The sequence below is a fragment of the Agarivorans sp. Z349TD_8 genome (assembly GCF_050870825.2).
Taxonomy (GTDB): Bacteria; Pseudomonadota; Gammaproteobacteria; order Enterobacterales; family Celerinatantimonadaceae; genus Agarivorans.
On sequence record NZ_CP194037.2, the window covers coordinates 1266430 to 1324100 of the forward strand.

The 57671-nt window shown below is 45.3% G+C and carries 56 protein-coding genes; 22 read left to right on the forward strand and 34 right to left on the reverse strand.

What is annotated here, in order from left to right; translation table 11 throughout:
• Positions 1–931 precede the first annotated feature (931 nt).
• Complete coding sequence (locus ACRRS1_RS05685; protein WP_432454112.1) at positions 932–3130, forward strand: malate synthase G; 2199 nt, start codon at positions 932–934, stop codon at positions 3128–3130.
• A 245-nt stretch (positions 3131–3375) separates the two neighbouring features.
• Here the strand turns inward: ACRRS1_RS05685 and ACRRS1_RS05690 are convergent, their stop codons facing one another.
• The gene (locus ACRRS1_RS05690) at positions 3376–3846 is read right to left on the reverse strand and encodes a WbuC family cupin fold metalloprotein (RefSeq protein ID WP_432454111.1); all 471 of its coding nucleotides are present in this window, start codon (positions 3844–3846) and stop codon (positions 3376–3378) included.
• A gap of 150 nt (positions 3847–3996) precedes the next feature.
• Here ACRRS1_RS05690 and ACRRS1_RS05695 point away from each other — a divergent pair, with 150 nt between their 5' ends.
• Entirely contained in the window at positions 3997–4410 is a 414-nt protein-coding gene (locus ACRRS1_RS05695; protein ID WP_432454110.1) for a GFA family protein, read from the forward strand.
• 159 nt (positions 4411–4569) lie between these two features.
• Positions 4570–4779: a hypothetical protein gene (locus tag ACRRS1_RS05700; protein WP_432454109.1), complete on the forward strand. Its 210-nt coding sequence runs from the start codon at positions 4570–4572 to the stop codon at positions 4777–4779.
• Positions 4780–4789: 10 nt separating this feature from the next.
• Here ACRRS1_RS05700 and ACRRS1_RS05705 read toward each other — a convergent pair whose 3' ends face one another.
• The 4 genes from ACRRS1_RS05705 to rsmC all read right to left on the reverse strand — a co-directional run bounded on the left by ACRRS1_RS05705 (position 4790) and on the right by rsmC (position 9102).
• Complete coding sequence (locus ACRRS1_RS05705) at positions 4790–5068, reverse strand: late competence development ComFB family protein (RefSeq protein ID WP_432454108.1); 279 nt, start codon at positions 5066–5068, stop codon at positions 4790–4792.
• A gap of 78 nt (positions 5069–5146) precedes the next feature.
• Positions 5147–6625: a glycogen synthase GlgA gene (glgA, locus tag ACRRS1_RS05710; RefSeq protein WP_432454107.1), complete on the reverse strand. Its 1479-nt coding sequence runs from the start codon at positions 6623–6625 to the stop codon at positions 5147–5149.
• 93 nt (positions 6626–6718) lie between these two features.
• Entirely contained in the window at positions 6719–7939 is a 1221-nt protein-coding gene (glgC, locus tag ACRRS1_RS05715; protein WP_432468220.1) for a glucose-1-phosphate adenylyltransferase, read from the reverse strand.
• Between the two features lie 131 nt (positions 7940–8070).
• Positions 8071–9102, reverse strand: coding sequence for a 16S rRNA (guanine(1207)-N(2))-methyltransferase RsmC (gene rsmC, locus ACRRS1_RS05720; RefSeq protein WP_432468219.1), 1032 nt, complete (start codon positions 9100–9102; stop codon positions 8071–8073).
• Between the two features lie 317 nt (positions 9103–9419).
• On the opposite strand from rsmC, the gene dapA reads away from it, so the two are divergent.
• Positions 9420–10292, forward strand: coding sequence for a 4-hydroxy-tetrahydrodipicolinate synthase (dapA, locus tag ACRRS1_RS05725; RefSeq protein WP_432454104.1), 873 nt, complete (start codon positions 9420–9422; stop codon positions 10290–10292).
• A 110-nt stretch (positions 10293–10402) separates the two neighbouring features.
• Positions 10403–11176 carry a diguanylate cyclase domain-containing protein gene (locus tag ACRRS1_RS05730; RefSeq protein WP_439036005.1) on the forward strand — a complete coding sequence of 258 codons (774 nt, stop codon included), beginning with the start codon at positions 10403–10405 and terminating at the stop codon, positions 11174–11176.
• Positions 11177–11218: 42 nt separating this feature from the next.
• Here the strand turns inward: ACRRS1_RS05730 and ACRRS1_RS05735 are convergent, their stop codons facing one another.
• The 5 genes from ACRRS1_RS05735 to thiB form a co-directional block, all read right to left on the reverse strand.
• Complete coding sequence (locus ACRRS1_RS05735) at positions 11219–12079, reverse strand: SMP-30/gluconolactonase/LRE family protein (RefSeq protein WP_432454102.1); 861 nt, start codon at positions 12077–12079, stop codon at positions 11219–11221.
• Positions 12080–12343: 264 nt separating this feature from the next.
• The gene (locus tag ACRRS1_RS05740) at positions 12344–12682 is read right to left on the reverse strand and encodes a hypothetical protein (protein ID WP_432464526.1); all 339 of its coding nucleotides are present in this window, start codon (positions 12680–12682) and stop codon (positions 12344–12346) included.
• An 80-nt stretch (positions 12683–12762) separates the two neighbouring features.
• The gene (thiQ, locus tag ACRRS1_RS05745) at positions 12763–13464 is read right to left on the reverse strand and encodes a thiamine ABC transporter ATP-binding protein (RefSeq protein WP_432454100.1); all 702 of its coding nucleotides are present in this window, start codon (positions 13462–13464) and stop codon (positions 12763–12765) included.
• On the reverse strand, positions 13451–15019 hold the full coding sequence (locus ACRRS1_RS05750; RefSeq protein WP_432464527.1) for an ABC transporter permease subunit: 1569 nt from the start codon (positions 15017–15019) through the stop codon (positions 13451–13453). The genes thiQ and ACRRS1_RS05750 overlap by 14 nt, the downstream gene beginning before the upstream one ends.
• Before the next feature lie 10 nt (positions 15020–15029).
• Positions 15030–16013: a thiamine ABC transporter substrate binding subunit gene (gene thiB / locus ACRRS1_RS05755; protein WP_432464528.1), complete on the reverse strand. Its 984-nt coding sequence runs from the start codon at positions 16011–16013 to the stop codon at positions 15030–15032.
• Positions 16014–16063: 50 nt separating this feature from the next.
• On the opposite strand from thiB, the gene ACRRS1_RS05760 reads away from it, so the two are divergent.
• The gene (locus tag ACRRS1_RS05760; protein WP_432464529.1) at positions 16064–16876 is read left to right on the forward strand and encodes a phosphotransferase; all 813 of its coding nucleotides are present in this window, start codon (positions 16064–16066) and stop codon (positions 16874–16876) included.
• A 139-nt stretch (positions 16877–17015) separates the two neighbouring features.
• On the opposite strand, the gene ACRRS1_RS05765 is transcribed toward ACRRS1_RS05760, so the two are convergent.
• A complete protein-coding gene (locus ACRRS1_RS05765; protein ID WP_432464530.1) occupies positions 17016–17858 on the reverse strand; it encodes a 23S rRNA (adenine(2030)-N(6))-methyltransferase RlmJ in 843 nt (280 codons plus the stop codon).
• Positions 17859–17955: 97 nt separating this feature from the next.
• The gene (locus ACRRS1_RS05770; protein WP_432468217.1) at positions 17956–19341 is read right to left on the reverse strand and encodes a PLP-dependent aminotransferase family protein; all 1386 of its coding nucleotides are present in this window, start codon (positions 19339–19341) and stop codon (positions 17956–17958) included.
• A 116-nt stretch (positions 19342–19457) separates the two neighbouring features.
• On the opposite strand from ACRRS1_RS05770, the gene ACRRS1_RS05775 reads away from it, so the two are divergent.
• Complete coding sequence (locus tag ACRRS1_RS05775) at positions 19458–20051, forward strand: LysE family translocator (RefSeq protein WP_432464532.1); 594 nt, start codon at positions 19458–19460, stop codon at positions 20049–20051.
• A gap of 163 nt (positions 20052–20214) precedes the next feature.
• On the opposite strand, the gene ACRRS1_RS05780 is transcribed toward ACRRS1_RS05775, so the two are convergent.
• On the reverse strand, positions 20215–21435 hold the full coding sequence (locus ACRRS1_RS05780) for a uracil-xanthine permease family protein (RefSeq protein ID WP_432468216.1): 1221 nt from the start codon (positions 21433–21435) through the stop codon (positions 20215–20217).
• Positions 21436–21594: 159 nt separating this feature from the next.
• Here ACRRS1_RS05780 and ACRRS1_RS05785 point away from each other — a divergent pair, with 159 nt between their 5' ends.
• Both ACRRS1_RS05785 and ACRRS1_RS05790 read left to right on the forward strand, forming a co-directional pair.
• A complete protein-coding gene (locus ACRRS1_RS05785) occupies positions 21595–21939 on the forward strand; it encodes a DUF2956 domain-containing protein (RefSeq protein WP_432454091.1) in 345 nt (114 codons plus the stop codon).
• A gap of 9 nt (positions 21940–21948) precedes the next feature.
• Complete coding sequence (locus ACRRS1_RS05790) at positions 21949–22491, forward strand: GNAT family N-acetyltransferase (protein WP_432468215.1); 543 nt, start codon at positions 21949–21951, stop codon at positions 22489–22491.
• On the opposite strand, the gene ACRRS1_RS05795 is transcribed toward ACRRS1_RS05790, so the two are convergent.
• Genes ACRRS1_RS05795 through ACRRS1_RS05805 form a run of 3 tightly spaced genes read right to left on the reverse strand, consistent with a single transcriptional unit; the run spans position 22488 to position 24574 of the window.
• Positions 22488–22985, reverse strand: coding sequence for a hypothetical protein (locus tag ACRRS1_RS05795; protein ID WP_432464536.1), 498 nt, complete (start codon positions 22983–22985; stop codon positions 22488–22490). The genes ACRRS1_RS05790 and ACRRS1_RS05795 overlap by 4 nt on opposite strands.
• 39 nt (positions 22986–23024) lie before the next feature.
• A complete protein-coding gene (locus ACRRS1_RS05800; protein ID WP_432468214.1) occupies positions 23025–23735 on the reverse strand; it encodes a glycerophosphodiester phosphodiesterase family protein in 711 nt (236 codons plus the stop codon).
• Positions 23736–23743: 8 nt separating this feature from the next.
• Complete coding sequence (locus tag ACRRS1_RS05805) at positions 23744–24574, reverse strand: ion transporter (protein WP_432454087.1); 831 nt, start codon at positions 24572–24574, stop codon at positions 23744–23746.
• A 246-nt stretch (positions 24575–24820) separates the two neighbouring features.
• Between ACRRS1_RS05805 and ACRRS1_RS05810 the strand changes: the two genes are divergently transcribed.
• On the forward strand, positions 24821–25411 hold the full coding sequence (locus tag ACRRS1_RS05810; protein ID WP_432458879.1) for an FMN-dependent NADH-azoreductase: 591 nt from the start codon (positions 24821–24823) through the stop codon (positions 25409–25411).
• Between the two features lie 10 nt (positions 25412–25421).
• Here the strand turns inward: ACRRS1_RS05810 and ACRRS1_RS05815 are convergent, their stop codons facing one another.
• A complete protein-coding gene (locus ACRRS1_RS05815) occupies positions 25422–26300 on the reverse strand; it encodes a LysR family transcriptional regulator (RefSeq protein WP_432454085.1) in 879 nt (292 codons plus the stop codon).
• Positions 26301–26404: 104 nt separating this feature from the next.
• Here ACRRS1_RS05815 and ACRRS1_RS05820 point away from each other — a divergent pair, with 104 nt between their 5' ends.
• Positions 26405–27637 carry an MFS transporter gene (locus ACRRS1_RS05820; protein WP_432468213.1) on the forward strand — a complete coding sequence of 411 codons (1233 nt, stop codon included), beginning with the start codon at positions 26405–26407 and terminating at the stop codon, positions 27635–27637.
• 46 nt (positions 27638–27683) lie between these two features.
• On the opposite strand, the gene ACRRS1_RS05825 is transcribed toward ACRRS1_RS05820, so the two are convergent.
• A complete protein-coding gene (locus tag ACRRS1_RS05825) occupies positions 27684–28910 on the reverse strand; it encodes a beta-ketoacyl-ACP synthase (protein WP_432454083.1) in 1227 nt (408 codons plus the stop codon).
• A gap of 108 nt (positions 28911–29018) precedes the next feature.
• Between ACRRS1_RS05825 and ACRRS1_RS05830 the strand changes: the two genes are divergently transcribed.
• Positions 29019–29786, forward strand: a complete 768-nt coding sequence (locus ACRRS1_RS05830) for a substrate-binding periplasmic protein (protein WP_432464562.1) — start codon at positions 29019–29021, stop codon at positions 29784–29786.
• Positions 29787–29996: 210 nt separating this feature from the next.
• On the opposite strand, the gene yjfF is transcribed toward ACRRS1_RS05830, so the two are convergent.
• From yjfF to ACRRS1_RS05850, 4 genes are all read right to left on the reverse strand, one after another.
• A complete protein-coding gene (gene yjfF, locus ACRRS1_RS05835; RefSeq protein ID WP_432458880.1) occupies positions 29997–30998 on the reverse strand; it encodes a galactofuranose ABC transporter, permease protein YjfF in 1002 nt (333 codons plus the stop codon).
• Positions 30998–32083 (reverse strand): ABC transporter permease, encoded by a 1086-nt coding sequence (locus ACRRS1_RS05840; RefSeq protein WP_432454080.1) that lies wholly within the window; start codon positions 32081–32083, stop codon positions 30998–31000. Before ACRRS1_RS05840 ends, yjfF begins: the two co-directional genes overlap by 1 nt.
• The gene (locus tag ACRRS1_RS05845; protein ID WP_432468212.1) at positions 32080–33594 is read right to left on the reverse strand and encodes a sugar ABC transporter ATP-binding protein; all 1515 of its coding nucleotides are present in this window, start codon (positions 33592–33594) and stop codon (positions 32080–32082) included. The genes ACRRS1_RS05840 and ACRRS1_RS05845 overlap by 4 nt, the downstream gene beginning before the upstream one ends.
• A gap of 71 nt (positions 33595–33665) precedes the next feature.
• Positions 33666–34643 (reverse strand): ABC transporter substrate-binding protein, encoded by a 978-nt coding sequence (locus ACRRS1_RS05850; RefSeq protein WP_432454078.1) that lies wholly within the window; start codon positions 34641–34643, stop codon positions 33666–33668.
• Between the two features lie 763 nt (positions 34644–35406).
• Between ACRRS1_RS05850 and ACRRS1_RS05855 the strand changes: the two genes are divergently transcribed.
• Positions 35407–35562, forward strand: a complete 156-nt coding sequence (locus ACRRS1_RS05855) for a hypothetical protein (RefSeq protein WP_432468211.1) — start codon at positions 35407–35409, stop codon at positions 35560–35562.
• Between the two features lie 5 nt (positions 35563–35567).
• Positions 35568–37427, forward strand: a complete 1860-nt coding sequence (locus ACRRS1_RS05860) for a hypothetical protein (RefSeq protein ID WP_432468209.1) — start codon at positions 35568–35570, stop codon at positions 37425–37427.
• 59 nt (positions 37428–37486) lie between these two features.
• On the opposite strand, the gene ACRRS1_RS05865 is transcribed toward ACRRS1_RS05860, so the two are convergent.
• Together ACRRS1_RS05865 and ACRRS1_RS05870 are read right to left on the reverse strand one after the other, a co-directional pair.
• Positions 37487–38260, reverse strand: a complete 774-nt coding sequence (locus ACRRS1_RS05865; RefSeq protein ID WP_432458882.1) for a class I SAM-dependent methyltransferase — start codon at positions 38258–38260, stop codon at positions 37487–37489.
• Positions 38261–38325: 65 nt separating this feature from the next.
• Positions 38326–38490 (reverse strand): hypothetical protein, encoded by a 165-nt coding sequence (locus tag ACRRS1_RS05870; protein ID WP_432458883.1) that lies wholly within the window; start codon positions 38488–38490, stop codon positions 38326–38328.
• Positions 38491–38549: 59 nt separating this feature from the next.
• On the opposite strand from ACRRS1_RS05870, the gene ACRRS1_RS05875 reads away from it, so the two are divergent.
• The gene (locus tag ACRRS1_RS05875) at positions 38550–39851 is read left to right on the forward strand and encodes a DUF1835 domain-containing protein (RefSeq protein WP_432454075.1); all 1302 of its coding nucleotides are present in this window, start codon (positions 38550–38552) and stop codon (positions 39849–39851) included.
• Positions 39852–40042: 191 nt separating this feature from the next.
• Here the strand turns inward: ACRRS1_RS05875 and ACRRS1_RS05880 are convergent, their stop codons facing one another.
• The 6 genes from ACRRS1_RS05880 to ACRRS1_RS05905 all read right to left on the reverse strand — a co-directional run bounded on the left by ACRRS1_RS05880 (position 40043) and on the right by ACRRS1_RS05905 (position 46129).
• Positions 40043–41656, reverse strand: a complete 1614-nt coding sequence (locus ACRRS1_RS05880; protein ID WP_432454074.1) for an EAL domain-containing protein — start codon at positions 41654–41656, stop codon at positions 40043–40045.
• An 86-nt stretch (positions 41657–41742) separates the two neighbouring features.
• A complete protein-coding gene (locus ACRRS1_RS05885; protein ID WP_432468208.1) occupies positions 41743–42351 on the reverse strand; it encodes a cache domain-containing protein in 609 nt (202 codons plus the stop codon).
• Positions 42352–42503: 152 nt separating this feature from the next.
• Positions 42504–43727, reverse strand: a complete 1224-nt coding sequence (arsJ, locus tag ACRRS1_RS05890) for an organoarsenical effux MFS transporter ArsJ (protein WP_432468207.1) — start codon at positions 43725–43727, stop codon at positions 42504–42506.
• Positions 43724–44731, reverse strand: coding sequence for an ArsJ-associated glyceraldehyde-3-phosphate dehydrogenase (locus ACRRS1_RS05895; protein WP_432468206.1), 1008 nt, complete (start codon positions 44729–44731; stop codon positions 43724–43726). Before ACRRS1_RS05895 ends, arsJ begins: the two co-directional genes overlap by 4 nt.
• Positions 44732–44750: 19 nt before the next feature.
• Entirely contained in the window at positions 44751–45251 is a 501-nt protein-coding gene (locus ACRRS1_RS05900) for a phosphatase domain-containing putative toxin (RefSeq protein WP_432464569.1), read from the reverse strand.
• An 8-nt stretch (positions 45252–45259) separates the two neighbouring features.
• Entirely contained in the window at positions 45260–46129 is an 870-nt protein-coding gene (locus ACRRS1_RS05905) for a metalloregulator ArsR/SmtB family transcription factor (protein ID WP_432468205.1), read from the reverse strand.
• A gap of 707 nt (positions 46130–46836) precedes the next feature.
• Between ACRRS1_RS05905 and ACRRS1_RS05910 the strand changes: the two genes are divergently transcribed.
• From ACRRS1_RS05910 to ACRRS1_RS05920, 3 genes are all read left to right on the forward strand, one after another.
• On the forward strand, positions 46837–48066 hold the full coding sequence (locus ACRRS1_RS05910) for an ISL3 family transposase (protein ID WP_432467308.1): 1230 nt from the start codon (positions 46837–46839) through the stop codon (positions 48064–48066).
• 247 nt (positions 48067–48313) lie between these two features.
• Entirely contained in the window at positions 48314–48616 is a 303-nt protein-coding gene (locus ACRRS1_RS05915; RefSeq protein WP_432468204.1) for a hypothetical protein, read from the forward strand.
• Positions 48617–48843: 227 nt separating this feature from the next.
• Positions 48844–49131: a hypothetical protein gene (locus ACRRS1_RS05920; RefSeq protein WP_241907348.1), complete on the forward strand. Its 288-nt coding sequence runs from the start codon at positions 48844–48846 to the stop codon at positions 49129–49131.
• A gap of 527 nt (positions 49132–49658) precedes the next feature.
• On the opposite strand, the gene ACRRS1_RS05925 is transcribed toward ACRRS1_RS05920, so the two are convergent.
• Both ACRRS1_RS05925 and ACRRS1_RS05930 read right to left on the reverse strand, forming a co-directional pair.
• A complete protein-coding gene (locus ACRRS1_RS05925) occupies positions 49659–50699 on the reverse strand; it encodes an IS91 family transposase (protein WP_432467311.1) in 1041 nt (346 codons plus the stop codon).
• Positions 50700–50775: 76 nt separating this feature from the next.
• Positions 50776–51585: a site-specific integrase gene (locus ACRRS1_RS05930; RefSeq protein WP_432467312.1), complete on the reverse strand. Its 810-nt coding sequence runs from the start codon at positions 51583–51585 to the stop codon at positions 50776–50778.
• 919 nt (positions 51586–52504) lie between these two features.
• On the opposite strand from ACRRS1_RS05930, the gene ACRRS1_RS05935 reads away from it, so the two are divergent.
• Entirely contained in the window at positions 52505–53023 is a 519-nt protein-coding gene (locus tag ACRRS1_RS05935) for a GNAT family N-acetyltransferase (RefSeq protein ID WP_432468202.1), read from the forward strand.
• 74 nt (positions 53024–53097) lie between these two features.
• Complete coding sequence (locus ACRRS1_RS05940) at positions 53098–53331, forward strand: hypothetical protein (protein WP_248380616.1); 234 nt, start codon at positions 53098–53100, stop codon at positions 53329–53331.
• A 154-nt stretch (positions 53332–53485) separates the two neighbouring features.
• On the opposite strand, the gene ACRRS1_RS05945 is transcribed toward ACRRS1_RS05940, so the two are convergent.
• Entirely contained in the window at positions 53486–54694 is a 1209-nt protein-coding gene (locus tag ACRRS1_RS05945) for an IS256 family transposase (protein WP_432467449.1), read from the reverse strand.
• A 403-nt stretch (positions 54695–55097) separates the two neighbouring features.
• Between ACRRS1_RS05945 and ACRRS1_RS05950 the strand changes: the two genes are divergently transcribed.
• Together ACRRS1_RS05950 and ACRRS1_RS05955 are read left to right on the forward strand one after the other, a co-directional pair.
• Entirely contained in the window at positions 55098–56090 is a 993-nt protein-coding gene (locus ACRRS1_RS05950; RefSeq protein ID WP_432468201.1) for a transposase, read from the forward strand.
• Between the two features lie 334 nt (positions 56091–56424).
• Complete coding sequence (locus ACRRS1_RS05955; protein ID WP_432468200.1) at positions 56425–56850, forward strand: hypothetical protein; 426 nt, start codon at positions 56425–56427, stop codon at positions 56848–56850.
• Positions 56851–57221: 371 nt separating this feature from the next.
• On the opposite strand, the gene ACRRS1_RS05960 is transcribed toward ACRRS1_RS05955, so the two are convergent.
• Complete coding sequence (locus ACRRS1_RS05960; protein WP_432468199.1) at positions 57222–57548, reverse strand: hypothetical protein; 327 nt, start codon at positions 57546–57548, stop codon at positions 57222–57224.
• Positions 57549–57671 lie beyond the last annotated feature (123 nt).

Below are 57671 nucleotides of genomic sequence, written 5' to 3' on the forward strand. Positions count from 1 at the left end.
CAGCTCGATAGTTGTAGGCTTCCCGTATATACCCAATGTTCGCTCCCTAAAAAGGGCCATCCGCAGTGAGTGAGCCATCGGTTTTGACAGGCAGCTGCATCATGCTAGTTTTGTGGTGTCTTGCCTGTTGTATCGAAAGTAAGCGTTGAGCGCCAATAATTATCGGTTGAGATGGTATTGGGTGATTTCTCGTGGAGTGTCTATTTGGATGCTTGCTCCAATCTCTTTCAATTAAGCAAATTGAGCACAAAATTACTGACATAATGATGGTTAGCAGCTTGGGCTTGGTGAACCATACTTCAATCCAGCTTTGGTAAACCAAGCCAAGTCGCAGAAAGCTGAAGCGTATTGGTAAATAATTAAGATGGTAGAGTATTGGGTATTCACGAGCAAATTCAGGTGCAGTTGTCATTGCCAAATGGCCATGCCACATTGACTCATAAAGTTTGCCACATTCGTGAGCTGGCAAAGCGCAGTCCGCTGCTACAATTCGTTTACTACAATGATGTGCCATAAGTATCCCTCACATGACTAAGAGATGCTTACCCAGCGGTGTGGCTGAGCAGATAAGGTTACGCTGGGCTTTGAGTTAAACCGGGTCGCGGTGATGGAATGTCGAGTCGTTACTTATTGCACTAAAGATGTTTTTACTTAATAAAATCATATTATTAGTATTTGTTGTTTAGTATTGTAAACAGCTCATAGCGAGTTGATTTAAACGAGTGTTTGAAAAAGATTGGTGAAACGCTGTATTATGGTGCATACGACATTTGGCTGATTGTTATGTTGTTTCTTTTTATGGGATGATACTTATTCGAATATGTAAATTTGCTATGAGATAGAAGCAAGGTTGAACAAGGTCACAATAACTAAACGCTAAGCATGAGCTAACGCGAAATAAATTATAACTATAAATTTAAGGGAGCATTTGATGGATACGCAAATCAACAAGGAATCGAACTACCTTCCGCTCGAACATTTCAAAGTATCGAATTTACTTTACCAATTTATCAATCAGCAAGTATTGCCCGGGACGGGAGTCGAACAAGCAGATTTTTGGCCTAAACTCGAACAATATTTACAGCAGTTCATTCCTCGTAATCGGCAGTTACTGAGCAAGCGTGAGCATTTACAATCCCAGATTGATCTGTGGCATCAGCAACATCCCGCGCCCATTGATGCCGAGTCTTATCAGCACTTCCTTAAAGATATCGGTTATTTGGTTGAAGTTCCTCAAGCGGTGAGCTTGGATACCAACAAAGTGGACCCCGAGCTGGCGGTATTAGCTGGCCCGCAGTTAGTGGTTCCGGTGATGAATGCACGTTACGCCTTGAATGCGGCGAATGCTCGCTGGGGCAGTTTATACGACGCTTTATATGGGACCGATGTGATTTCACAAGAGGGAACATTAGCGCCGACTCAGCAATATAATCCAGAACGGGGGGCGGCGGTTATTGCCTATGGTCGCGCCTTGCTCGATAAGTTTTGCCCCTTAACGCACGGTAGTCATGCCAACGCTTGTAAATACAGCGTGTTAGCGGGTGGATTGTTGGTAAGATTAAGTGATGGTTCAAATACCACCTTAGCTGAAGCCGCTCAATTGGCTGGCTATCAAGGCGAGGCCGAAGCCCCTAGTGCGATCTTGCTTAAACACCACGGTTTGCATCTTGAAATTCAGTTTGATGGCGAGCATTTGATTGGTTCTAGCGATAATGCGTCAATCAAAGATATTGTATTAGAAGCGGCTTTAACCACTATTATGGACTGTGAAGACTCGATTGCTGCGGTTGACGCAGAAGATAAAGTTGCGGTGTACCGTAATTGGTTAGGTTTAATGCAAGGTAGCTTGAGTGAGCAACTGGTTAAAAACGGGGAAACGATTACTCGCTCATTGAATGCAAATCGTCATTACCTTAATCCGCAGGGACATGGTTTTAGCCTGAGTGGTCGCTCCCTGATGTTTGTGCGTAATGTTGGGCACTTAATGAATAGTGACCTGATACTCGATAGCGAAGGCAATCAAGTGCCTGAAGGTTTGCTAGATGCGGTATTTACCAGCTTAATTGCCAAGCACGACTTACTCGGCAATAGCCCTTATCGAAATTCCAGAGAAGGGTCGATTTATATCGTCAAACCGAAGATGCATGGCCCTGAAGAAGTTGCCTTTAGCAATCAGTTATTTGCCGCTGTAGAAGAATTACTCGGCCTCGCAGAGAATACTATTAAACTTGGTATTATGGATGAAGAACGCCGTACCAGTGTGAATTTAAAGGCTTGTATTGCTGAAGCGAAGCAACGTGTTGTGTTTATTAATACAGGCTTCTTGGACCGAACTGGTGATGAGATCCACACCAGTATGTGCGCAGGTGTGATGGTGCCAAAAGGGGAGATTAAAGAAAGCCAGTGGATCAAGGATTACGAGCTGAGCAATGTTGAAACTGGTTTAAGTTGTGGCTTAAAAGGTAAGGCGCAAATCGGTAAGGGAATGTGGGCGATGCCAGAAATGATGGCCGATATGATGCAGGCAAAAGTCGCTCACCCTAAAAGTGGTGCGAGTACCGCATGGGTTCCTTCTCCAACCGCCGCAACTTTACATGCGATCCATTATCATCAAGTGGAAGTGTTTGGGATCCAACAGCAATTGCTCGAGCAATTGAGTGAGCATTGTGAGCCGCGTTTGGCTGGGTTATTAACGCCGCCTTTGGCGGTGAATAGCGATTGGACTGAACAGCAGCTAGTGGATGAACTGGATAATAATATTCAGGGTATTTTAGGTTATGTGGTGCGCTGGGTTGAGCAAGGTGTAGGTTGTTCTAAGGTCCCCGACATTAATGGCGTGGGTTTAATGGAAGACCGGGCTACCTTGCGTATATCCAGCCAGCATGTGGCGAACTGGTTGAAACATGGCGTTGTAAGTGAAAATTTGGTGATGCAACGCTTTGAAGCTATTGCTGCTTTAGTCGATCAGCAAAATAGTGATGATCCTGCGTATCTTCCCATGATCGGTCGCTTGACCAGCAGTTGTGCCTATTTGGCTGCGCTTGATCTAGTCTTTAAAGGCTGCGAGCAACCCAGTGGCTATACTGAGCCCTTATTACATGCTTGGCGAGTTAAGTTTAAAGCGAGCTAATGTCATGTGAAAACGCCCTCATTGAGGGCGTTTTTTGGTTTTGCTGCTTGCATTGTTTTTCTAGGTACAATCAGAGAGTAAAAGTTTAAACCGATGACAATACGATAGTTATTTTCTGGATTTATCTGATTTCCCGCGCTCTCATCACTGGCATTTATCATTCATCCTATGCCTGTATATCAACCATAATTCAGCACCAAGTGTTTAATTTTAATGCCGATAATTAGGTAATATAAAGCTGATATTTATTCGACTTGAGCGGTACGCATCCAATCTCGATAGTGACTGGCTTTGGGATCACTTTCTGCGGGAGACCAAGGGGCGAAATCTTCATCGGGAGTTGGTTGATAGGCTCCTTCTTTGATTTCCAGTCCAATAGTCCCTGTTTGCATGCAAGCATAGCCGTGCCAGGTGAGTGGTGGAATTTCAATAGCGCGATTGGTTGCAGGAGATAAGCTATGGCGTTCGGTCAATTTGCCTTGCTCATTAAAGATGAGTAAATCGAGTTGGCCTTGTAAAACCAAGAATAGTTCCCACTTATGGGCTTCACTATGCCGATGAGGACGCATATAGGTATTGGGTTCAGTTGCGATAAATAAGCGTTGTACCATGGCATCATGAGACGGGTGCAAGTTATGATGACTGCGTTGGCGTGGTGCTGCTTTAGCTTGTTCGCTAAAGTTGGCAAAATCTTGCCCATTAACTATTTTTAACATCTAAAATTTACCCTTATGCCGTCGTACGCAAGGCTTGTGAAAAAGTAATAGTTTACTGACTAATGGTTACACATTCTATGAGTGAGTCCAACTGAGCAGATGCTTGCTATGTGTTTTGGTTAATATCAATGATAAATGAAGGAGTAAGTGATGAGTCCGTATCTCGGTCAATGTTTGTGTGGTGGTATCCGTTATCAAGTGGATCAAATTGAGCCCCAAATGGGGCATTGCCATTGTGGTATGTGTCGTAAGTTTCACGGCGCAGCTTACGCCACTTATGGTGAAGCAAAACAAGAACATTTTCATTGGCTCAGCGGCCAAGATCTGTTGCGTCAATTTAAAGCGGATAATGGGACCACCCGGCAGTTTTGTGGGCGTTGCGGCTCGAGCCTTACGTTTGCTCCGGCTAACGATAACGGCAAATTAGTCGAGTTTAGTCTCGGTACGCTTGATAGTGATATTGATGAAGCGCCAGATGCACATATTTATACGGCTTATAAAGCGAACTGGAGTCAGATTAGTGATGACTTGCCACAATACCCAGAGGGAAGAGAAGATAACTGATCGTTTCTGGGGCTGATTAAAAGCAGAGCTAGATAAACTCAGTGATTCAACCAGTGTGATGGCTCCAGTCTCAGCAATAAAGTACGGCTATCAAAAAAGCGTTTGCATCGAACTCTGCTTATCTCTAAGGTTGGGGGGTATCGCAAAGAGAAGTAAAGAATGTCTGGATTTAAAGAGCTTAACAAACGTAGTGCAAATTCCTATCAGCAGCAGCGTCAGCTGATCAAACAAGTGTTAGCTGGCAAGGCAAAAACTTGTGAGCAATGTCGGCAGCCTTTATATCTAGTTTTACCGAGCCAATCGCAGACCCAAGCCTCTGGTATTTATTGTGCTAAGGACTGCACTCATATTGAACTGGAGATCTGTTGAGTTTCTACCGTTAGTCGCGAGAACCTTGGCGGCGGTCTTGCTTCAAGTATATTAAGCCTTCTTCAATCGCTAACTTGGTTTTCTCTATTAACTGAGCCCGTTCCTCATCGCTTATCGCGCTAAGCACATCCACATTATGGCGGATATAGCGAGGGGGAAGACGGTTTAATACCAAGCAACATAAATCCTGCAAACGCTCTGGATCACAACGATTCTCGACATCTAAAGCGATCAATTGTTCGCCTAAGAGAAACTCAGTGAAATTATGAACTTCCTCTGATATACGCATAAAAATTCCCTTAAATTAAGTCCTTATGTTCAGGTTAGATAATAATAGCCAGGGTCGCCACTCCCTGACGATATATTATTATTGATGTTGAACTGGCTCCACATTTAGGGCTTCATTATACAAGGCTTCATATTGCCAAACTGATTGCTGCCAATGGAACAGCGATTCCATTGCTCGGTGACGCATGGCTTTGAATGCTTCATAATCTTCTAAATAAAGCAGTAAAGCTCGGCGCAAGGTATTGAGCAAATCAGCGGGTTCGGGATCATAAAAGATATGCCCTGTGGCTTTTAAGGGATCTTCATCAAAGTCGGTCACGGTATCTTTTAAACCACCAACCCCACGAACGATGGGGAGGGTGCCATAGGCTAAGCTATACATTTGGTTGAGACCGCATGGCTCAAACAGAGATGGCATGAGGAAAAAATCCGCACCAGCTTCAACTAAGTGGGCGAGCTCGTTGCTAAAAGCATGAATAAAGCGCAATTTATTTGGCCATTGCTGCTCTAAAGTCTGTAGCTTGGCAACGATCCCACTATCCCCAGTTCCGACAATAATCACCTGCACGTTGTGGCGTAAAAATTGTTCTAAGGCTGGAAGTAGTAAATAAAAGCCTTTTTGCTCGGTTAAGCGACATACCATGCCAAAGATCGGCGCATTGGTTTGTGGCAAGTCGGCATTTAGTTGCAGGGCTTGCCGACATACGGCTTTACCACTGAGATCACTTTGAGAGTAGTTGCTTGGAATTAGTTGATCGGTTTTTGGATCCCAATCTGAATAATCGCAGCCATTGAGAATACCAACCAAATCGGCACGACGTTGTTCAAAGTAGTCACATAATCCATGAGATCCTAAACGGGTCAGTAATTCCTGTGCGTAATTTGCGCTAACGGCATTGATTTTGTCGGCAAAGCGGATCCCCGCTTTGAGTAAATTAATACAATTATAACCATCTAAAATTTGATCTACTAAGCCATCGGCTAAGCCTTCTAATAGATGGAACTGGTGTTTTTCAAAGATACCTTGAAAAGCAGCATTGTGAATGGTTAACACCGATTTACTATTGCAGAAAAAAGGGTGATGGGCGTATTTTTGCTTCAGAAGGTAGGGGACTAAAGCGGTATGCCAATCGTTGCAATGAAAAATATCGGGTTTAAAGTCTAGGGCTTTGGCGACTTGAAAAACGGCTCGAGAGAAAAAAGAAAAACGCTCGCCGTTATCGTCGTAAGCAAATTCACCTTCACTATAAAGTTGATCTCGATCGAAGTAGGCTGGTTGTTTAATGAGATAAACAGGCACATCTTCTAACATTAAACGATATACCGAATATTCTATATCGTCTATATGATTGGCGGTATGCAGTCGCAAGTCGAGCAGTTTTTCAGCCTCATCATGTCGTTTCAAAGTTTTATAAAAAGGCATGATGATTCTTACGTCTTGTCCATGCTCTTTGAGGGCAAGTGGTAAGGCTTTAGCTACATCGGCAAGACCACCAGTTTTGGCTAGGCTTTCTACTTCAGAGGCTAAGAATAGTATCCTGACAGGATGGGCTGTCACAGGTCGCTCCTTTACTAGTGAGGCACCAAATGGTTCCTCATAAGTGACGATTCTAGAGTAAATGCTTGGTTGTTTTCAAGGCAAATCGATGGATTAAAATCCAACCTTGGCACTTTTCGGAACAACAACAATACCTTCTGGTGATACAGTGAAACGTTTGCGGTCTTCCTCTAAGTTTTCTCCGATGACTGTTCCGGGGGCAATTTCTGCATTTTTGTCGATAATTGCGCGACGAATATGACAACCTTCACCAATCCGACAGTTGGCAATTAACACCGATTCACTGATCACTGAGCCGGGGCGAACATGGCTTCTAAAGCCGAGTACGCTACGATTGACTTCGGAGCCTAAGACAAAACTTCCTGCTGACACTAGGGATTGGCTAATACTTACTTTTTTATCACCGACATCTTTAAAGGTGGCAGGCGGAAGCGGCGGGTAATAAGTGTGTAACGGGAACTGGGGATTATATAACGAGAAGGGGGGCTCTTCTTCAAGCAAATCCATATGGGCAGCCCAGTATGCGTCGAGAGTTCCTACATCACGCCAATAGCCGCTGGTGGTTTCGCCAGGGATATCATTTTGAGTAAAGTCATAAGCAAAAACTTTACCCAGAGGATACAGTTTTGGAATAATGTCGTTGCCGAAATCATGGCTAGAATTGGGATCGACTGCGTCTTCATAGAGGGCTTCAAGCAGTACTTTTCTTTCAAACACATAGTTTCCCATCGATGCCAGTACATGATCGGGGTCACCGGGGATGGTCTTAGGATTCTGTTTGGGTTTTTCTTCGAAGCCGATCATCCGACCTTCTTCGTCAACTTCAATAATACCGAACTGATCTGCTTGTGCTTTCGGAACTTTAATTGCCGCGACGCTTAAAGCCGCTTCTTTGCAACGATGTTCATCGACCATTTGTCGAACGTCCATCTTATAGATATGGTCACTGCCAAAAATACAGACGTGTTCCGGTTCGTTGATTTCGATAAATCGGGCATTTTGGTAAATCGCATCTGCGGTACCGTCATACCAACGTTTACCAACTCTCATTTGTGCAGGTACGGCATCGATGAAGCGATCGGTAATTCCAGATAAGTGCCAAGCTTGGCGTAAGTGAATGTTGAGTGATTGTGATTTGAACTGGGTGAGAACGTAGATTTTTAGAAAGTCAGAGTTTACAAAATTGTTTAAAGCGAAGTCTATGAGTCGGTAACTTCCTCCAAAAGGTACCGCTGGTTTGGTTCGACTTTCGGTAAGTGGGTAGAGGCGAGTGCCTTCGCCGCCAGCGAGGATCATCGTAAGTATTCCAGCCATTAGACCTTGTCCCTTATTTATATGTATTTTGAAATCGTTTTCATTGTGCCTAGGTTTAGTTTGCAGATATTTACTTTAAAGTAAATAGCAGACTCTGCGTTTTAATTAATCCGTGAGCAATTAATATTTTTTTAGTGACAACATCGTAAAATTTTGAATTTTTTGTTGTCAAATACGCTTTCATAGGAGGTGAAATGCTGCTTAATTAAGGTTTCGTATTTTAGAAAACTATTGGCCACAATCCATAGCTCACCCTGTGTATTTAAGTGTTGCTTGGCTTGTGCTAGAAACCTTTCGGTGGTTTCATACTGGGTATCGATGCCTGCATGAAAAGGCGGATTACTCACTATAAAATCAAAGCATTGTTTCACTTCCATTAAACCATCAGAAGCAATTACCGTTCCATTTAAGTTATTTATCATTAAGGTCGCTTGGCTACTGGCGATAGCGTATGCACTTACATCGAGCAGGCTGATATCGATTTCATACAATAGTGCTTGGCTTGCACCAATAATGCCCGCGCCACAACCGAAATCGAGCACCTTACCGTGAAGTGGCGGCAAATGCTCGAGCAAAAGTTGACTGCCATCATCGAGTTTACCGTGATTAAATACGCCAGGTAGTGAACTGACTTTCAATCGCGTTTCACCTAATTGAACTTCAAATGTGCTATCCCAATGCTCGGGCAGAAAACCAGGGGCGACTTGCTGCAGTTGTCCGTAATACAGGCCACAACGTCGGGCACTATCTATCTTATTCAGCTTCACTCCAAATTCAGCCAACATTTTTTCACAGCTTTTTACGCCAGTTCGGTTTTCTCCTATCACAAAAATATCGGCACCTACTTTTAGCTGTGGCAGTAAGCAAGCAAATAAGTAAGCCGCTTCCTGTTTCGACTTGGGCATGTAAAACAATAGTGCGTCACTATGGGTCGCTAACTTTGGAGTCGCCGAAAACTGACTGTTTATTTTGGGATCTGCGATCGATTGAAAATAGCTAAATTGGCCATAATGGCTGCAACATAGTTGCAATGAGGCAACTTGTTCTAACAGCTCTTTGGGGTAGTTATCGTAGAGTTGGCCTGCAACCACTAAATGTTGTTGTACAAATAAATCTTGATGACGGGCGAGTACTTGACTAGTTGGGTGCAGTGAGCTGTTCATAGTTTGGCTTTGGTTACTCAGTTTTGTGGCCGCAATAATAGAAACTTTTGCCGAAAAAGGCTATCTCATCACGGCTTCTGCGGATTTATTTTTCAGGTTACTTGACTTTTTATACAAGCTAAGCAAACTAGCTAGCAGCTATTCGTTTTATTAAGGATACTTCCTGTTGCCATATGTTATAGAGTTTAAAAAGTATAAACGGCCCGCAATTAAACGCGGGTGGTTAATGGCTGGGTGTGAGTAAAACGTAACAACTTTTTTGAACCCGGCCACTGTGACCGGGTTTTTTTATTTTTGATGTAAGTGATGGAGCGGGCATGTTTAGAGGATCGATTGTAGCGTTGGTGACGCCCTTTATTGAAGGCAAAGTAGATTATGCGGCGATTCGCGAGTTAGTTGAATGGCATATTAATCAAGGTACCCATGGTATTGTTCCGGTCGGAACCACCGGCGAGAGCCCAACCTTAAGCCACGATGAGCACATCGCTGTGGTGAAAACAGTGGTTGAGCAGGCGAAAGGGCGGGTTCCAGTGATTGCTGGTGCGGGGTCGAATAACCCACTTGAGGCGATTGAATACACCAAAGCTGCACAGCTAGCCGGCGCTGATGCCACCTTGCACGTGGCGGGTTACTATAATCGGCCGAACCAAGACGGTTTGTATCAGCATTTTAAAATGCTCCACGATGCTACCGATATTCCGATTGTTTTATACAATATTCCACCACGAGCGGTGGTTGACCTGAGCCCTGTTACCATGGCTAAGCTGGCACAGTTGCCGCGGATTGTTGGCGTGAAAGATGCCACTGGCGATTTGTCTCGCCCTTTGTTTGAGCGTCAGTTAATCGCCGATGATTTCTGTTGGTTAAGTGGTGAAGATGCGACCGCTGTTTCTTATAATGTGAGTGGTGGACAAGGGTGCATTTCGGTGACGGCTAACGTGGCTCCTAAACTGTGTGCGCAAATGCAACAAGCCACTTTAGACGGGGATTATGCGAAAGCCAGTCAAATTCAAGATAAATTGCTGCCCTTGCATCAAGCAATGTTTATTGAACCGAGCCCGGCGGGTGCGAAATATGCAATTTCATTGCTAAACAAGTGTCAAGAAGAATGTCGTTTACCGGTGACGGCTTTATCCGAGAGTACTAAAAATCGTATTCGCCAAGCGATGCAAGCACTCGAATTAATTTAGTCGCCTTCGCTTTCCCTAAGCCGAGCATACTCGGCTTTTTTTGGGCTGTATAAGTCTAAATATCCCTTTTGCTATACTTCTAGCTACTAGCCGCTTATTAAGGATGGGTTGTGGTGGAAATTGATTTAGTAGGTTTTTTTCATCAGATGGTTGAAGATGATAGCGGTTATTGGTTATTCCAAGCGGCGGAGGGTTTAGTCAGTGTAAAATACCCTTGGCAAGGTCAAGATTTGGAAAGCTTACCAGTAGAGCAATGGTTAAAACGGGTTGACTCTCGTTGCCGGAGTGCTTTTCAACAAGCCTTGTACGCTAGCTTATCGGCGAATACCGCCTTTACTTGCCATTACTGCCACACTGAAGACGAGTGGCTGCGTATTCATGGCGTGCCAATGGCGATCCAAGGGAAGCAAGTCTTACTGGCGAGTGTACTCCCGCTAACGATCCCTTTAATTAATGATGAAGCGAAGTTACGTGATCCGCAAAGTGGCTTACTGTCGGCGTCTTTATTCCGCGAACTGTTGATTCAGGCGATGCGTTTAAGTCATCGTAATCAAGAGCCTTTCGCCATTCTCACCCTGCATTATTTAAGTGATGATGCCGCTTTGGTATGTGCCATCGTTGCAAAGGTATTACAGCAGCAATTACGCCGTTCAGACAGTATTGCTCAGTTTAGTGATGGCGAGTTAATCGCCTTGCTTTACGGTGCCAGTCAAACCGCTGCTGCCGCCATCGCTGAAAAACTCAGCTCGCAGTTACAGCAACAGCTACAAGGCGTGTCGTTGGATAGCTTCCAGCTGGGTTGGGCATACTATCCTGAACATGGTGATAACGCAGATACTTTGTTAGCGCATCGTTTAGATATTAAGCAGCAGCTCAGCTTCTAATTAATATCTGTTTAGCTCAGGTTTTGAGCGGGTACTTGTTGCCTAAATCGGTAGCTTAACTTGGCATAAAGTTGCTGCTCTGCCTGTGTATTTTGAGTCAAAATAGTAGACATGGCCCGATGATTGTCGTTGCTTATCTTGAATGGAGGTCACTGCAATCGTGCTAAGTTGAGGTCCAATAAAGCAGCATTTGCTAACTAACTTACTGGGAAGTTGATAACTATCAACAATTCGTCGTTGTTCCAGATCGAATCTGAGTAGTTTACCGGAATCAATACCAGCCAACCAATAGCCAGCTTGGGAATCAAACATTGCCCCATCGGGCCTAAAATCCAAATCAGTGGTATTTAAGAATTTGCGATGATCAAGGATCTGGCCAGTTTGTTGGTCATATGCACATTGCCATATTTGCTGTTCTGTCGGGAACGAATCCGAATACATGAGGGTTTTCCCATCGGGAGCGAAGGCCATTCCGTTAACGGTATATAGCGACGACACCTGTTGGCTGACTGAGCCATCTAAGTCCATTCTATAAATCGATGCTCGGCCATCAAGTGACTGACTGCCAAACCACCATCGACCCAAGTTGTCGCAGCAAGATTCATTAAAGCGATTATTGGTTTGGTTCGCTTCAAGCTCCTGTAGCTTGACGTAGTTATGGTTGTTGGGGCTTAAATAACCGAGCTGATTTTCTAGTGCGAGCAAAATTGCGCCAGATTGATGTAAGGTGAGACAACCAACCTCTTCAAACAATAATACTTCGGAATACTGCTGGATGGTGAAGTCATAGAAGCATACTTTTTTGGCTTTGATATCTGCCCAGATTAACCGGTTGCGGCTTGCGTCCCAAAGCGGACTTTCTCCGAGTTGATTCGCTGGGCAATCTAAAACGTGAACCGACATGGGGCGTTATTTCCTTGAATAGATCTGTTGTTGGCAATTGAATAGGGGTAATTTGCTTTAAAAACAAATCATTATCAAGTGAAAGTCGGGATGATTGTTTTAAGAACTGAATTTGAACTTTTACTTTATGATCTACGGTACTCGGCCTGCGTTATGTCTGCATATGGCCGTAGTTTGCGAGCAGATTGCCCAGTTTTAGTTGGCGCTTTCGATATCATTTTTATTGGTAAGAGAGCTGTGTATGTTTGCAGGAGCCTTGACTCTTCAGGCTCTTGCTAGCAGTTGTGGACCACGAGTGCCTTTTTCTTCCATGTGTTGATAATACAGGCGAATATGGGTTGCCGATTGGTCGACACTGGCGCCCATGGCCTCGCGGATCTGTTTACGATTGGCTTGTTTTGCATCATCGCTATCACGCAGCTGGGTTGCGGTTAAACCGGGCTTTACATCGTTATTGCCAAATACAGCAGAGCCGGGGTTAGTCATTTGTCGCCGCGCCGTATATTCGGTTAAGGTTTGCCGAGGCGCCGTATTTTCTATTCGTTCTCGAGCTTTATAGACGGATTCGAATGAGGCGGCTTGTAAATTGTAATTAACTTGCATAGAGAGCGACCTTGTCGATGAATAAGATGCTGTATTGATCCGCTAATTTATCGGCCAATTGTCATTCATCTTTAGGATAATTAGCTGCAGGCTAAGTAATGGGCAATGTGCGCATTAGCTGGATGCGCTGCTAAGTGTTCGGTTGCGGCGAATTGACGAGTCTGCCCTTGTTCTATAAATGCCACTCGTTTAGCGACGCGCTGCGCATCTTGCCATTGGTGAGTGACCATGAGCACTGCAAATTGCCATTGCTTGGCTAAATCTTTCACTAAGTCTAAGCATTCTAGGCGTAGCACAGGGTCGAGGGCACTAAAGGGCTCATCGAGTAATAGAATCGGTTGCTGGCGCAATAAGCAACGCGCTAAGGCTGCACGTTGTTGCTGTCCACCAGAGACTTGGTCGGGGCGTTTGTCGAGCAGACTCGTAATGCCTAAGCTGGAGGCGACTTCATGTAGCTGTTGCTGTTGTAGTTGGGTGAGCTTGAGTGCGGGGCTAATGCCCAAGGCGATGTTTTGTTCTAAGCTCAGATGATGAAACAAATTATGTTGCTGGAACAACGAGGTGACAGGGCGCTGCGCGATTGCTAGGCTTAACAAGTCTTGCTCTTGCCAAGTGAGTTGGCCTGCACTCGGCTTGACAAAGCCAGCGATCAGCTCCAATAACGTACTTTTACCACTGCCACTGGCACCTAGTAGCGCAACTACTTCACCCGCTTCGACGGTTAATTGATAAGTGAAGGGTTGCTGTTGCCGAAGGCAAGTGAGTTGTTCAATTTTTAACATGCTTGCGCCCTAAACTGATATCGAGTAATAAAAATATAGCGCCGCAAAGGAGTAATAGGATCAAAGCGGTGGCACTGGCTAAGGCATACTGATAGCTGCCTAGTTGTTGGTAGAGTAACAGCGGCAAGCTGACCACATCAACATTCCCAATCAATGCGATTACCCCCATATCTCCCAGCGACAATACCATGCATAAACCTAAAGCCATGCTTAGTGGTTTACGTAGCAGGGGCCACGCGAGGTAGCGCACCTGACTGGTGAAGGGCAGTGCTAAGCTTAGACTCAACTTACGATATTGATTTAGCATATCGTTGAGTGCTGGTTTCATGCTACGAATAAAAAATGGCAAGCTCATTAAGGCGTTAATCAGGGCGACTAAGTATTGGGTGTAATGGTCGATGTTAGCGCGGCTGATAAGTAGGAAAAATAGCCCTGTGGTAATCACCATCGCTGGTGTTAACAACATAATTGATGCCAGTAGTTCCTGCAATTTACTGGTATGTTGCCGGCGTTGTTGCTGTTGGTTATTTGCATATTGGACGAGTAAAGCGGTGCCTAATAGTAGCACCCATAGGCAGCTTTGCAGAGCAATATTGAGCGACCAGTAGGTGCTATTGAGCCACAATTGCCAAGGGAGTTGCTGCCAGTTCAACTGTTGCAGTGGGCTAAAAATGCCGATAATGACTGATAGAATAAATAAATAGTAGAACGCAATCAGTAGGCGATAGCTGCTGCGTTGTCGGGCGCTTGTAGGCATTGGCTCCAGATAGGACTGTTGCAAGCGGAGCGCGTCATTTTGTTCTCGCCCGAGCAAGAGCCAGCCAAGACTGGCAGCAATCAGTAATTGTAACAACGCGCATTGCAGTGCAAAGAGCGGGTCGAAATCGTAGCGTAAGGCTTGATAAATTGCCACCTCAAGCGTGGTACTTTTAGGGCCGCCTCCCAACGCTAATACGACGGTAAAGCTGCCAAAACAAAGTAGAAAAACCAAGCCAAACAAGCCATTGAGGCGGGAGCGCAGCAATGGCCATTCGATATTGCACCAGCGTTGCCAGTCACTAAAATCTAGCTGTTTCGCTTGGCGCCAATAGCTGGCGGGGACATCGTTTAGTTGCAGGTAGCAATAGCGGGCGACTAAGGGCATATTGAGAAAACAATGAGCCAATAAAATACCGGGTAAACCGTATATATTCCACGAAAATGGGCTCAAATGTTGCAAAAACCCATTATGCCCAAAACTTCCGACACATCCTAGTACCACTAAAATCACTGGACTGACAAAACACAAATTGGCTAAACGTAATTGCCATGGGATGGTTTTGCTGGGTAGATAAAACCAGGCACGGGCGACTAATACCCCGCCAATACAGGATAGTAATGCCGAGAGTAAGGCTTGCCATAGGCTAAAGCGTAGCACTCGCCAAAGGTAGGGGTCGTGAAAGGCTGACCAACTTAGCTCTGTTGCTTGCTCGGCTAAGCCGTAGAACGCGGCGACCACGATCAAACAGATCACCGTGGTCGCGCTGTAGCCGAGAAGGGCGGGAAGTTTAGACACCGAAGTTCGTTTATTGACTTACGGCATTACGCCATTCTTTAGTCCATTGTTGACGCTGTTGACTCACAGTTTGTGGGTCGAGCGTTAGGGTTTTCGGGCTGATTAATGTACCGAAGGCTTCGGGTAATTCAAGGTCGCTTGTCACCGGTAACATCCAGTTGCTGGTGGCAATAGTTTGTTGCGCGGCTTTGCTTAACAAGAAGCTTAAAAACTGCTGGGCTAGCTGTGGTTGTTTGCTGGTGGCGCTAATCGCAGCCACTTCAATTTGGCGCATATGCCCTTCACTAAACTGTGCCGCTTGGTAACGATTTTCTTGTTCGACGATCATATGGTAGGCCGGTGAGGTGGTGTAGCTCAGTACTAGATCAGCTTCGCCTTTTAAAAACATGCCATAGGCTTCACTCCAGCCTTTGGTCACGGTGACGGTTTTCGCTTGTAGTTTTTGCCAGGTTGAACTGGCCTTGTCGCCATATAGGGCTTTAACCCATAACATTAAACCTTGACCGGGAGTACTGGTGCGTGGGTCTTGATACAAAATCGTACCATCGAAGTTGTTGATCAGTTGGTCCATCGATGTCGGTGGCTGTTTGAGTTTTTCATTATCGTAGATGAAAGCAAAATAGCCGTAATCGAAGGGGATAAAATCTTTATCTTGCCAATCGATGGCAAGTTTAGGTAAGTCGAGTTGGTGGGCTTGCACCGCATTTAGTGCCTTTGTTTCAGGAATAAGATTGGTATCTAAACCTAAAATTACGTCGGCCTGGTTGCGTCCGCCTTCTAATTTAAGACGATTCAAGATGGCAACCCCATCATCTAAGCCCACCCAGTTAATGCTACAGTCGCATTGCTTTTCAAAGGCTTTGGTGAGCGCCGGTCCTGGCCCCCATTCAGAGACAAAGCTCTGGTAGGTATAGACTGTTAGCGGTGTTTTAGCTTGGCTATTAAAGCCGACAAGGCTGATTGCACAGCAGGCTAGCCATAGCAGTTTTTTCATCTTACACTCCTTGATTATTGATTGCGCTTGGACCATTGTTGGATGTTGATTTGTTAGATAATGCGCTGCCCCCGTCAATTTACGGGTACCTGCAGCGACACCTCGCCCCTTTGTTAAAAATTGAGCGTTTGGCCGGCGGTCATCAGCACTCGTGGTTACTGGAAACGGAAACCGAACGGCTTGTCTTACGCTTAAATCAACAACAGCCTTGCTACGGCTTGGATTATCAACGCGAAAGGGAAGTATTACAACAGCTTGAGGGGCTTCCGTGGGTAATCAGTTTACATTCTTTAAGTTATCGTCATCAATTTTTGCTGTATTACTATCAAGTTGGTGAGGTGGTTAGTGCGCAGCAGTGGCAGCAACCGACCTTATGGCAACAAGTGCTCGCGATCCTTGAGCAATTACCAGCGCGAGGTCGGGGCCTGCCTTTTTTCGATATGCCAAAGTATTTACAGGCTTACGTTAGTGATGTGAAGGCCAAACCGGCACAAGGCTGGCGGGCTAAAGCTCTAGCATGGCTCGAGCGACAACAATGGCCTAGTGGCGTAGCCTTTAATCATCACGATCTGCATCTAGATAATCTGTTGCTGACTCCAGAGCAGCGTTTGTTGGTGCTGGATTGGGAATATGCGGCTTGCTCGATGGCAGGCTGGGATGCCGCCAGTGTTGCTCAGCGTTGTCCGGTCGATCTCCAGCAACGACAACAGTTACAACAGCTCTCTGGTTTAAGCGGCGCTCAGTTTGATTTGTTAGTGAATGCAGTGGCGCTGTTAGACTTGGCTTGGTATTGGCAATATAAGCCAGAGTTGCCGTTACTTGCCGAGCGCAGTCAAGCATGGCTGATGACAGTGAGCGCTTAGCTGAGGATTGGTGTTAAATATTTGCTTGAAGTTAGCGCCAAGCTAAGCAGTTCATGTTCACAGCTCACCGACGAATAAGCTTTTACTCGCGCTGTATCCAAGAGCAGCCAAGTGCTGGCTGTTCTTGGATACTTGTCGTTTACTCTTCGGCTAAGATTTCGGCGCGCCAGTTGCCTTCGCCGTTTTCGCCTAAGGTGTCGGCCAGGTAGGGCAGTACTTGTTGCATCTCTTTCATTAAAGTCCAGGGTGGATTAATCACGATCATGCCACTGGCGGTCATGCCAAACTCGTCGCTGTCGTGTTGAATGCCTAATTCAAATAACTGGATATTCCGGATCCCGCTGTTGATCAGCGCTTTTTCCAGTTTGTCGATGCGAAAGCGCTCGACCACCGGATACCATAGTGCATAGCTACCCGAGGCAAAGCGTTTGTGCGATTCAACCAGGGTTTTGACTACCGTTTGATATTCATCTTTGACTTCATAAGAAGGGTCGATCAGTACTAGGCCGCGACGTTCCTTCGGTGGCATCAACGCGATACAAGCTTGGTGGCCATTCTCTTGACGGATCTTACAGCGCCGATCACGTTGAAACAGGCTGTGCAGTGGTGCCTGTTCGCTGGGGTGTAGTTCGTGCAGAAACAAACGATCATCGCGGCGGAGCATCATTTTGGCTATCCACGGCGAGCCCGGATAATACTGACGGGTTTTCTCGGGATGTAATTGATTCACCAGTTTCAGATAGCTTTTTAACAGCTCCGGCAAGTCGTCGGCATCCCATAACTTACCGATGCCATTTTCGAATTCACTTCTTTTGTTGGCTTCTGGACTGTTTAAACTATAGGCGCCGGCACCCGCATGAGTGTCGATGTAGCACAGTGGTTTATCTTTCTGGGTGAGATAGGCAATGATCCGTTGTTGTACTAAGTGTTTCAGTACATCGGCAAAATTACCCGCGTGATAGGAGTGGCGATAGCTTAACAAAGTGTAGTCTCGGCTTTACATACAAAGGGCATCGGCGAAAGCCGATGATAATGCGCTAGTCTAGGTACAGACCCGAGCAGATGCAAGGTTAACTAGGCTAAATGATCTGTTGTGGTGGGGCTGGGGCGGTTTTGAGCAAGTCCACTAAAACTGCCAGCGCCTGAGCTAGGTGCGGATTCGACTCCGCCTGGCCTATTGACAGACGCACCGCATTGGGGACCGACCGGTTATCCACCACAAAATGTTCGGCGGAGGCCACTTCTATGCCTGCCTGGCGGGCTGCCTGAACAAAGGTGTTACAGTGCCAGCCTGGCGGTAAACGCAGCCAGCAATGCAGGCCCCCAGAGTGGTAGGTATAGTCCATGCCAGTTAAATGATGATGGAGTAGTTGTGCGCGCTGATTAATCATTCTTGCTTGCTGTTGCAGAGCCCGATCGGCGTGACCCGCCTGGATCCATTGAATTGCAATATCCACCAATAAGGGGCTGATATTCCAGCAACTACCGCGGATCGCGCTATTGAATGCACTGAGCAATGCCACGGGGGCGTGTAAGTAGGCAAAACGCAAGCCTTTAAAAGCACCTTTGGAAAAGCTATTCAGATAGATAACCTGCTCGGGAGCCAGTTCAACCATGGCGCGCGGACGCTGTTCCGGGAGCAAGCCACAAACGTCATCTTCGATGATCATGAGTTGATGTTGCTGGCAAATCTCGATAATTTCTAGGCGGCGCTGCTCAGACATGATGGCGGCGCTGGGGTTTTGCAGGGTCGGCGTCAGGTATAGTGCTCTGGGATGATACTTCTCGATGTGCTGTAGCAAACTGTCTGGACAGATCCCTTGTTCATCCAGTTCCAGGCCTTTCAAATCGATTTTGAGTTGCTTGGCCAGCGTGATTAAACCCGGATAACATAGTGACTCGCAGAGTAGTCGTTCGCCCACTAAATCCATGGCAATCAGACATAGTTGCAAGCCATGCTGTGCCCCATAGCTAAAGAACAATTGTTCCGCTTGAAAGTGAAAACCTTGCTGCTCGGTCCAGTGACACAGCGCTTCTCGTTGGCTAAGCAGATTTTGACTGCCATCGCTATCTAACAGTTGGTCCAGCTGTTCACCTGCGTGGCTGTAGTTTTCCATCAGCTGGCAAAGCGATTTAGCCCGGGCCTGCTTAAAGGCAGTATTTTGCCACATGCCAATATGCTGATGACTGCTCTGCAGGCTGCCCCACTGCCGACGAAAATCGTTTGGCTGTTTGACATAGCTGCCGCTGCCCATTTTTGATTGGATTAAGCCCTGTTGCTCGGCCTGAGCGTAAGCGCGACTAATGGTTCCTACCGTGACTTGAAGCCACTCCGCCAGATGCCGCTGCGGGGGGAGTTTTTCACCTTGCGCCAAGCTGCCTTCGGCAATTAATTGTCTCACTTGTTCTACGATTTGAGTCGCTTTATTATCTTCGCTCGCGAGCTTTTTCCAAATTGTCACCATAACAATAAACCTTTTGACTGATTTCCAACCCTAGGTTAGCGTGAAAATACAATGATGTGGGTATATTTTTTACAAAAAACACAAATTGTATCGATTCAATTTTTTGGGGCTAGTTTATGGATATTGCAATTTTTACTTCAATGTTGTTATTTGCGTTGGTCATGGCTGGGACGCCGGGGCCCAATAATATGTTATTAACGTTTTCCGGGGCTAATTTTGGTTTTAAACGCACGCTACCGCAAATGGCCGGGATCCCGGTTGGTCTTGCCACGATGTTGATATTAATGGCGCTGGGTTTGAGTTGGGTGTTTCAACATTATCCGCCCTTGCAGTGGGGGCTTAAAATTGTGGGGAGTGTCTATCTGTTGTATTTGGCCTATCGGATCTTGGGGCAAACGAAGTTAGCGCAGCAGCAGATGAGTAAACCACTGAGTTTTTTTGAGTCGCTGGGGTTTCAGTACCTCAATCCAAAGGCGTGGATGATGAGTTCTTCAGCAGTTGCCAGTTTTGCCCTGCCCGGGGAGCAATACTGGCCATCAATTGCTGCCTTGATCCTATCATTTTTCATGATTAACCCGATTACAGCCACGGTTTGGATAAGTTTTGGGAAACTGATCGCACGTTGGCTGAACGCGCCGCTTGCCAGGCAACGCTTTAATCTGACTATGTCATGTTTAACTGCCGCTTGTGTGGTGTTGTTATGGGTTTAACGTGGCTGCGCTGTCGGAAATGCCCTAGTCTAATGGGCTGTGACGCTGAAATGGGCAAGAGGCTGGCGAGTACCTGTTTGCGTTTAAGAACGCATTGAATAAGTTTGTTCAGAATAAATGAAGGGGAACCTTGTTCCCCTTCATTGAATTTAAGATACTAAGCTTAAGCTGCAGCCTGTGTTTTTGGCTCTTGTGGCAGTATCAGATTCAGAATAATCGCCACAATACCGCACAAACCAACCCCTTTTAGGGTGAACTCGCCGAGGCCTACTGCCATCCCGCCAATCCCAAACACCAGAGTCACCGATACAATCACTAGGTTGCGAGGAATGCTGAGGTCAACTTGTTTGCTGATCAGGGTGTTTAAACCAATGGCTGCGATTGCACCAAATAACAAACACATAATGCCGCCCATCACCGGAACGGGGATCGACAGTAATAGTGCACCGGTTTTGCCAATAAAGGCTAAGGCGATTGCAAATACTGCGGCCCAGGTCATGATCACCGGATTGTAGGTTTTGAGTAGGCTCACAGCGCCGGTGACCTCGCCGTAGCTCACCACTGGCGGCGCACCAAAGCTGGCGGCAGTCATTGTCGCAAGACCATCACCGAGCAATGAACGGTGAATGCCCGGGCTTTCGACGAAGTTCTTCCCGGTCACGTTGGAGATTGCCAGAATATCGCCGAAGTGTTCAATGGTCACAATCAGGCCAATTGGCGCAATAAACAGGATGGCTTGCCAATTAAACTCGGGAGTCACAAATTCAGGCAGGGCAAACCACGCAGCGCTGGCAACCGCGCTAAAGTCGACCAGGCCAAAAAACAAGCTCAGAACATAACCCACCACCACACCACAGATAATTGGCATTAATTTGAGCATGCCTTTGGCAAAAATGGAGACAGCGATGGTGGTAAATAGAGCGGCTAAAGAAATGAGTAGGGCAATATCTTGATCAACTAATACTGCACTGCCATCACCGGTTTTCCCTAAGGCCATATTTACCGCAACTGGAGCTAGGCCTAAGCCAATCACCATAATCACCGGACCAACCACCACTGGGGGTAAGAAGCGTTCGATGATTTTTACGCCGCGTACTTTGACTACGGCGCTAATGATAATAAACATCACACCAGCGGCCATTAAACCGCTTAGGGTGGCTGGCAGGCCAAACTGTTGGATGCCTAAAATAATGGGGCCAATGAAAGCGAATGAGCTCCCTAAAAAAATCGGTATTTGTCGGCGGGTACACAGTTGGAAAATTAAGGTACCAATACCAGCACCTAATAAGGCGAGGTTTGGACTAATACCGGTTAGAAGTGGAACTAAGGTGGTAGCACCAAATGCAACAAGTAGCATTTGAGCCCCCAACAGTGGGGTGTTCATTCGTTTTTCTCCCTGAGTTAAAAGTGCCTCAGTGTACGCTGATGTCACGACTAAAAAAATGATCGCGATGATACTGGCTAAAAAAATATATAGGATGATGGGAAAGTTTGGACTTGCTGAGAAGTTTGGTTCAAAGTAATTGAAACAAAGGGAGGCATTGTGGCAAAACCAAGTAAAGTAAAAGTATCTACTGAAACTATCGCAACCGCAGATAGCATCGCAAAAGCAACTCAACGCCCTGGGCAAACCAAAGAGCAAACTAAGCTCATTTCGCAGGGGATCCAAAAGGGGATCGAGCAGTATAAAAAGCAACATAAGACTAAAATGCGTGAAGCCGACAAACTGCGTAAAAAGCAACTAGCCAATGTTGCGCCGCAGCAAGAGGAATCACCTAGTCTCGACAACGGCAAACCAAGAGCTGAGGGGCGATGGTTGCCTTGGTTATTGCTTGCTGCGTCATGGTTAGGCTTTGCTGGGTATGTATTGAGTGGCGTTGGCCAATAGGAGGGTAGAATGCTAGGTAAGCGATTACTGATCCGACCCTATTTGCCAGAAGATGCGCTGGCTCATGCCGAGGCTGTTCGTGAAACCGCTGAGTCAGGTCAGCGCTGGCTTAACTGGATGGATGAAGATTATCCTGATTCTGAGAGTCGTTCATGGCTGGCCTTAAGTCAAGCTGCGTTGGCTAAAAACATCGCTTTTGACATGGGGATCTTTGAGAACAGAGGAGGCCGTTTTGTGGGGGCGATAGCCATTAATCGGCTGGAATGGAATTACCGCTCGGGCAATCTAGGCTATTGGATCCGCGCTAGCGCTAGTGGCTCAGGCTTCGCCACCGAAGCGGTTCAATTAATGGCTGATTATGCTTTTCATGCCTTACAACTCAACCGCTTGGAGTTGGTGATTGCTGAGCAAAATTGGGCCAGCCGTCGGGTCGCTGAAAAGGCTAACGCGCAATTTGAATGCCTAGCTCGCTCACGAGTGATCGACTACGGTAAACCAGTACATGCCGCAATTTATTCGTTGATCCCCGATGATTTGTTGACCTCTATTTAGTTGTCGATACTTTTGAGACGAATATGACCACGCTGATTAATGAAACTGAGCATCGATTTGCCCAGTAACCAGGGTAAGTCTTGATTGACCGCTTGATAGCCTAGTTGGCTCGCCACATGATTGGTGAATTGACTCCAACCTACATTGGCTAGTCGCCAAGCGATATTATTTTGCTGCGAAGCATCAATGAATAAACGCACGATGGCTCGAAATCGTGGCGATTCGAGACTATTTAGCCAACTGAGCCTTAGATTTTCACGACTACTGAGGTCTAAATGCTGAATAAAATTTCGGGTGAGGCGACTGTTGATTGCTGCGGTCACCGATTGCAGATTGGGAAAGCAGTCATTGAGTTCTACTTCGGTTATATGGCAATGATTGGCGATATGACTCATCTCTAGTTGTTGCCAGTCGCCTTTAAGCAGGAACTCTAATACTTGATCGAGGATCACTTGTTTCAGTTGTTGTTGGGCTGATAAACTGACCTGATTCATGTTCCGCTTCCTGCAGCAACTCGATTCTCATTCAATGATTCATATAAATCGCTCAGGAAAGTCACTAATAAGCATATCTAGCCAAGGCAGTAATGCGGTGATTTCGGTGGGCTCATTTACAGTGTAAGTAGACAAACGATAACCTGCCAGTTTGATTTGTTTTGCTAGCTCTGGTGTGAGCCGACGATAGTCACAATGGCAGGCCACGGCATTCATGTCTTGCAGCTGTAACTGCCAGTTTTCCGGAATATCTTCGTATAATTGAGCAAGATCGACCTCTGGGGCGTGGTGATGAATGAACAACATCAATTGATGGTCGAAACTAGATATTAATAGATCACTTAAGGGAAAGTCACAATGCTCAATTTCAGAGAGCACCGCCTCAACCAACTGTTGGCGTGGCTGTTGGTGATATTTCAGTTCCAGATTGAGTTTTAAACCGAGTCGTTTAGCGTGTAATAGGTATTGTCTTAGGCTGGGAATATGCTCTCCAGCGAAACGTGGGTCAAACCATGAACCCGCATCCAACTGCTGTAATTGGGCTAAGCTGTAGTCGGCGACCTTCCCTCGGCCGTTACTACAACGCTCCAGATGTTCGTCGTGAAAGACCACCGGTTGATGGTCTTTAGTCAAAAAGCAGTCAAATTCCACCCATGCTAAGCCAAGTTCGGCGGCTCGATCTAAACCTGCTAAGGTGTTTTCTGGGGTGCTGCCTTTCGCACCACGGTGTCCTGCGATGATTAACATCATTTATCCCCTTATTCGTTGCTTAGGCTTGCGCCACAATATTTACAGTAATCGGCATCTTGGTCATGGCCACTACGTTCACAATGTAGGCAGCTGACTGATTGATGCTCTTTACGCATTTCGTTGACTAATTCAGCGCCAATGATGCCAGTTGGCACCGTGATAATCGAAAAGCCAGTAATCATAACTAATGCGGCTAGGGCTTGACCTAAGGGCGTTACCGGTGAAATATCGCCATAGCCGACGGTGGTAATGGTGACGATAGCCCAATAAATACCCTTAGGGATACTGGTAAAACCATTTTCTGGACCTTCTATGGCATACATTAATGCGCCGTAGATAGTAGTCATGAGGCAAATACAAAATAAGAAGACCAATATTTTACGACGTGCTAATAATAGCGATCGTAGTAATACATTGGCTTCGCTGACATAACGAACCAGTTTGAGAACTCGTAAAATACGTAAGATCCGAAGTAGCCGGAACAGCAGCATCACTTGAGCGGGCGGGTAGAGTAAGGCAAGGTAAGTGGGCAATATCGCCAGCAAGTCGACTACTCCATAGAAGCTTTTGGCATATTCTTTAGGAGCAGGGGAGCAGTATAAGCGAGCCAGATATTCAATGGTGAAAAATACTGTAAACACCACTTCAATACTAATAAACCACTGATCATACATGTTTTCTATTCGGCTGACTGAGCCTAAGATAACCACACTGACGCTGGCAAATATTGCGGTGACTAACAGTAAGTCGAACAATTTTCCCGCAGGACTCTCATAACCAAAAATGATGTCGTAAAGCTTGGTTTTAAAACTGCTACGATGGGGGCTCTTTAGTGCCACAAGTCGATCCTTTGCCTATTTCATTGCTCTTAGTATATCGACAAATGCGCGGAATAGAAGCTGCCGCAGTCTCTGCTCAGGTGATGCGAAATGAGTGGAAGAATCAGGGTTGAGATGGATACCGATTTCTCATTGATGGAATGATTAATCATTCTATAAAATAGATATTTTATTGCTATTTTTTGTTGTTTATATTCTAATATTTTGATGATAAAGTCTTATTATCAACACTTGGAGACTTAATCTATGACAAAAATTCTTACCCTTAAATCTAGTATTCTTGGTGAACATTCTAGTTCATCGGCCCTGATTGACCAACTGAACGCTCGCTACCTTGAACAGGGAGCTGAGTTGGTGAGCCGTGATTTAGTCAGTGAAGCATTACCGGTACTGACTGGTGAAATTGCACTGGCCTTACGCGGCGCGCCAGACTTAAATGCTGTTCAACAACAAGCGCTTGAGTTATCAGATAGTTTAATCGCAGAGTTGAAAAGCACCGATGTATTGGTAGTTGCGGCACCCATGTATAATTTCTCTATTCCGACTCAATTAAAAAATTGGTTAGATTTGGTTGCGCGTGCTGGCGTAACCTTTCGTTATACCGAAAATGGTCCAGAGGGCTTAGTAGAGGGCACGAAAGCCATTATCGTGACGACTCGTGGCGGTATGCATAAAGATGGTGCAACCGATTTACAGATCCCTTACTTAAAATTAGTATTGGGCTTTATTGGCATTAGTGACGTTGAAGTGGTCTATGCGGAAGGCCTTGCCATGGGTGAAGATCAAGTACAACAGCAAATGCAAGCAGCCCAGCAGCAACTTGCCTCTTTGGTATAAGCCCGCCCTGTTAGTTCGCCTTACAATGAGCTAACACAAAGTCTTTAAAACGTTGGTTGGCGCGCGATAGGTAAGCATCGCGTCGCCAAGCTAGCCCCAGTTCCAGATAAAACGGCGGATCAAAACTTAAAAAGTGTAGAGCATCTCCCGGTTGCACTACCATGCTCAGCAGCGTAGTGATCCCAAAGTCTCGCGCCACAATTGACTTAATTAGCGGGATCAAATTCGTTTGAAAAGACACTTGAGGCAGCATCTGTTGTTCACGACTAATTTGTTCAATTACCCGATGATGAAAATACCCTTCGCGAAATAGTACTAGTTCATGGCTTAAAAACTCTCGATGGCTGATCTGGTTCTGTTGGCTCAGTGGGTTATCTTGACTGCAACAGGCCAGTAGCTCTCCACGATAAATTGGCTCACAAACCAATTCGGCAGGCATATTTTGAGTGACCACAATCCCTAAGTCTAACTCTTCGCTGAGTAGTTTTTGTCTGACCAATTCGGTACCCGCATCCACCACCGACAAATTAAGCTGCGGGTATTGGCTTTTAAAGGCCATTAGTAGCGGTGGGAAGAAGTATGAGCCCATCATGCTGGGGATGCCAATGGTGACGGTGCCACTTTCTAGGCCGCGCAGCGATTGCATGGCTTGTTCGGTGTCTTCGGCTTGTTTTAGCAATTGAATGGCATGTTGATAGAGCACCTTACCCTCGGTGCTTAAGCTAACTTTTCGTTCATTTCGCTGTAACAGTTGCAGTGATAGCTGTTGCTCCAGTTTTTTGATGGTTGCACTAATCGCTGGTTGTGCGATGCCAAGCTGCTTTGCGGCGGCAGTAAAGCTCCCTAATTGCACCACTGCGACAAATTGTTTGAGTTGTCGAAGGTCCATGACTCTCATCTATAAATAAAATTTATAACTACGATAATACTAATATATTTTATTTATTCAATATGGAGGCTTAGTATGAGATATCCCACTTCGAGAAAGCAGTCATGAAGTATTCACAAAATAGCAAAGATTTTTGGCGAGTCACCGCTGCCGTGTCGGCAGCTTCCTTAGTTACTTTTTTTAATCTGTATTTAGTGCAGCCTTTGCTGCCAATCTTTGCTCGTGACTACCAAATATCTCCCCTAACAGCCAACAGTGTCTTGTCGGCAGCCATGTTGGGGATGGCGCTAGGTCTATTATTATTGGCGTCTTTATCCGATGCGATTGGGCGACGCAAAATTCTATTAAGTTCGATTATTCTGGTGCCCTGTATTAGTTTGTTGATCGGTTTAGTACCTGCGCCATCGTTTCATTACATCGTTGTATTGCGGTTCTTTCAGGGGCTATTTTTAGCCGGAGTTCCGGCAGTCGCGATTGCTTACCTAGCCGAGCAGTTGGATGCTAATGCCTTGATTAAATCGGTGGGGATCTTTATTGCTGCCAATTCATTGGGCGGGATCGGTGGGCGTTTGTTGGGGGGCTGGGGAGCGGAACTACTTGGTTCTTGGTCGATGGCCTTTGTCTTGGTTGCACTGCTCAGTTTAAGCATGGGGATAGTAGTGTGCTTTTTACTACCGATGGAAGCCCCCACAGCCGCAAGTCCTTGGCGCTTGCGGCAAAGTTTAGTCAACTATAAGCAACATTTGGGGAATTCTCAGTTAGTGGCTGCTTACTTAGTCGGGGGCGTTGGTTTTGGAGTATTTATTAATCAGTTCTCTTATCTAACTTTCATTTTGGCTGACGCACCTTATTCCTTGCCGAGTAGCTTAAGTTCGTTATTGTTTTTAAGTTATCTCGGAGGCACCTTCACAGCTTCTTCCGCTGGACGGATTGCCGATAAAATTGGTGGTAAACGTTGTATCATGGCAGGGCTTAGTTTAATGGCTTTAGCCAGCCTGTTGAGCTTATTTGGGCAATTGTGGCTATTGCTTTTGGCAATGGTTGTTTCTTCTATGGGCTTCTTCTTTTGCCATGCGCAAGCCAGTGCTTGGGTTAATCAGCATGCGACGCAAGCCAAGGCTAGTGCTTCGGCCTTATATACTATTAGTTATTATTTGGGGGCTGCTTGTGGTGGGGTGTTGTTACAGCCCTTCTTTAGTGTTTGGGGATGGTCTGGGATCGTATTCGCTAGCGTGAGTGCGTTAACGGGGGTGTTGTGGGTGGCCGGTCGGTTTCTTAAAGGTGGCGAGCTAAGCGCACAACAATTGCTGTTAGATCCCAGTGGTACCCGTCGTTAAGTTAAAACAGTGCGATGCAACAAGCCGTTTGCTGCATCGCGAATCATTATAATTTTTTGAAAATCATCGAAGTATTAATGCCGCCAAAGGCGAAGTTATTCGACATCACAAATTCGCAATCCAGTACTCGCCCTTCGCCTCGAATATAGTCAAGCTCGCCACAGCGACTATCGATGTTATCTAGGTTGAGAGTGGGAGCATACCAATTGCGTTGTAACATGCATAAGCTTAACCATGCTTCGATGGCTCCACAGGCACCTAAGGTGTGGCCGAAATAACTCTTCAAACTGGATAGTGGTGTTTGTGAGCCAAATAAACGATGAGTGGCAGTAGTTTCAGCGATGTCGCCTAGCTCGGTTGCGGTCCCATGGCCATTCACGTAGCTAATATCTGCCGGAGATAAACCTGCATCTTTGAGCGCCATTTCCATGCAAATCTGCATGGTTTCAGCGCGTGGTTGGGTGACATGCGCAGCGTCACAGTTGCTCGCAAAACCAACTAGTTCAGCAATGGCTGTGGCCCCCCGAGCCTTGGCAAATTCGGCATTTTCTAAAATCAGCGTACCAGCCCCTTCACCAATGACTAAGCCATCTCGATCTCGATCATAGGGGCGAGGGCTAAGTTCGGGAGTATCATTTTTTAGGCTGGTGGCAAATAAGGTATCAAACACCGCCGCTTCGGTGGGACATAGCTCTTCGGCACCACCAGCGACCATCGCGGTTTGCATGCCGTACTTTATGGCTTCGTAAGCATAACCAATCCCTTGACTGCCCGAGGTACAAGCGGTGGAGGTTGGTATCACCCGACCGCGTAAACCGAAAAACAATCCGGTGTTGACCGCGGTGGTATGTGGCATCATCGCTACATAGGTATTGGCGTTAATATTACGGGTACTATGCTCGAGCAACATGGTCGCAAAGGCGGACACTGGTCCGGTGCTTCCGGTTGACGAGCCAAACGCGATGCCGGTGCGGCCATCGGTGAGCGCTGGCTCGTCAATTAGCCCGGATTGGATCAACGCTAGTTCGCTGCTGCGAGTCGATAATTTTGCAACTCGACCCATGGAGCGAATTTTTTTTCGGGTGTAGTGTTTGGGTAATTCAAACTCTAGGATCGGGGCCGCTAAGCGGGTATTTAAGCCATCATACTTATCCCATTCGTCGATGCGTATAACCGCATTTTTTTTGGCTCGTAAGCCTTGCCACACCTGTTCTTGCTCAGTCCCTAAAGCTGTGATGCCAGCCATGCCAGTTACGACTACTCGGTTGGTCATTAATATAGGCCTCCGTTTTCTTTTAGTTGTTGATGTTTTTAATATCCTTACTTGATGTTATTCTTTACGCTTGATTTAAGCTTTACTGTGACCACGAGGATCCGGTTTGTGACGATAAGGAAAGCTAGTCGCTTAGTGGTTCTTTTCATAGGTTTTTTTTATTCCCAGTTTATCTATTCGACCCACTTGAATTTAGCAACTTTAGATGATTTTAAACCCTTCGTTTGGTGCAATGGTGCTGGGGCGCAAGGGATTGACGTGGAGATTATTAGGGAGTTAGCGCGACGAACAGGCTTCACTTTCAAGATTCGCTGCTACCCTTGGGCGAGGGCCTTAGAGAATGTCCAGTATGGAGTTTCTGATGGTGCATTTTCAGCATTTAAAACTGAAACGCGAGAGCGTTATGCATTTTTTAGCAATACTCCGCTTCATGTGAGTACATTTAAAGTTTTTGTAAGAAAAGACCATCAATTTGTTTTTAATCAGCTTGAAGATTTATATCAGCGCAATATTGGCTTAGTTCGCAATTTTACAATCAGTAGCACATTTGATCAGGCTGTGCAGCGCGGACAGATTCATGTAGAAGCGGTGGTCAATACCGAGCAGAATATAAAAAAACTGATTAAAGGACGGATCGACGCTTTTGTTGAAAATGAGTATGTGGCTCTTTATACCATCAAACAGATGGGCTTGAGTGAACAGATTGTTGCCTTAGCCAAACCGGTTATTCAACCTCGAGAAGCCTATTTGATAGTCTCTAAAGCTGCCAAGTATGACCGCAAATCTGAGGTTATGGTGACGTTGAATCAGACGCTGTCTGAGATGATGAATGATGGCAGCATTAGCCAAATTACGGCTCATTTTATCTCGAAATAAATCGTTTTGTTTACCTTTCCAGCTTCTTCTCGAGCTTAAGCTTGGCTATTATCACTGCAAAATTTTTTGGTGTACATTGGCTTAGCATCTTTGCCTTACAAACTAAGCTTAAACATCCCCTTGTTCATATTAAGTTTGCGATTTAGCATCTCTAATTGGCGCTGAGCAATCCAGTTTTACAATGAAATACTGGATTGCTGGGCGAGTCACTTATTGTTCGGAGGGCGAGGCTGCTCGGTTTTGCCAATAGCCTGAGTAGCGATCCACGACAATCACAATTAGTTTTTGCAATACAATAAAGAAAAACAATAAGGCTCCAATGGCTATCTTGGTCCACCAACTGTTTAAGCTGCCATCGAAAGCGATGAGGGTTTGAATGACTCCTTGGATCATTCCGCCAAAGAAGGTGCCAAGCACAAAGCCGACCCCACCACTAAGCAAGGTGCCGCCAATCACCACGGCGGCGATCGCATCTAACTCCACGCCAACTGCTGCTAGGGGATAACCAGAACCAGTATAAATGGCAAATACAATTCCCGCTAAGGCGCTAAAAAAACCACTCAAGGCGTAGATTTTAATAGTGGTTTTTTTGATGGGTACCCCAAGTAATTGCGCCGAGACGATATCGCCACCATAGGCGTATACATTCATACCGAAACGTGTTTTGCGAGACACCACAATACCAACCGCTAAGGAGAGTAGCATCACCAAAGCAATGAAGGTGAGGCCGCCGCGTCCTGGTATTTCAAGATAGAAGTCGGAGAGGGCAGTGATAAATGGATGACTAATTGCCACCGAATCAAGATTGATCAGGAAGGCTAAACCACGTAAGAAAAACATGCCCGCTAGGGTAACGATAAAGGCTTGAATTTTAAAGGTGTAAATAATGTAGCCAACAATGCAGCCATAAAGGCTACCAATAATTAGCGCCAAGCCGATAGCGAAGAGAGGGTGAAGTCCTAAGGTGGTCACCAGGTGCGCAAAAAATACACCAATGAAGGCGATCATCGAACCTACCGAAAGATCGATACCACCAGCAAGGATCACAAAGGTCATGCCGATGGCGGTGGTAATCACGAAGGCGTTATCGGTTAATAGATTGGTGAACACCAAAGTATCTCTAAATCCGGCATATTCCACCATGCCATAAGCGTACAGAGTCACGAATACGACAATGGTGGCGAGTAACGGGAGGGTTCGCTCATTTAACATTACGCTGACTCCTTATTCTTTTTAAATAACTGCTTGAACTTATCCTGAGTGGTGGACGATTGGATGAGCAGAACCAGTAGGATGATAGTCGCCTTCACGATGAGATTGTATTGTGCTGGAATACCACTGGTTAAGATGGCGGTGGTTAGCGTTTGAATAATGAGTACCCCAATCAGGGTGAGGCCTAAATAGATCCGTCCGCCAGCTAAGGAAGCACCGGCAATGACCACCGCTAAAATGGCATCAAGCTCTAACCATAAGCCAGCATTGTTGGCATCGGCACCGCGAATGTCAGCCGCGAGTATTACCCCTGCGAGGGCAGAGCAAAGGCCTGAAAACACATAGGCGAGCGTGATAATTTTTTTCGACTCGATCCCAACTAAGCGTGAGCTGGTCGGGTTGGCTCCGACCGCTTCCAGGAATAATCCTAAGGCGGTTTTGCGGATCACTATTGCCACTAATAAGGCAACGCCGAGCAAGATCCAAACTCGCGTAGGAAGTAGCCAAATGAACTCGTTGCCGAGCAAGTTGAAGAAGTCGGAATGGAAGGTGACAATTTGGCCACCGGTAATCATCTGTGCAATACCACGTCCAGCCACCATGAGAATAAGGGTGGCAACGATCGGTTGCATTCCGACATAAGCAACGAGCAGTCCATTCCATAAACCAAAGGCTAACCCACTGGCAAGCGCGATCAGCAATATGTAGATGGGGGATAAGTCGCTTGTGCTCAGTAAGACCGCCATCACTGCACCAGCAATCGCGGTGATGGCACCTACCGAGAGGTCGATGCCACCAGTTCCGATCACCACAGCCATGCCGAGGGCGACTAAAGCCGTTGGCATACCGCGATGAATAATGTCGATTAGGCTCCCATAGAGGTGGCCATCAACCATTTTGAGTTGTAAGAAACCAGGTGAAAGAATCGCCGTTGCCACGAGGATTAACACCAAGGCGATGATTGGGCTCATTGTTTTAAGATTGAGCCGTTTTTGCTTAGGCATGGTTTGTTCTACTTTGTCATTGGCGCTGAGTTGTAGTTTGACCGGATGTTCGATTATTTTGGCGGAGTTGCTGGATTTCATTGTGCGATTGCCTCAATAATTGCGCTGCGATTGATCTCTTCGCCGCTAAGTTCTGCGACCATTTCCCTATCTCGCATTACTAATACGCGATCGGCAAATACCACTAATTCTTCTAGCTCGGAGGAAACGACCAACATGCTCATGCCTTTTTCACAGAGCTTGCGGATCAGCAAAATGATGTCATGGTGAGCACCTACGTCGATCCCGCGAGTGGGCTCATCCAGGATCAAAAGATTAGGCTCAGTGATTAACCAACGTGCTAGGATCACTTTTTGTTGATTTCCGCCGCTGAGTTCAGCCACTGGCCGCTCGACATCGTGAGTCGCAATATGTAGGCCCTTGACCATTTCATCGACCAGTTGATTTTGCTTCGCTTTAGTGATTTGTTTTAACCAGCCTTGGCGGGACTGCAGAGCGATAATGATGTTTTCGCGCACGCTGAGTTCGGCGATTAAACCCGAATGCTTGCGATCTTCTGGGCATAGTCCAAAGCGTTGCTGCATTGCCTGTTTTGGAGTATTGATGGTGACGGCTTGATTATTAAGCGTAATTTTCCCACTATCCGCATGGTTTACGCCGTAGACTAATTCCACCAGTTCAGTGCGTCCCGAACCGAGTAAACCGGCGAGAGTCACCACCTCTCCTCGGCCAACTTTTAAGTCCACAGGGGACAAGACATTGTGTTTGGCTAAGCCTTCAATTTCTAAATATTTAGGAAATATTTTAGGACAGTTATCATGATGCTCATGATTCCGATTTAAATCACCGAGTTCATGACCAACCATATGTTGTATGAGGGCTTCACGGGGCAAGTTTTTGGTCTCAAAACTGCCGACATGTTTGCCATTGCGTAACACGCTAATGCTATCGCAGACTTGATAAACTTGATCTAAGAAATGGGTGACAAAGATAATGCCGATGCCCTTTTGTTTTAGTTGGGTCATTAAGGCAAATAGTCGAGTTATTTCTTCTTTATCCAGGCTTGCGGTAGGCTCATCGAGGATCAGCAATTTGGCTTCAAAAGATAAGGCTCTGGCGATGGCAATCATTTGTTGAATTGCGACTGAAAAACTACCGAGTAAACGATTGGGGTCGATGCTTAAACCCACCACTTTGAGCATCTCTTGAGCGCGTCTTTTGGCTTTGTGGGTGTCAATTAGGCCCCATTTTCGAGGTTGAGATTGTAGGGTTAAATTCTCCATCACAGTCATGCTGGGAACTAAATTTACTTCTTGAAAAACGGTGCTGATCCCGGTGCGTTGAGAATCTCCCACGCTTTTGTTATTAATTTTTTTACCATTTAAATATAATTCACCAGAGTCTCGCTGGTAAACACCGGTAAGTACCTTAATAAAAGTGGATTTTCCAGCACCATTCTCACCGAGTAAGGCATGAATATGCCCTGCTTCTACCTGAAGACTCACCTTATCTAAGGCTTTAATCCCACCAAAGGAAATTGTAATGTCTTTCGTCGATAGTAGCGGCGGGGGGACTGCAACAGCTTGATTCATCGCTAAGCTCCTAACTAACATGGCTTGGTAAGCACCGTCCATTGGTGCTTACCAAAGCGACTTGGTGAGTATTACTTACGTTTTTGGTATTCGGTGGCAGCTGTATCAGGTAAGTAAAGTGGACCGTTGGCCTTAATCCATTTAGGAACCTCTTTGCCAGCAGCTGCTTGTCGAATGGCTTCAAACGCTGGGCCACCTAAATGTGGATTAAGTTCGATAGTGGCGTTTGCTTCACCCTCTGACATTGCTTTAAAGATATCTGGAACAGCATCAATGGAAACGACTAACAAATCTTTGCTGGGTTTAAGACCTGCTTCCTTAATCGCTAGAATTGCGCCTAAGGCCATATCATCGTTATGTGAGTAGACGGCACAGATATCTTTGCCACCGTTTTCGGCTTTCAAGAAACTCTCCATCACTTCTTTACCGCCTGCGCGGGTAAAGTTACCGGATTGTGAACGAATAATTTTCATATTTGGAAAGCTTTTAATGACCGTTTCAAAACCAGTTTTTCTATCGATGGCCGCAGAAGAACCAACGGTGCCTTGCAATTCTACGATGTCACAGTTACCTGAAGTTTTCGCCGCTAACCAAGCTGCAGCTAAAGAACCTTCTTCGGTAAAATCGGAGGCTATTTTGGTTAGATATAGCGATGGATCGGCATTCACGCCACGGTCAATTAATACCACCGGAATTTTGGCGCGCTTGGCTTCTTTTAATACCTGATCCCAGCCGGTTTCAACCACTGGTGCGAGTAAAATTCCATCGACCCCTTGAGCAATATAAGAGCGAACGGCCTTAATTTGGTTCTCTTGTTTTTGTTGGGCATCGGAAAATTTTAAATCGATGCCTTGGCGTTTGGCCTCGGCTTTAATGGATTCAGTTTCCGAAGTTCGCCAACCACTTTCCGACCCGATTTGTGAAAAACCATAGGTTTCAGCAATTGTCACGCCTGAGGCTAGCGGCAGGGCAATAGCCAAAATTGCAGGTAGAAGCCGTTTTAACGGATGATTGCCTGTATTACTCGAAGTTACTTTGTTTATTAACATTTTCATTCCCTTTTTCATCAATACCAGCTTTGAATCATCATCTTAACTACTTGTTTTTAATGACGATGAAAAGGGTATAGCACTATTGCAAATTAACACAGTGCATCTAGCTGAAACGTCCATGTTATTGACCAGAACATACTAAGTGAACACTCAAAAATATGAGCTTGTTCAAATATTACGTAATGACAAAATTATTGTTAAATGAATGTTTTGTATTTGTTAATGCCTAGGGGTGTTGTCGATTGTCGCTTGTAATTTTTTTCGCTGTACTGGTAATCAAAGTTAGCTATTTATCAATATAAAGGTTTCTGGTTTCAAATTAAGTTACTGATTTTTATGTTAATTAATGGTGTGTTTCGAATATGACAATGATTGTGCGCTGTCGGTTTTGCGACAATTTCTAAAAGATCAAATCTATGTAATTGGCTTATCAGTGGCTGGTATAAAGATTGCTTAGTCATCAGTGCTCAGTATTAGTGATTTGATGTGACACACTCAAAAAATTTAGATAAATACACTGGCTTGCCAATATTTGATAGGGGTAAATACTTGTATTTTATAGCAAGGCTATATTTTGTTTCGCTTTAGGGACTGTTGGTCTTTGCTTGTCGTGTTTGTTGCTATTGTGACTATTTGTCGCTCATTTCGGTGAAGTGATGCTGTGAAATGTAGCAATTTTGATGAGTCATCTGGGCACGGACATCAATGAGCTATATAAGCGCTGCCTGCGTAAATGGATTTTTTAAGGAGTTTTCAAGGAATGGAATCATTAGTTGAAGCGCATCAAACTCGGCTGATGTCGGTAATGCCTCAAGTAAAACAATATGAAGCAAAGCTGGATGCGTTAAACGCTTGGTGGGATAAAATCGCATTAGTGGGCAAAATAAATAGTCACAACCTTGCCGCACGATTTTAGATGATATGCAAAATACCAAGGAAAAATTTGGAGAATTGCATGGCAAGTTAATTGACAATTTACTTTTGGAGCATCTACAAAAGCTGATTGTAGATAATACTTCCAAGTCACAGGTTGCCATCGACATTTTAATTCGTAACCTGTTTGAACGCACTGCCGATGTTGGCTTTTTGGCGACAGACCAAGATATTCGAATTTTTCTTGAACAGCGTGAAAAGACTCAAAGTCATCAGGCTTTTATGCAGCAGCGCTTGCAAGAATATGTCGAAAAATACTCTGTATATGATGAGATTATCCTGCTGGATACCAATGGCCTGGTATGCGCGCATTTAGATCCCGCTAATCCAATTACGCATTGTCACGATCCTTTGATAGCGGCGACCTTAGGTAGTGATGACGATTATCTCGAAACATTTGGTTATAGTGACTTACAACCCAAGCGACGCCAGTCATTAATTTATTCGTGTAAGATCACGCGAACTAATGATCCTCATTCCGAGCTATTGGGGGTGTTGTGTTTATGCTTTCGTTTTGATGATGAGGTCGATGGTATTGTTGGTGGTTTATTGGCTGACAGCGATAGTGAAATACAGCTAGTGGATAAGGAAGGTTGTGTGATCGCGAGCAGTGATCCTCAGTTCGTCGCTATTGGTAGTTCATTTCAGTACCAAAATCGGCCACGTATGCTTCATTATCAGGGGAAACACTATCTTGTTAATTCGACTCAGACTCACGGTTATCAGGGGTTCTTTGGTTTGGGGTGGTGGGCTCAGGTGCTCACACCGATTGAGCAAGCCTTTAAAATAGAGCGTGAGGCCGACATCGAACTGGACAATCAAGACGTGATTAATTCAACTCGCTTGTTTTCTAGTGTACTAAAGGAAATTTATACAGCTTCCAATGATGTGAACGAAGATCTCAGTCTGGTCGTTCTCAATGGAAAAATAACCGCAGCACGCCAGAATGCGGTTGAGTTTGTACCAGTATTGGAAGAGATTAAACAAATCGGCGAAAATACGGCGAGTATCTTTTCTGCATCTATCCGCAATCTTCAAGCTACGGTTGTGTCATCAAAAATGAACGATCTTCAGTTTATGGCGACATTGGCGGTCGATATTATGGACCGTAACTTATACGAACGAGCAAATGATTGCCGTTGGTGGGCGCTGACTTCAGATTTTCGGCGGATCTTAGCGAAACCAGTCATCAGTGATGAAGATCTGACTTATATGGAGCAAGTTTTAAGTTATATTAATGAGCTCTACACGGTCTACACTAATCTTTATTTATTTGATAAAAATCAGATTATTATCGCGGTTTCTAATCCTCAGCAACGACATTTTATTGGCCAGTCAGTGAGCGACCAAAGCGGGGCGAAGCAAGCCTTATCGCTACAAAACTCTCAGCAATATAGTGTCTCTCCTTTTATGGCAAGCGATTTGTATGCGCAGCAATATACCTATATTTATAATGCTGCGGTGAGTCGTTTGGATGCGGATTGGGAAGTGATAGGAGGGATTGGTATCGTATTTGATAGCCAACCCCAATTTGAAGCGATGTTAAACGATGCGCTACCTAAAAATGAAGTGGGTAGCGTGAGTGTGGGAAGTTTTGCTTTGTTTGTTGAGCGTCATAGTAAAATGATCATCTCTGCAAGCGCTCAAGCTCCGCAACGGCAAGGGGAGTATCTGGCATTGGATGACGGCTTGTTTGAACTGATTCCGGGAGGTAAGCATGCAACAATCATCGATTATATGGCAAAGCCCTACATTGTTGGGATGGCCGCTTCAAAAGGCTACCGGGAGTATAAAACGACCGAAGATTATCAAAATGATGTATTGAGTTTTATCTTTGTTCCGCTGTAGTGTTTTAAGGTATCGAAACAGAGTTAAGCAGTGAGTTTCGATGAAACCCACTTGGTAAGTTATGCGCTTTTTCGAGCCACGATGCTATAGACTAGCGGCGATTCGTAATGCTCGTGTTCATAATAAAATTGACCGGGTTCGCGCTCTACCAGATCTTCGAAGCAGTTATAGGGGCTGTAGTCATATTCTTTCAATTGCTCAATGATTAAGCCGGCTTTGATTAAGGCATTCACAACATCGGAGATTGGGTGACCCCAAGTTAGCATGGGGCTGACTTCACCATCGTCATTCTCGGTATAGCTGCCTTCTTCATCAAGATCAGCTTGTTCGCGGTGAAAATATCCATAGCCACTGATCAGGTCATGCACTGGATGAAACTCTGCCAGACACAGCTTGCCACCCGTTTTTAAACTTGCTGCAACCACCTGTGCCCACCGCTCAATATCGGGTAGCCAGCACAGCGCGCCATAAGAGACAAATACCCAGTCATGAATAGGACGGGTCACTTCGCCGTAATGGTAAACATCATCACAGATAAATTCGACCGTTTGCTGAGTTTGCTCGGCAAGCGCTTTTGCCTGTTGAATGGCTTCGCTCGATAAGTCCACCGCGGTGACTTCGGCACCTAAACGCGCCCAGGATAGGCTATCTAAACCAAAATGGCACTGCAGATGTAATAGTTTTTTGGCGCTGACGTCACCGATTAAATCACGTTCAATTGATTTTAGTGAGCTGTTTCCGGCTAAGAAACCAGCCACATCATAAAACTCGGAATCAACATGTAAAGCGGTACGTTTATCCCAAGCGGCTTTATTTAAGGCTAAGTAATCCATGATTATTCGTTCAATAGAAATCGTGTTGCCTAGTTTACGTGAGTTTGTACTGAAATAAATCAAGATTATGTCAGGGCCGATTTGTCTTCTGGTGGTAAAAATAGCCATTTACTGTGATATGAAGATATTGCTAACATGTTCACCGAGGCTTGCTCTAAGCCGCCAGCTCGCGGAAAGGTGTGAATCACCAAGGGATTGACAAGGTCGCCACCAATAGTCGTGGCCAACAATCAGTTTATTTACCTTCTTTTCTGGTTGCGAGTACAGAACAATAGAGAATGGTGAATTTATGTCCAGTCGAAATGCATTTGTATTAAATTTAAGTTACCTCAAAGCTCAAGCCAAACGCCGTCTGAAGCTAATCAAATCGGGCAATGCCGAGCAATATCAGATTTTTCGCCGTTATCATCCGCAAGCTCATCACCTAGAAGGTATTAAATTAGCTGATATTCAGTTGGTGATTGCGCGTGAGCTTGGCCTTGCTTCCTGGGCGGCCTTGAAAGTACATATCGAGCAGCAAAACCAGCACCTTCAAGCCATAAGCTCTGACGCCGCCCCTCTGGATGCTGAGCTAAATACCCTGCATATTCGCTGCGGCCATGATTTACAGCACTTATTACCAAGGGCTGGATTTAAAGGGGACTTTTTGGCCTGGATAGACCCTTATTGCCTTGGGCCGTTAAGTCTTGATGAAGCAACCCTATTAAGAGTAAGGGCCGAATTTGTGGTTCAACATTACCTATCGGAACTGAAGCCGCAGGACGCCGATATTGATGCCGTGATCGCTGGTGAACGAGCCAAGCGTGCACAACTTAATGATCCACAATACCAGCAAATTGTGCTGTGGCTGGAGCATGATAATTACGACCAGTTGATGATGATTTATCTGTTAGCCATTATGACTCCAGCTTTATTGAGTAAAACCAAGATCATCGAAGTGAACCAGTTTCCCGGAACCAGCCGTTATGTGGGTTTAGGACAACTCCCAGCGCAAGCCTTAAGGAGCGTTTGGCAAAGTCGCCAAAGCGCGACCACAAAGATGCAGGGGTGGGCCAGCAGGGTTTGGCATGCCTTGTGTCAAGATAATCCTGAGGCCATTGTGGCGATTCTCAACAGCGATATCGATCATTCTTTTAAGCAAATCAAGCCTGTATTAATGCGTTACTTGCAAGAGCTACCGCATACGACAAATGGTCTTTCACTTACCCAGCGTATAGCGCTGCAATTGTTAGCGGAAGCGGGGGAACAAGGGCTAATTTTTCGCGACTTGTTTCACGCCTACCAGCAACGAGAGTCTTTGCCCTTTTTAGGTGACCTCATGTTCTGGGCGCTGATTAAACCCTTAAGCCAAGGGGAAGCCCCTTTAATTGATATTCATCGGCTTGCTGGGGAAGCATTTAGTTCGGCGAGCTTAACGATAAACACCGAAGGCTTCAGTTGCCTGCAAGCTCGAACAAAGTGGCTGGGCGCGGATTATCAGCTTGGCGGGATGAACATTTCATCGCAAAGCGCTTGGCAATGGGATCACCAACATTTAGCTAGTTTGAATTATCGCCATTGGCATCAAGATTTGCTTGGATCGGTAGAATGATTAAACCGGCTTGCTATGTTAAGACGCTAACATTTGTAGCGTATTAAGCTGAAACTACATAAGGTTCTGTCCGAGGAGCAACGCTTGGTCGGGTCCCGCTTTTGCTGGTGGTTGCGGTGTCACCAGCAAAAAATCGATGAGGGAGGCGGTTTACTCTGCGATTGTAGAGTGGTTTGTGCTTGCTCATCATATTAATTTTTTAAGAATTTTTTCAGCTCATTGATTCTCATGGGTTTGGCGAATAACCATCCTTGACCAATTGCATCTGGTACTCGGTCATAGATATAGGCCAATTGTTGTTCGGTTTCAATACCCTCAAAAACCACCTGTACTTGTAGATGATCTAACATACTAAAGATCCCTTCCATGGAAATACTGTTAACGGTTTCGGTATGGATGGCCTGAGTGAAAATTTTGTCGACCTTTAGTTCGGTGGGCTCTAACGTCGATAGCCAAGAAAGGTTTGATAAGCCAGTACCAAAATCATCAATTGAGACGAGATAGCCTTGTTGTTTGAGTTCTTTAGAAAAACGCGACATTTTGTCATTGTTATTGGTGGTGGTTTCGGTAATTTCTAAGACAATTTGTTTGCGTTGGAAATTATATTTTGCGGTTTGATGGTTGAGAAAGGTAATAAAGGAATCGTTGCTGAGTAATTCTGCGGAAACATTAAGGCTTACGGTTAATGAAGGGAACTTTTCTAAAGTAGTGCTCATTTCTCGAAATACATAGCTAACCATTTTCTTGGTTAAGGTCTCGATGAGTCCAGAACTTTCGGCTACTCGGATAAATACTTCCGGTGATACCATGCCTAATTTGGGGTCATTCCAGCGGGCTAAGGATTCTACGCCAATCACGGTTTTGGTTTCTAAGTCTATCTGTGGTTGATAGACCGGATAAATATGATCCCTGCAGATCTGTTTTTTGAGTCGACGCACAAAGGCGCGAGGCCCAACCCGAAAAGATTCGATCATGATGGCGACGGAAATACTCAGCAGAATAATGATTGCAGAAATAATTAAAAACTGGCCGATGGGAAATTTGTATAAACCGAGCCGCATATCTACTGATGTTACACAGAGATTGTACAGTTGGTTACAATGGGTATAAGTAATAAAATGACCAGGCAAAGGTAACCAATCTACCCATGAGTTTTTATGGGTAATGGTTGGCTCGATGGTTCGTGGTAATAGCTCACCGTAATAACTATAAATATATCGCTGTTCTGCTTCGGCATAAATAACCCCCCCCATCCCACGTATGTTGAAGTAGCCTTGCCTGGTTAATATTAAAAAAGGCGTGGAAATAAACGCCACTGTACTGTTTAAGCCAATGATGGGTTGGTCTTCTTGGGTTCTAAATAAGTCGGTTTGAGAATTCCAGTAATGCGTCCCATCGGCAGTGATGGCATCCGCTAAAGACAGATCATAAGGGTGGGAAAGAATACCTTGTTGTGCGGTGCAGATTATTTTACCTTGCTTGATCCTGCCTAAATCGCCAATGAAGAAGTAGGTCTGTTTAATTTCATTTAACTGGCTTAGGTCTGGTTCGCTACATGGCTTGCCCAAAGGCGTTTGAGCGAGGTTTAAGCCAGTTTGCAGATGAAAAGCGACTTGTTCTGCACGAGTGAAATTGATGAAGCTATAAGAGCGAAGCGTGTCTAAGCTAATTGACATGATAATGGCATGGATGATTAGACTGAGGATGAATACAATCAAGCTTGTAAGTAACACAATATTGATTGTCGAAGGTTTGGTTAATCCATATTGTGAGTGAGATGCACTAAATAAAATCGGGTTCAACATTCTTGCTGCCTAATGGTCGTATGCGCTTGGTGCAAATCAAAAGCGCTTGCTTTGTTTATGAATCTGCCCCGATACGTTTGGGATTGTTAAAACTTAGCACGAGATCTTCGTATAGAGTAAATAAATGTCATAATGATGACCACCATTGAAATGACAATTGAAATGAGAAACTTGCTAATGTATGTAAACAGAGTGTTATCCACATCATCTAAATAAATTCCCATTCCGATAACCCACTTCCATTCGGGGATTTCAGTGACACCATTAATTTTCCATGTTCTGGTATTGTTTGAGGGTTTGATATTTGTTTCAACCACATAAAGAATATCTTCATGGACTAAGTTTTCCATGTGTCGCACATAAGATTTTTGAATTTGGCCAATCACTCGCTCTCTGATATGGACTCTGGCGATGGCATTGTTATCATTGGCCCATAAATAAGAGGCTCCATATCGCATTCCTGAAAGAAACTTTATAATTTTTTGGTCGGTTTCAGCTTTGCTAAGTAGCCCTTGATGATACTGCTCTATGTAAATGGCAGATTGTTGCCGTGCAATATTCAGCAGCAATTCAATTTCTTGTTTTTTGGCTTCAATCAGACTTTCTTTGAAAGTGTAAAAGCCGGTAACACCAACTGAGATAAACCCTAGTAACATTACGGTCATTAAAATTGCAAATGCTTTAATGTCTTTCATTCAGTGACTCTTTCTTGATTATTATTAAATAAAGATAGTTAATAATATGTAGTTGTGCAGATACTTTAGTCCTATTTTTACCGTGAAATTAATACGTTAAATGTCATTATTGACTATAGCTACGGTGCTCTTAAGAGGCGAAGATTTACAATTTAATCGCCAAGTTGATTGGGACTAGTTTGAGGCAACTTTAAGCTGATCACGCAGGTCAGCACTAGCATCGCCAGGGAAATCCATAAACAGGCAGAAAGCCCCGCGAGCTGATACACTGCACCCGATAACAGCGTCCCCAGCAGACGTCCCATGGCATTGGCCATGTAATAGAAGCCCACATCCATCGACACCCCATCCTCGCTGGCGTAACTGACGACCAAGAACGAATGCAAGGATGAGTTTACCGCAAACACCGCACCAAATAAGATGAGTCCGATAACGATGCTAAGTTGTGGCTGCCAAGCTAGTTGCAGTAGAGAAGCCAGCAGCGCGGTCACGATACAGAGTAAAGCGACCCAGGTGACTGCGGCTGCGCGCCCCGGCATGTTGCCGTCGCTATTACCGATGAGACGTGGCGCCAAGCCTTGAACCAGCCCGTAAGCGATCACCCAACTTGCCATAAAGCTGCCAATTTCCAGTTGCGACCAGCCTAAACTCGCCCCCAAAAATACTGGCAGCGCGACCACAAACCACACGTCGCGAGCAGCAAACAAAAATAGTCGGGCTGCCGCCAGCGTATTAATTTGCGGGCTTTTGGAAAACAGCTGGGAAAACTTTGCCTTATGTTTCGCTTTACCTAAATCTTTGGCTAATAGTCTGCTGCTTAGTGAGAGCACGAGTAACAACACCGCAGCCATTGCCAACATCGAATATTGAAATCCAATCCAGTGAAGCAGCGCGCCGCCGAGGAAAAATCCAAAGCCTTTTAAGGCGTTTTTAGAACCCGTCAGGATGGCGACCCATTTAAATAAACGCTGTTGTTGTTGGCTTTTCACCAGCGTTTTGATGCTGCTTTTGGCGCTCATTTTATTTAAATCTTTAGCAATGCCCGAGAGCGCTTGAGCCGCCATGACCAGTGGCACCGATAAATACTGGTTTGGTAAGGCAAGCGCCAGTAAGGCGATCACTTGCAAGCCAAGGCCAATATTCATGGTGTTATTGAGGCCAATACGCGCACCTAACCAGCCGCCAACGAGGTTAGTGACGACCCCGAAAAACTCATAAAACAAAAACAGCATGGCAATTGCAATGGCCGAATAACCAAGCTGATGAAAGTACAACACCACCAACATGCGTAGCGCACCGTCGGTGATGGTGAAATTCCAGTAGTTAAAGGTTACTAACAGATACTGTTTAAGGGCCTGCGGCAGCGGGTTGCTCATTGGTCGGCTAAGCCCACTTTACGAATCAGTTCGCTGGTGCGGGTGGCATAACCCATTTCGTTGTCGTACCAGGCGTAAACTTTAAGCATTCGTTTGCCAATCATCATGGTTGAGGGGGCATCAATAATGCTGGAGCGTTGGTCGCCTTTATAGTCGATGGAGACCAGTGGTTTTTCTTCATAGCCCAAAATGCCTTTCAGCTCGCCTTCGCTGGCTTGTTTAAATAGCTGGTTCACTTCAGCCACCGTACTATCACGCTCAAGGGTAAAGACCATGTCAGTCAACGAGGCATTGGCCAAGGGAACTCGCACCGCATGTCCATTGAGCTTGCCTTCCAGCTGTGGAAAAATTTCACAAATCGCTTTGGCGCTGCCAGTGGTGGTGGGGATTAACGACATACCGCAGGCGCGAGCACGGCGAAGATCTTTGTGCGGGGCGTCTAAAATGGTTTGGGTATTGGTTAAATCGTGGATGGTGGTCATGCAGCCCGACTCGATGCCAATATGCTGCTGAATCACTTGGATCACCGGTGCTAAACAGTTGGTGGTACAGGAGGCCGCAGTAACAATTTGGTGTTGAGCCGGATCGAAGATGGCGTCGTTCACCCCCATCACAATATTAGCGATGCCCGCGGCTTTGACAGGTGCCGACACCACCACGCGCTTCACGCCCTGGGCTAAATACGGCGTCAGTAAATCCTTCGCCCGATGTACGCCTGTAGCATCTAGCACCACATCGCAGCCTGACCAATCAACTTGCTCAAGGACCTCTTGCTGAAAACAAGGGATGGTATGGCCCTTAATGACGATGCCCTGCGCATTATGGCGAACAGAATTTGACCAACGTCCTTGCACTGAATCAAATTCGAGCAGGTGGGCTAAGGTTTCGGCATTGCCGGCCACATCGTTGATACAGACAAACTCTAACTCTGGCCAGTGGTAAGCGGCGCGCAGCGCAAGGCGGCCGATACGCCCAAAGCCATTAATTCCTACTCGTATGGTCATGCAGATTTCCTTTGTCTAATTATGCTGATTTGGCGAATTGTTGAATGTATTCCAGCTGAGCTGGCACACTAAAGGCATTTGGCCGAACCGCCTTAATTTTGGCGATGCAGTCTTCTAACTCAAAACCCAGCGCCAACATGATCCGTGCGGCGACTAAACCAGTGCGGCCGCTACCGCCCTTGCAATGCAGTGATAAACTCATGCCATTATTGATCAGCTGGAGGAAGCGGGGGAGTACGCTTTGAAAGTGCTCTTCCCAAGCTTGGTCGGGGACGGTGTCATCTTCGATGGGCAGGTGAAACCATTGCATGTCGTAGGTGACCGCGTGTTTTGGTAAATCACTGACTTGCATATCGGCGAGCTCTTGTTTGGTCATCATCGTTAGTAGTGCTGGGCTGTTTTTGTAACAAAGCTGCTGCAGTGAAGTTGACAGGTCGACGCCTTGGGTGCCGGGGCAGGGAGTGAGTAGCAATTGCGCGTGGTCGCTCAGGTCGACGGCATAAATAGGATGTGAAGACATAACTTACCTTATTGTGGATTGACTAATAATGAATGACTCATGGGCTTTGTCGTTTGCTTAATTTTGGCTGGTACTTCGAGTTGCAAGGCTCTGAGCCGAAACAAGGGCAGATTAATGTAACTGGGGTTGGCGAGCCGAGTAGTGGCTAGCGTTTGTGTGACCCAGGCAGGCAAGCAGGGATGAAGATGATAAAAAATTTGTTGACCCTGGCGGGTGGTCGCCACCAGTTGGCAGTCGCGCAGCAGTGCCAGATGCCGCGAAACCTTGGGTTGACTCTCTGCCAAGGCGTGGCTTAACTGGTTCACACTGAGGCATTGTTCATCTTCAATCAGCATCAGTATTTGGAGTCGGGTATTGTCGCTCAACTGCTTAAAAACATCGATGGGACTCAGTTGTAGTTGCTCAGCGATGGGTTGGTTAAAGCGAACAAACTCTGAAATTAACTGTTCCAGTTGAGTAAATACCTCGGCAAATTTGTCCATTCCGGCACTGGCGGCAGGATCGGCTAAATTCCAATGCATCATGGCTTTGCTGCTTGGCAAGTTAACACATTGTTGTTTCGCGCTATCACACAGGGTAATAATGAAATCAAACTGGGTTTCGGCTTGGCTATCACGGGCTTGTGTTGCTAAGCGTTGACTAAGCAATTGGTCGATGGTTTTACTGTATAACTTGCTGGCCGATAAGTTCTGCTGTTTAAGTAGTTGTATGCTTCGCGGGTCGACTCCCTTGGGCTGGGTACCGGCGCTAAAGGCAATAAAATGCTCAGCGTAACGCTGGTTGACCAGCGCCTCGGCGAGTTGCGAACGAGCCGCATTGGCGGTACACAAAAATAACAGACTTAACATCAGTGTCACGATATATGTGAATAAACGCATATACGATAAATCATATGTTTATACTGTACAAGTGAAGCGCAGAAGATTTTTCAGTGTGTGTAGGTTTTGCTTACAGTGTAATTATTTACAATCGGATGTAATCTTTTAAAAACATGAGCTTACAAACTTATCATGCTTAATGTGGTATCTGGTGATACCTAAACGAGCGATTTGATGGTTTTTACCTTGATGTCTCTCAAAATATTCCAGCTACATCCTTAACTGGTTTATGCCCCGTTCTGTGTTAGCAACGGGGTAAAAGCTTTCGCCTACGGCGACGTCATTAAGCTTCAACGAGCAAAGCTTAGCGAAGCAAAAAGAAAGCTCGTCCAGCATCTTCTTAAACCCTGCGTTGCTTATTCTCAAGGGCCTTGAAGTAAACACTACGCTCAAACAGACTTCAACTTTGCTCCCTTGTTCATTTGCGCGACTCGGCGAAGATGATGGGATTTAAAAGCGTAATCTTGGCTATTGAGAGTATGAAAGGTTTTTGTTTTTAGAATGGGTGTCTAGTTTATTTTTCGAATACTGTAATGGTGCTGATAAATCGTATTTCTAAATCGCTGCTGGAGCCGCAATGGTGTATTTGACATGTTGCGCACTTTTTACCTGTATATACACGGCTCTTCACCGAATGTAGTGGAAACACTTTCAACAAACATTAATGAGCGAGATAATAAGTAAACGTTCATGAATACCTCGCGACCATGCAAGACACGACGCTTTATCAATCTATTCTTGGATTAACTCATCCTTGGGCTGTTTCATCTGTTGAACTCAATGAGTCAACCCAAACCATCACCGTACGCGTTGACTATGACCGAGGTTCATTAACGGCTTGCCCCTCTTGCGGTAAGGCTGTTCGTCGACACGATACTCGGCGGCGGGTTTGGCGACATTTAGATACCTGTCAGTTTGAAACACGTATTGAGGCTGAAGTACCTAGGGCTGATTGCCCCGAGCATGGGGTACAAACACTTCAAGTGCCTTGGGCCACGAGTAAGAGCCGCTACACAGAGCTGTTTGAGGCTCGCGTTATAGAGATGCTTAAAGTCAGTTCATTATACGCGGTGAGTAAAACCTATCGGCTTAGCTGGGGAGCCATTGACCGGATGATGACTCGGGCCGTTCAACGTGGTCTGACAGCCAGAACCACCATCAACTACCAAGACCTGTTGGTCGATGAAACGGCATTTAAGAAAGGCCATGACTATGTCACGGTATTATCCAATCGTGATGGTCAGGTGATATCGGTTGAAGACGGTCGAACAGGCCTGAGCTTATCTGCTTGCTTTAAGGCATTGCCCCCTGAGTCAACAATGGTTACACGTTCCATATCGATGGACATGAGCAGAGCATATATAAACGCAGCATATGACTACTTCGGTGAGCGGGCTAAGCAAATGATAGCCATAGACCATTTTCATATCGCAAAGGTCCTCACTAAAGCGGTTAATGAAGTGAGAAAAAGCGAACTCATGGCGTTGCCCCAGCATTTAAAAAGAGAGTGCCACCAAACACGGTATGGATGGTTAAAACGAAACAGCCACCTACATGGGACATTGAGAGAAAGAGTGAGTGCGCTGGCCAAAATGATGCAAAACACAGGCTTGAGCTGGATATTTAAAGAGCAAGCAAGAGCCATTTGGTATGGCGATGCAGCTAACGCCAAAGCGGCTTGGAATGATTGGTTAGCACTCATAAAGGTCAGTCAAATCAGGCCGATGATGACAGCAGCAGAAACCGTGAAAACGCACTTAAAGGGCATCATCAATGCGATGCGTTATAAGGTATCAAATGGCTTAGCGGAAGCGATAAATGGAAACATTCAGCGCCTAAAAATACGTTCGATGGGTTTTAGAAATAAAGAACGCTTTAAGCGAGCTATTTTATTTCACTTTGGAGGGCTTGATATGACTTTCCACCAAGAACGGTGAAGAGCCATATACACACAGTTTTTTTAGTTTCGTTTGCGTCATTTGTCAAAGTAATCAATGATAGAAATGGATCGACGATTGATTGATTCCGAGTAAAAAACTAAGGTAGACAATGGGTTAATATCAAATCATAAATTGATGGGCGAACGTGATGAAGATCATGTTTTTTGTGATAGGACGCGCGCTCATTGAATGGGATAGACCGCACGTGCGGCCTACTTAGCGTTATGACTACTCGGTTTTGGTGATGCAAAAAACTAAAGTTCATTTGGATAAATTAGACAAAAGCTTGCAACGATTAGACTCATTGCTCAAACGAAAATTTAGTTCATCGCATATGAGCAATGCTAAATGGATTAAGTTACTAAAACATTGCGCCACATTTGATGAAAGTAGTTTTAAAATTAATTTCAAACTCGTACATAGTGACCAAATTAATACGTCATATACAGAAATGTACGAGGAACAAGTAGACGATTACTGGTTTATAGAACCTTGGCTTTATAAAGAAGTTGAGTGGTTAGAGTTTATTTTTGAAGGCAATAATTAGTTAGAATCATTAGTCAGCTATTTGCTTATCGTTGCTAAGTTCCCGTTAAATAAAACAAATTCAGGCTATAGAGTTGTTGCGTATTCGTAGTCATAACAAGCAGTTGCAAGCGACACATTTTACTACGCCGTTTTTGTACATGTGTCGCAAGCTCCAATTATTGCACAAAAACGCTACATAAAATGTGCGCCTGAACTGGGCGTTAGGCAAATAAGGAAGCAATGGCGATGAAGATGATATCTTATTGGAAGAATATCGAAGAAATTCATGAAGATGATGGTTTGGTCTTGATCGTTGGTTGGTACGATCATAAGCATGAATATGACGGTGGGCAAAAAAGCCTAGGTGTTCATTGGGGAACATATCCTCAATCAAGAGGCATATTAAGTCCTTGTGTAATACCTAAAGAGACAAGCGATGCGATGTTATCAGGCTTATTGCACAAAGCTGTCATGGATAACAACAAAGAGCTAATTCAAAACATCACGAAAGCAATTGAGTTTCTAAATGGTTAAGGTTTTCATATGGTCAGCTAATCAAGAGGGCAGCTAAAATGACATTCCGTACATACACTAAGTTAAAATGCTCATGTGGGAAAATTGGAGAAATTGTTGAAAGTGAAAATGATCAACCTTTCTCAAAGGAATGGTCAAAAACTAGTTTGAGAAACCTAGGTTCTAAAGGCAACTACAATGGAAATCACTTCTTAATTTCGAGCATGAGACCATCATGCCTTATATGCGGTCGCAGCCTAGGCCCAGAACATATCGTGGAATAATTTGCCTAACAAATAAGAATAGGTGTCGCGTAGCCGCCACCTTATTCGGGTGTTGAACAAGCCCGATGCTCCCTTCTATAGTAAATAACGGTATTGATGTTGGCGGGGCCAAGGCCTTGTTACTTTTTACAAGGCGAGTTTGGCTAAGACTGGGTGAATGGCGTTAAGCCTTTACCTGTCATACATGGTGCTAAGCTGTTATTTTTTTATGTATTCATCCTCATGTTAAGCCCTGCCATTCTCCTTATCCTGTTCGCCTTTCGGCTAGCTCGTTCGACTCACGCCTGTGCAGTGCATGGGGTGCTGGCAGCAAGGGCATGGCCGGGTCGCGCTGTGGTTGTCGGTTTGGAGCGCGGCGAGGTTCACGCGTTGCGGCACTCGCAGGAGTAACTGAATGCGCCGCAATATGTGTTTGGCGTTGCCCCGTAAAAAACCATAATCTCTCACCCGCTGTAATCCCTTGGGCAATACATGCGCCAAGATAAGCCTTAAGAACCTTAAGGTAGGCAAGGTGCGGATTTTGGTGGTGTGGCTTTGGCTATCTAGATACCTAAAACTCACTTGGCCGTTATGAGTACTGATGATGTCGTTATCGGATAAGATCCCGCGATACAAGTAGCGAGATAAGTACTGTAGCGCGGGCAGCCCAAAACCTACGTTGCGACAATCGACCACCCATTTGGTGGGGATATGCGGGGGCAACTTGATGTTTGGGTGTTGATTGAGCGCATCTAGCATTCTCCCTCGCCATACCTTGGCCAGCGCAAAGGCGTTAAACAAGTACTTCTTGTTGCAGTGATGCCACTGCTGCTTCGCACGGTGATAGCGCCCACCGGCCACCAATACATGTAAGTGGGGATGCAGATTACGCTGGCGGCTATGGGTATGCAGTACGGCGGTAAACCCTAATTCCCCCTGGTTCTGGCGTTTGGCAAAGTCCTTTAACAGGCTTGATACCACCTTGAACATGATTTGGTATAAGGCTTTAGGCTGCACGCGGGCTAAAGCCCTTAGCTCATGAGGCAGGGTGAAGGTCACCATAAAGTAAGTCGTGGGTAGCAGCTTGTGTTGTTGGCGAGTTAACCAGCCAGTGGTGCAATGGTGTTGGCACTGCGGGCAATGCCTATGGCCGCAAGACAGCGTCAATTGGTCTTGATGCGGGCAATGTTCACACTGCCAAAGGCTGTGACCTTGTTGCTCAGTTTTACAACGCAGCATGGCATACATTGCCCGTTTAGCATCCGCCCTTAAAAGCGGTGCAAGCTCGGCCTCATGTTGGTGAAGTAAATCAATAAAGGTGCTCATGGTTACGGCCACATGAGAGTGAGAGAGTCAGTGAGCTTATTCACCGCCTTTACGGCATCTAATTGCTTCACTTGAGTCAACACTGGGTATAACGTGCAGTGGTATTTAAACTGGCGTGTCCCAGCAAGTGTTGCAAGGAGCGTAAATCCAAGCCTTGTTCAAGCAGATGGGTGGCATAACAATGGCGCAGCGAATGCGGGCTAATGGGTTTATGAATACCGCAATCGCGCAATACCCGCTTCAAGGCTTTTTGTACGCCGCCTTTATCCATGGGCACTTGCGCGTTATTGCCTTGGCGCGGAAATAACAAACGCGCATGCCGATGGCTTTGCCAGTGAGCACGTAAAACCTGAAGGGTGCGATGCGGCATGGGCACGAAGCGGTCTTTACCGCCTTTAGCATCCCGAACATGGATTTGCATGGCCTGACTATCAATATCATGAATGCTTAAGTGTAAGCCCTCGCTCAAGCGCAGCCCCATGGAATACAACACCAAGAAGAAGACTTGATAGCGGGGTTGCGACGTCATGCTAATCACGAAGCCGACTTGCGCAGGGCTTAAGATATCGGGTAAGCGCTTCACTTGAGGAGGCTTCACAATGTTTAACCACTGCCATTGTTTCTCGAGGGTGTAGCGATAAAAAAATTGCAAGCCATTGCGGTCTAGCTTCACGGTGCTCCAAGAATGGCTGCTAATGAGTTGAGCAAAATAGGCCTTTAAATCAGCGGTGCTTAAGGTATCGGGGGAGCGGTCAAAGTGGGCAGAAATCCGACGTACCGCACGCGAGTACGCATCAATGGTGGCTGGTCGTTTCCCTTGTAAGGTTAAATTGGTAAGGTGTTGTTTATATAAAACATGATAACGATGTTGTTGGGTAGGGTTCATGCTGCATACTCCGATTCATCACGACCGATTGGCCGTGTCACATTGAGTATGAGATATCAGGTGCTATGCACTCTGCCGCAGAGCGGCTTCGTTCAATCGGGTAGCCGGAGGTATCTAACCTCCAGCCCCCACAACACCCTGCATGCGGCTCCGCACAGGGCGTTTCCTGAAAACGGTTAAAATACAACGGCCGATTAGCTCCTTTGCATTCCAATGATGGCTTCTGTTTTTTGCGCCATGACTCCTCAGTCCGGTCGGATACGGAGACAATGAGCTGCACAGGCTCCTCATTGATTTTCAGGTTCAGGCCTTCACCATGTCCCAACCATTACGATGGGCGTTGGGCTACTATGCCGTCTGCTGACTTCTGCTTAATCACCGTTTGAGTTACCCCAAATAGCGCTATCGTTGTTCATCGTATTTGCTCACTTAAGTTGATGAGACTTAAGTGCCAGGCCTGTTGAACTAGCGGCCAAGCTAGTGAGTTTAACGATCGCCTGTTAAGCAGACCTCCCCAGATAAGAACATGCACTGTCTCTGCACTGCTGCATCATTTACGATGGCCGTTAGATCACATGGCTTCGTTGTCTTGTGCCAACTCGCCTCCAGCCTACGCCTCATATGATGTTCTTGTTCATCAGCTCGCAGATTTGCGTCCGGCTTCCTTCAGACATTCCCTCGCGGCAATGCCCTTGCCATTCGCTAGTAGTTAGCGTTTAATAATCAGAATGTTATTAAACGGTGACCTTCCTACAGAGGACTTTCACCTCATTAGTTCATGCCCATGCTGGGCGTACACAAGCTAATCAACTGGACGCATAACGGTTGTCATCGTTTTTGCAAAAGAAAAACACGGCAAAAACAAAGCCAACCTACGCGCCAGTTATTAGGGCGTTATAAAACAAGGAGAGTTCTGCATTTGAAAATAGTAACGGATAGACTAGAAATGACTCAAATCACAGTGAAAGACTGGGATTTATACCAATCTCTAAATCGAGACCCTGCGGTAATACAGTTCTGTTTTGATGAACCATCACCTAAGGAAATTAAGGACAATTTTAATTCTCGACTCCCTGTGTGGAATAAGGTTTCTGAGCATTGGTTGTGTTTAACCATTACTGTAAATGAAACTGGTGAAAAAATCGGCGTCACTGGCTTTCGTATGCGTGATGGCGCAGCCGAAGTTGGTTTTCTTGTTCAACCTAAATACCATGGTCTTGGTTACGGTACTGAATCTCTAAAATCTCTGATTAAGTGGGCATGCGAAGAGCAAGGTATCCAAACGTTTAACGCAGTCGTAACTGAGGGCAACATTGGTTCAGAGAAAGTATTAATCAAGTGTGGTTTCTCGCTGAAAAAAATTATCCCAGAAGCTTATGAAATCGGTGGTAAATTGTATGCAGACCATGTTTACCAATACGGAAAAATTGTTTTATAACAAACAATTTAAGAGGGATTCTGTAGTTGATCCGATTCAGTAGACACTTCATTCAAACAAGATGAGGTGTTTATATGTTGACGACGGTCGGTCTAATTTTGAACATACTAGGTACAATCCTTATTGCGAAATTTGGACGAGCTGTAAAACAGTATAATGCAGACGGTTCAGAGCCGTTTAGTGTACAAACAGGAAAACAAGACGGTTTATTCAAGTACTCTGAAAACTTATTGTTGTCGACAATTGGTTGGGTTGCTTTGTTAGCAGGCTTTGTTTTGCAACTAGTTCAGCAGTTCATCCAAGGTTAATCTTATTATTACTATAGGGTCGAATAATGAGTAATGTAATTTATTCTAGTGAAGAAGATAGGATAGCTATTGAGTATTTCTCCAGATTAACTAATACGGTTGGTGCGGTCGGTTTTGGCGGACCCTGTAAATAATTCTGTGTAACTGCTTTGGGTTACAAGTAATCAGTAAGTCGGTCTTCAAACATAATCATAAAGCGATTGAGAGCCTGTCGCCAGTTTCTTATTGGCATCGACCAGCGTTTCGATGCATCCATAATTGCAAGATAGACAACTTTCCTCGCTGATTCATCCGTGGGGAATAGCTTACGCTTCTTTGTCGCTTTGCGTATCACACTGTTCAAGGACTCTATCGCATTCGTCGTGTAAATGGCTTTACGAATGTCCTGAGGGTAGCTGAACAATGTATTTAAATTATCCCAATGCGCTGTCCAAGAGCGGCTTATCTGTGGGTATTTATCATCCCACTGGTCACCAAATTGTTCGAGGGCCAGAAGCGCTTCTTCCTCGGTATTCGACTGGTAAATACCTTTGAGATCTGCCGTTACAGCCTTGTAGTCTTTCCAAGGGACATACTTCATTGAATTGCGCACCATGTGGACGATACAGAGCTGTATTTGGGTTTTTGGGAATACGGCGTTAATAGCATCTGGAAAGCCCTTCAAGCCATCAACACAAGCGATAAGAATGTCGTTGATACCTCGAGTCTGGAGTTCAGTGAGAACGCTGAGCCAGAACTTCGCACCTTCCGTTTCAGATATCCACATCCCCAAAAGTTCTTTCTGACCTTCGATATTTACGCCCAGAGCCAAGTAAATCGCCTTATTGACGACCTGTTTGTTTTGGCGGATTTTCACCACGATGCAATCAAGGTAGACGATGGGATAGACTACATCCAGTGGCCGTGATTGCCATTCAACAACCTGCTCTAGAACTGAGTCGGTAACTTTAGATATGAGGCTTGCAGAGACATCAGCATCGTACATTTCTTTGAACGTAGCGACGATTTCACGAGTTGTCATGCCTTTGGCGTAAAGGCTTAATATCTTGTCATCCATCGATTGAAATCGAGTTTGATGCTTACGAACAAGCTTCGGTTCAAACGAGGCATCTCGGTCTCGAGGTACATCCAGTTCAATCTCACCATCGTCGGTGATCAAGGTCTTGGATGAATAACCATTACGACTATTCTTATCGGGCTTTTCAGCGTGTTTCTGATAACCGAGGTGGTCATCAAGCTCAGCATTTAACGCTGTCTCAACAGTCACCTTGGTTAACATTTTACGAAAGTCATCTAGATCTGAAGGGGTCTTGATTGACTTAGCGGCTTCACGAGCAAATGCTTCGAGAGCTTTCTTATCCATGTTGCTTATCCTTAGCCTGTTCAGGCCTAATTATAAGCAATTACACAATTTAATTTACAGGCTCTTTTGGCGTCGTATTTGGTTTGTTTTCCCTGCCACCTTTCTATGCTTGGTTTACTTTTGGAGTTTTCTTTGTTTGGTCATTTTTTCAAGGTTATCAGTATCGAGCAATACTAAATAGAACTATGGATAATGCTCGGCCTAGCGTTTGGATTTTTATCAAACATGGCTGGCTATGTTTACTATCTCTGACTTTAATGGCTTCTGTCGCATTAGGTTTTATTAGTAAGGATGCATTCTTGGGCTTTGTGTTATTAAAAAAATATATAAGACACCCATAATTGTGGCGAAATATTCGCCACCCATCTACGCTTAAGTAAAGCCCTCGCGTCGAGTTGTTGTTATGCCTCAGCCTAGAAAATCGCAAGTAAGCTTGGGTGATACGCCTTATTACCACTGTGTTTCCCGCTGTGTACGTCGGGCTTATTTGTGTGGTGAGGATAAGCAAACAGGCAACAGTTATGACCATCGCCGCCAATGGGTAGAGGACTATTTGCTAAAGCTGGCGGAGGTGTTCGCCATTGATGTGTGCGCCTATGCGGTCATGAGCAATCACACGCATATCGTACTGCATGTGAATCAACAACAAGCTGAGGTTTGGTCAATACAAGAGGTGCTTGAACGCTGGCATCGCTTGCACAAGGGCACCTTACTGACTCAAATGTATTTAAACCGGGAACGGCGTCGTCAACTAGATGCAAGCCAGCTTCAATGCATTTATGATACCGCCGAAGTTTACCGCCAGCGTCTCTATGACTTAAGTTGGTTTATGCGCCAGCTCAATGAACATATTGCTAGAGACGCCAATAAAGAAGACCAATGCACGGGCAGGTTTTGGGAGGGACGTTTTAAATCTCAAGCCTTGCTGGATGAAGCTGCGCTAATGGCCTGTATGGCTTATGTCGATTTAAACCCAGTCAGGGCGAAAATGGCAAAAACGCCCGAATCCTCTCAACACACCAGTGTTAGGTTAAGAGCTAAAGCAGTACAACAACACAAAGCCCAACCGAAAGCGCTGTTTCCCTTTGTGGGTAACCCAAGAAACAACATGCCGCAGGGCTTACCTTTTCAACTGCACCATTATTTGGAATTGGTCGATAGCACTGGCCGTATTGTTCGAGAATACAAAAGAGGCCACCTCAAGCTAGAGGCCAGCCCCATTATGCTACGCTTAGGCATAGCCGCAGAGCAATGGCTGAGTCTAAGTTGCGAGTTTGAACAGCACTTTTCAGGAGCGGTGGGTAAAGAGCACCGATTACGGAAATACCATCAACACCTCGGCCATAAGCGCACAACGGGTTTAGGTCGAAGTCGCTGCTTGCTAAACAGCGCTTAATTTCCTTCATTCGTTTTTTATCTAATCATCAGCCATGCTTATGGTGAGGGCTAAGTTAATCCACGCACTTAAACTTATCTCGTTAAATTGCTTAGTTTTTTTGAGCTTTAGCCTAGGTAAAGTGTCGCGAAGAGGTGTTATTGCTGGTTTTGTTTTTATAATGGGTGTCTAGTTTATTTTCGTTTATTTATGCAATGGTTATGAAAAGCCCTTTAAAACCTTTAGGCTTGGCGGCCGCTGCGATAAACCCCGTTATAGTGTTTCTTACACCGTCTGCGAAAATGAGCAGTGTAGGGTACTCTTGCAAACGTAATGTATGTGGAATTGTAGATATATGGATGAAGTGAATATCAAGCTTATCGCTCTCTTTATCACTGCATGCCTATCAGTTTCTGGTTGTAAGGGGCACGAAGAGTCTTTTTTGGGGTGTGATTGGACGATTTCAAGTTCTTACACAGTAGATAGCTCTACACCATTCTTGGTGTATAAAGCGTTGAAGAGCGGCAAGTATATTAAAACGATTAGATTTAATATACCGCCTAATCGATATATGGACGAGTCTGAAGCTGAGCACCGTTTAATCGAAGAGGGCGAATTTGAAGCAGGTTATTGGGCTCGATATGACGTTGGTTATGAAGATAGGGAAGCAATCGCTCAAATTGGTTTGATTTCGAGTCCGTCAATGGGAGGTGAGATAGTCCTGTTTGGGCAAGATGAAGACGAGTTTAAGGAGTTCTTGGAATCTTCGGTGTGTAAATAACAATGTAGTTTTTGATAAGCTCTTGAAAGTAAATGAAAGAGGTGTTTACTGGAGATGCCTCAATCTTTTGGTCGCATATGGTGAAATTCCTAGGTGATAAATGGCAGAAGTCGAGAAGTTCTTTTGAGTAAATAGCATTAAATATTAAATAGCATGGACATCCATCCTAACTTTCATTTAAGCCGCTTAACCGAGCGGCTTTTCTTTAACTGCTAAGCTGACCGCTGCTGTTTAATCAGAGGAAATAATCGAGACATATATGGACGCCCCGTGTTTTGCAACTCCTGATTGAAGATCGGTTCGCTGACATATATCCGGCGTCTTTAAATAGGGCAATTCATGGCTTGCAGTTGCTTGTTATAACTAAGTTCTTATTTTATAGGGGCGGCCGTGTAAACAGATTTAGCACACTCAATACCTGAATCAGGTTTAAAAATAAGCTCTACATTTAAACCTTGAGCTTTAGCAGTCAAAACTGTTGACAACCGAGCAGCGGCTGCCTCATGGGTGTGATTAGTAAGCCGTTTCCAGCCACTTCCCTCTAATAACACTAAGACATTAGTTTCCGGAACTTGGATATGCTGAACTTTTCTCGGCCCACAATGAATTCCATCATCCTGTATCGAGTCAGCATAAACAGAATTAGATAAAAGAGACACTCCAATGCCAATGCCAAGGGCTAGTAATAATTTTCTCATGGTATTCCTATGGTTATAGACGTAATGATCCCCTGTTGAAAGTGTCGACCTCCTGCGTTTATCGTGGGTTCGTCAAACTAGAGCCACACTGTTAGATGCAAGTCATAACAGAACAGGAGATCG

Coding starts and splice junctions, on each gene's coding strand:
- ACRRS1_RS05685 (WP_432454112.1), top strand. CDS start 932: ATGGATACGCAAATCAACAAGGAATCGAACTACCTTCCGCTCGAACAT.
- ACRRS1_RS05690 (WP_432454111.1), bottom strand. CDS start 3,846: ATGTTAAAAATAGTTAATGGGCAAGATTTTGCCAACTTTAGCGAACAA.
- ACRRS1_RS05695 (WP_432454110.1), top strand. CDS start 3,997: ATGAGTCCGTATCTCGGTCAATGTTTGTGTGGTGGTATCCGTTATCAA.
- ACRRS1_RS05700 (WP_432454109.1), top strand. CDS start 4,570: ATGTCTGGATTTAAAGAGCTTAACAAACGTAGTGCAAATTCCTATCAG.
- ACRRS1_RS05705 (WP_432454108.1), bottom strand. CDS start 5,068: ATGCGTATATCAGAGGAAGTTCATAATTTCACTGAGTTTCTCTTAGGC.
- glgC (WP_432468220.1), bottom strand. CDS start 7,939: ATGGCTGGAATACTTACGATGATCCTCGCTGGCGGCGAAGGCACTCGC.
- rsmC (WP_432468219.1), bottom strand. CDS start 9,102: ATGAACAGCTCACTGCACCCAACTAGTCAAGTACTCGCCCGTCATCAA.
- dapA (WP_432454104.1), top strand. CDS start 9,420: ATGTTTAGAGGATCGATTGTAGCGTTGGTGACGCCCTTTATTGAAGGC.
- ACRRS1_RS05735 (WP_432454102.1), bottom strand. CDS start 12,079: ATGTCGGTTCACGTTTTAGATTGCCCAGCGAATCAACTCGGAGAAAGT.
- ACRRS1_RS05740 (WP_432464526.1), bottom strand. CDS start 12,682: ATGCAAGTTAATTACAATTTACAAGCCGCCTCATTCGAATCCGTCTAT.
- thiQ (WP_432454100.1), bottom strand. CDS start 13,464: ATGTTAAAAATTGAACAACTCACTTGCCTTCGGCAACAGCAACCCTTC.
- thiB (WP_432464528.1), bottom strand. CDS start 16,013: ATGAAAAAACTGCTATGGCTAGCCTGCTGTGCAATCAGCCTTGTCGGC.
- ACRRS1_RS05770 (WP_432468217.1), bottom strand. CDS start 19,341: ATGGTGACAATTTGGAAAAAGCTCGCGAGCGAAGATAATAAAGCGACT.
- ACRRS1_RS05775 (WP_432464532.1), top strand. CDS start 19,458: ATGGATATTGCAATTTTTACTTCAATGTTGTTATTTGCGTTGGTCATG.
- ACRRS1_RS05780 (WP_432468216.1), bottom strand. CDS start 21,435: ATGAACACCCCACTGTTGGGGGCTCAAATGCTACTTGTTGCATTTGGT.
- ACRRS1_RS05790 (WP_432468215.1), top strand. CDS start 21,949: ATGCTAGGTAAGCGATTACTGATCCGACCCTATTTGCCAGAAGATGCG.
- ACRRS1_RS05795 (WP_432464536.1), bottom strand. CDS start 22,985: ATGAATCAGGTCAGTTTATCAGCCCAACAACAACTGAAACAAGTGATC.
- ACRRS1_RS05800 (WP_432468214.1), bottom strand. CDS start 23,735: ATGATGTTAATCATCGCAGGACACCGTGGTGCGAAAGGCAGCACCCCA.
- ACRRS1_RS05810 (WP_432458879.1), top strand. CDS start 24,821: ATGACAAAAATTCTTACCCTTAAATCTAGTATTCTTGGTGAACATTCT.
- ACRRS1_RS05815 (WP_432454085.1), bottom strand. CDS start 26,300: ATGGACCTTCGACAACTCAAACAATTTGTCGCAGTGGTGCAATTAGGG.
- ACRRS1_RS05820 (WP_432468213.1), top strand. CDS start 26,405: ATGAAGTATTCACAAAATAGCAAAGATTTTTGGCGAGTCACCGCTGCC.
- ACRRS1_RS05825 (WP_432454083.1), bottom strand. CDS start 28,910: ATGACCAACCGAGTAGTCGTAACTGGCATGGCTGGCATCACAGCTTTA.
- yjfF (WP_432458880.1), bottom strand. CDS start 30,998: ATGTTAAATGAGCGAACCCTCCCGTTACTCGCCACCATTGTCGTATTC.
- ACRRS1_RS05840 (WP_432454080.1), bottom strand. CDS start 32,083: ATGAAATCCAGCAACTCCGCCAAAATAATCGAACATCCGGTCAAACTA.
- ACRRS1_RS05845 (WP_432468212.1), bottom strand. CDS start 33,594: ATGAATCAAGCTGTTGCAGTCCCCCCGCCGCTACTATCGACGAAAGAC.
- ACRRS1_RS05850 (WP_432454078.1), bottom strand. CDS start 34,643: ATGTTAATAAACAAAGTAACTTCGAGTAATACAGGCAATCATCCGTTA.
- ACRRS1_RS05855 (WP_432468211.1), top strand. CDS start 35,407: ATGGAATCATTAGTTGAAGCGCATCAAACTCGGCTGATGTCGGTAATG.
- ACRRS1_RS05860 (WP_432468209.1), top strand. CDS start 35,568: ATGCAAAATACCAAGGAAAAATTTGGAGAATTGCATGGCAAGTTAATT.
- ACRRS1_RS05865 (WP_432458882.1), bottom strand. CDS start 38,260: ATGGATTACTTAGCCTTAAATAAAGCCGCTTGGGATAAACGTACCGCT.
- ACRRS1_RS05875 (WP_432454075.1), top strand. CDS start 38,550: ATGTCCAGTCGAAATGCATTTGTATTAAATTTAAGTTACCTCAAAGCT.
- ACRRS1_RS05880 (WP_432454074.1), bottom strand. CDS start 41,656: ATGTTGAACCCGATTTTATTTAGTGCATCTCACTCACAATATGGATTA.
- ACRRS1_RS05885 (WP_432468208.1), bottom strand. CDS start 42,351: ATGAAAGACATTAAAGCATTTGCAATTTTAATGACCGTAATGTTACTA.
- arsJ (WP_432468207.1), bottom strand. CDS start 43,727: ATGAGCAACCCGCTGCCGCAGGCCCTTAAACAGTATCTGTTAGTAACC.
- ACRRS1_RS05895 (WP_432468206.1), bottom strand. CDS start 44,731: ATGACCATACGAGTAGGAATTAATGGCTTTGGGCGTATCGGCCGCCTT.
- ACRRS1_RS05900 (WP_432464569.1), bottom strand. CDS start 45,251: ATGTCTTCACATCCTATTTATGCCGTCGACCTGAGCGACCACGCGCAA.
- ACRRS1_RS05905 (WP_432468205.1), bottom strand. CDS start 46,129: ATGCGTTTATTCACATATATCGTGACACTGATGTTAAGTCTGTTATTT.
- ACRRS1_RS05910 (WP_432467308.1), top strand. CDS start 46,837: ATGCAAGACACGACGCTTTATCAATCTATTCTTGGATTAACTCATCCT.
- ACRRS1_RS05915 (WP_432468204.1), top strand. CDS start 48,314: ATGCAAAAAACTAAAGTTCATTTGGATAAATTAGACAAAAGCTTGCAA.
- ACRRS1_RS05920 (WP_241907348.1), top strand. CDS start 48,844: ATGAAGATGATATCTTATTGGAAGAATATCGAAGAAATTCATGAAGAT.
- ACRRS1_RS05925 (WP_432467311.1), bottom strand. CDS start 50,699: ATGAGCACCTTTATTGATTTACTTCACCAACATGAGGCCGAGCTTGCA.
- ACRRS1_RS05930 (WP_432467312.1), bottom strand. CDS start 51,585: ATGAACCCTACCCAACAACATCGTTATCATGTTTTATATAAACAACAC.
- ACRRS1_RS05940 (WP_248380616.1), top strand. CDS start 53,098: ATGTTGACGACGGTCGGTCTAATTTTGAACATACTAGGTACAATCCTT.
- ACRRS1_RS05945 (WP_432467449.1), bottom strand. CDS start 54,694: ATGGATAAGAAAGCTCTCGAAGCATTTGCTCGTGAAGCCGCTAAGTCA.
- ACRRS1_RS05950 (WP_432468201.1), top strand. CDS start 55,098: ATGCCTCAGCCTAGAAAATCGCAAGTAAGCTTGGGTGATACGCCTTAT.
- ACRRS1_RS05955 (WP_432468200.1), top strand. CDS start 56,425: ATGGATGAAGTGAATATCAAGCTTATCGCTCTCTTTATCACTGCATGC.
- ACRRS1_RS05960 (WP_432468199.1), bottom strand. CDS start 57,548: ATGAGAAAATTATTACTAGCCCTTGGCATTGGCATTGGAGTGTCTCTT.